Raw genomic sequence first — 55,366 nt, forward strand, 5'->3', positions numbered from 1 at the left:
CGACAGTTCTGGACCGGCAGGCCCTCGGTAGGAGGGACACGGATCGGCTACGCGCATATGACCGGGGCGGAGGTTGCGGAACCGCTGCGCCGCCTCGGGCGGGTTCTGCGGCAGGCGGAATCCGCCGACAAGACCGGCGAAGGGGGATAGGCACTCCCGGGCCTGCCCCCTTCGCCGCCGTCAATGTCGGCCAGCGTCGGTCAGCGCCGGACCATCGGCGCCAGATCCTTGCGGATGCCGGCATCCAGGCGGGCGTTGAGGTCGTCCATCATCCGGCGGGTCATTTCCAGGAAGGTGGCCTCGCGGTCGGCCAGCGAGATGTTCTCCGCCACGGTGGTGGACTGGGTGACGGTGGAGCGGGTCACGCCGCGGAAGCCGCCATTGCCGGTGTCCGGCACCTCGCCGGCGATCTCCACCTCGATCCGGCCGTCATAGCGCTGGGCCTGGTCGTTGGTGAAATAGCCGGTGATGCCCTTCTTGGTGGGCAGCGCCACCTCGACGATGCTGGCGTCGCGGATGGTGACGCGCACGCGGCCTGTGCCGCCCGCCGTCTGCAAGCGCTCCGCCGCCCAGCGCCGCACCGCCTCGGCCGGCGGAACCGCGGAGCGGTTCTCCACATGCTTGGCCCCGACCGGACGGTAGGCGTCGACCACGTCGATGGTGCCGGCATTCAGAACGATGGGTCCGAAATTGGAGAAGTCGACCGGGCGCGGCGCCGGCCGCGGCGGCGTGCTCTGGCAGGCGGCGAGCAGGAGGGTGGCCATTCCGGCGGCGAGGGTGAAGCGGCGCGACAGCATGGGGGCTCCGGGTGAGGGAGGATGGGTGGACAAGTGCGGCGGCACTATAGCCGCCAAGGCGGAGGGGTGCATCCCGCCTATTCCGGTGACCGCTTTTGGGAGTGCTTCAACCGTCCGCGGCGTCTCGCGGCAGGTCGCCGAGCAGGATCGACAGGTCGCGGGCGCCATGAAGGATGCGAACGATCAGCGGCGGCCGGCGTTCGGAATTGTAGACGACGATATAGGGAAAACCGGTCAGGCTGACGAAGCGATAGGGCGGGTCGGCCAGTTCCGGGCGCTGTGCTCCGGCCAGGGGATGGGCGCCGATGCGGTGCGCGGCGCGGGCAACGGTATCGCGCAAGGCGCGGGCGGCAGCGGGATGGTCCTCGGCGATCCAGCGGATTGCCGCCAGCAGGTCGCGGCGGGCCGCCGGCGACAGGGCCGCGGCGGTCATTGGCTGCGGGAATCGCTGCCGGGGTCGATGGTCCGGTCGATCTCCGCCAGCATGTCGTCGATGCCGACGCTGCCGTCGCGGTCGGCTTCGGCCTCGGCCTGGAGGAGCATGGCGTTGAAATTTTGCCGCCGTTCCTCGGCATCCTGCAGCAACCGCAGGCCGGAGCGCACGACTTCGCTCACATTGTTGTAGCGCCCGCCCTCGACGCAGTCGCGGGCGAAGCGCTCCAGCTCCGGTGTGAGATGCACGTTAGTCGCCATCGCCGTCCTTCCCATCAAGGGTTCATGTCAAGGATTGACATAAACTATGGGCGAGGCCGGGAGGAAGCGCAAGCGGCCGGCGCCCGTGGGCACCGGCCGTCTTCGCAGTCCTTACGCGCCATAGACGCGGTCGAGATCCGCGTCGGTGAAGTGGTAGTCGGTCGAGCAGAACTGGCAGGTCACCTCGACCCGGCCGTCGTCGATCTTCAACTCCTGCACCTCTTCGCGGGGCAGGCTGCGCAGCATGGTCTCCACCCGCTCGCGCGAGCAGCGGCAGCCGAAGCGGAGCGCGTTGCCCTGATAGACCCGCACGCCGTCCTCGTGGAACAGGCGGTAGAGCAGGTCGGCGGCCGGCAGGTCGGTCGACAGCAGCTCGTCGCCTGACACGCTGGCCATCAGCGCCATGGCACGGTGCCAATCGTCCTCGTCGTCCGACGCGGTCAGCCCCTGTTCCTGCGGCAGGCGCTGGACCATGATGCCGCCGGTCCGCCAGGGGCCGAAGGAGCCGTCCGGCAGCGCCGCACGGTCGACCGAGACGGTCAGGCCGGTGTCGATCTGCTCCGACTGGCGGAAGTAATGCTGGACGCAGTCGGTCAGCGTCTTGCCGTACAGCTCGACGATGCCCTGGTAACGGTCGGTGTCGGGGCCCTGGTCCACCGTGAAGGCGATGTAGCCCTTGCCCAGCAGGGCGGCCGCCGGGGCGATGTCGACGTCCCGCTCGGCCTTGGCCAGCGCTTCCGGATCGAACTGGGCATAGGCGCGCACGTCGCCGACCGAGGTGACGTCGGCCACCATCAGGCTGATCGGCCCGTCGCCCTTGGTCTGGAGCGTGAAGATGCCCTCGTACTTCAGCATGCTGGCGAGCAGAACGGCCAGCGTCGCCGTCTCCGCCAGGAAGCGGGCGACGGTGGGCGGATAGTCGTGGCGGGTCAGGATCTCGTCGATTGCCGGCCCCAGCTTGACGATGCGGCCGCGCAGGCGCGACGCCTCGATCTGGAACGGCAGGACGAAATCATCGGTGAGCGGGCGGACGGACGGATCGTCCATGGGGCAGATTCCTTAAGACAGAGACCGGTTATGCAGGCGTAGGGCCGAAGATCGGGGTGCGGAAGGGTCGAATCAAGGCCGGTAGGGCACCCATGCGAATTTGGCCCTCTCCCGGGGTGGGAAGAGGGCCAATCGAGGCGTCGACTGCAGGGATCGGGCGGGGAGCGTCAGTCCAGAACGCCCATGCACCAGCCGAGGATGGCCTTCTGGGCGTGCAGGCGGTTTTCCGCCTCGTCCCAGACCACCGAATGACGGCCATCGATCACGCCGTCGGTCACTTCCTCGTTCCGGTGGGCCGGCAGGCAGTGCATGAACAGCGCCTCGGGGTGGGCGTGCGCCATCAGCGCCTCGTTCACCTGATAGGGGGCGAGGATCGCCGCGCGCTCGTCCACGTCGGTGTTGTGCATCGAGGCCCAGGCGTCGGTGATGACGCATTCGGCCCCGCGCACCGCCTCTTCCGGGCTGTCGGTGACGACCAGACGGCCGCTGCCCTCGCGCTCGGCCCAGGCCAGCAGCTCCGGCGACGGGCCGTAGACGGTCGGGCAGGCCAGACGCAGCTCGAAGCCGAAGCGTACGGCGGCATGCGCCCAGCTGACCGCGACGTTGTTGCAGTCGCCGATCCAGGCGATGGTCCGGCCGTTGATCGGACCGCGATGCTCCTCGAAGGTCATCAGGTCGGCCATGATCTGGCAGGGGTGGGTCTGGTCGGTCAGGCCGTTGATGATCGGAATGCTGGCGTGGGCCGCCAGCTCATGCACCCGCTCCTCGCCGGTGGTGCGGACCATCACCGCGTCGACGAAGCGCGACAGCACGCGGGCGGTGTCGCCGATGGTCTCGCCGCGGCCCAGCTGCATGTCATCGGGCTTCAGCACCACGACGTTGCCGCCGAACTGCTGCATGCCGACCTCGAACGACACGCGGGTGCGGGTCGAGGGCTTCTCGAAGATCAGGGCCAGCGAGCGGCCGGCCAGCAGGGTGGAATGGGCCAGCCGGTCCTTCTTCAGGTCGGCCTTGATGCGGACGGCATGGTCGAGCAGGCGGCGCAGGGTGGCGCCGTCCATGCGGTCGATGTCGAGGAAATGCCGAACCGTGCTGTTGGCGGTGTTGGTGTCGCCGTTCATCCCACGCACTCCTGCGCCGTCCGGTCGAGAATCCCGACGGCTTCGTTCACTTCGGCTTCGCCGATGTTCAGGGGCGGCAGCAGCCGCACCACATTGTCGCCGGCCGGAACCGACAGCAGGCCGTTGGCGCGCAGCTTCGCCACCACCTCGCCGACCGGCTGGCCCAGCTTGAGGCCAAGCATCAGGCCCTGGCCGCGCAGCTCCAGGAACATCGACGGATGCCTGGCGATCAGCTCTTCCAGGCGGCCCTGCATATAGCCGGCGGTCTTCTGCACATTGTCCAGGAAGCCCGGCGCCAGAACGACGTCCAGCACGGCGTTGCCGACGGCGGTCGCCAACGGGTTGCCGCCATAGGTCGAGCCGTGGGTGCCGGCGGTCATGCCGGATGCCGCACGCTCGGTCGCAAGGCAGGCGCCGAGCGGGAAGCCGCCGCCGATGCCCTTGGCGACGCACATCACGTCCGGCGTGATGCCGGCCCATTCATGGGCGAACAGCTTGCCGGTGCGGCCCATGCCGCACTGGATCTCGTCGAGGAACAGCAGCAGGCCATGCTCGTCGCACAGCGCACGCAGGCCGCGCAGGAACTCCACCGAGCCGGCACGAATGCCGCCCTCGCCCTGGATCGGCTCGACGCAGATGCCGCCGGTGGCGGGCGTGATCGCGGCGCGCACGGCGTCCAGATCGCCGAACGGCACCTGATCGAAGCCGTCCAGCAGCGGGTCGAAGCCGTGCACCAGCTTCTCCTGCTTGGCGGCCGAGATGGCGCCCAGCGTGCGGCCGTGGAAGGCCTGCTCGAAGGTGATGATGCGGTTCTTCTGCGGGTTGCCGCTGTCATAATGGTACTTGCGGACGGCCTTGGCGCCGCATTCCCACGCTTCTGCACCGGAGTTGGTGAAGAACACCGTGTCGGCGAAGGTCACCTCGGTCAGGCGCTTGCCCAGGCTCTCCTGCCCGGCGACCCGGAACAGGTTGGAGGTGTGCCACAGCTTCTGCGCCTGCTCGGTCAGCTTCTCAACCAGATAGGGATGCGCGTGACCCAGGGCGTTCACCGCGACGCCGGCGGCGAAGTCGAGGAATCGTCGCCCGTCGGTCGCGTAGAGATACGGACCTTCACCGCGCTCGAAAACAACATCGGCGCGGGCGTATGTGGGCATAACGACGGGGATCACGGCTTTGGTCTCCCAAAAAAGGAAAATCCGGCGGCCATGCCTGACCGCCGGGAACGGCAAATATCCGGGGATTGATGGGTTCTGTCAACGGACAGGGGTGAAAAAGCGCTGTTTTCGCAGCGTCTTCACGCCTTAAGCTTGTAGCCGGTCTTGAACATGCGCCAGGCGAGCCACCACAGGCCGGCATTCACGCCCAGCATCACCGCCACGCCCAGCCAGCGCGCCCCGTCGGACACCCCGATGAAGCCGTAGCGGAAGCCGTCGATCATGTAGAAGAACGGGTCGAAATGGGCGACCCACCAGAAGACCGGCGGCAGGGTATCGACCGAATAGAAGGTGCCGGACAGGAAGGACAGCGGCGTCACCACGAAGTTGGTCACCGCGGCGATGTTGTCGAACTTCTCAGACCAGACGCCGCCGACCAGACCCAGCAGCGCCAGCAGCATCGACGCCATCACCGCATGGAAGATGACGAAGCCCGGATGCGGCATGTGCATCGGGATCACCGCCCAGATGGCGAGACCGGTCACCAAACCGACCACGACGCCGCGGGTGACGCCGCCCAGCACGAAGCCGCTGACCAGCTCCATCGGCGACAGCGGCGGCATCAGGATGTCGACGATGTTGCCCTGGACCTTGGCGATCACCACGGAGGAGGAGGTGTTGGCGAAGGCGTTCTGCACCATCGCCATCATGATCAGGCCGGGAGCCAGGAACTCCAGGTAAGGCGTCGGGCCGACCATCCGCACCGCCGACCCCAGCGACAGGGCGAACACCGCGTAATAGAGCAGCGTCGTCACCACCGGCGCCCAGACGGTCTGCTGGTGCACCTTGATGAAGCGCCGCACCTCGCGTGCGTAGAGCGTCCACAGGCCGATCCAGTTGACGGAACCGACATTGCGCGGCATGGGAGGAAGGGGAAGGGTCATCGCGTCACGATCTGCCTTTAGGGAACCGGCACCCGCGGTTTCGGCCCCCTTGGGGGAGCCGGGTGAGGGCCGGAACTGTTTCGCCAGGAAAGGGCGCCGGGTAGGTCACGGACCGCCAGTAAGGCCACGGACTGTACGTGCGGCCCGCCCATCCGGCAACCGCCGCCGCCGAAGGGACTGCCATGAACACCGACGATAAGCGTTCCGTTCCCCCCGCCCGGTCGCCGGCGAGAAAGCCGCCGAAGCGCGTCACGCCGCAATATCTGGAGAACGCGGCGCTGTATTATCTGGAGCGCTTCGCCAGTTCGACATCCAACCTGCGCCGGGTGCTGATGCGCAAGGTCGACCTGTCGGCCAAGGCCCACGGCACCGACCGCGAGGAGGGCGCGCGCTGGATCGACGAACTGCTGGCCCGCTATGTCCGCAGCGGCCTGCTGAACGACGAGACCTATGCCCGGATGCGCACCGAAAGCCTGCACCGCCGTGGCGCCTCCACCCGGCTGATCGCCCAGAAGCTGGCCGGCAAGGGCATCGGCCGCGACGAGGCCGACAAGGCCCTGGACAGCCTGCGCGAGGATGTCGGGCCCGATCTGGATTTGACGGCGGCGCTGGCGCTGGCGAAGCGGCGCCGTCTGGGACCCTACCGGCGGCCGGACCAGCGCGCGGCGCAGCGGGAGAAGGACATGGCGGCGCTGGGACGGGCCGGATTCGGCTATGAGATCGCCCGACGGGTGGTGGATGCCGAGGATCCGGACGGGCTGCTGGAGGAGCAGGGCGCCAGCCGATGAAATGTTGAGGATGGAACGGCGTGGAACATCTTTCCGGAGATGTTCCATGGTTCACATCCCCAGAAATGACGGGCCCAGAAATGATGGGCCAAGAAATGGCAGGCCCTGAAACGACGAAACGCGCGGCACCCTTTCGGATGTCGCGCGCCGCTCTCTTACCGGGAGTCGGAATCGTCCTGTACGCGTCCTAAACTTCCTCAGCGGAGCGGCAAGCGCCCCGCGTCAGCACACCAAACGCGCCCCAGAATCTGGGAAGCGATCAGGCCGCAGCCTGCTGCTTCTCCTGCGCCTTGGAGATCCGGCGCTTGATGCGACGGGCATCCAGGCTCAGCACCGCGTCCTTCGCATCGAGCAGGAAGGCGTCGAGGCCACCCTTGTGCTCGATCGAGCGGATTGCGTTCACCGAGAGGCGCAGACGCACCAGCTGACCCAGGCTGTCGCTGAGCAGCGACGTTTCCTGGAGGTTCGGCTGGAAGCGGCGACGATTCTTGTTGTTGGCGTGGCTGACGTTGTTGCCAAACTGCGTGCCCTTGCCGGTCACGGAGCACCGACGTGCCATCGGACTGTTCCTTTATTTTAGCAAATGAAACCCGGTAACGGACGGCCCGCCGCCCGAAGGAGGCCGCTATATAGTCGAACAAAAGCGCCGTCGTCAAGCCTGTCGTCAAGCCGGGAACCGCGATGAAACCGTCAAAGCCCGAGTCGTCGCGGGATTGTGGAGAGTCGAAGCGCGGCGGCCTCTTCGATCCGACGAAGAGACGAGCCGCGCCAATCTTGTGCCGACGGGTGTCAGTTCACGGTCGGGGAGGTCTTCGACGCCGGCTTGGCGGCCAGCGGCTTGCCGGGGCGGCGCTGCGCCGGCTTGGCCACCGCCTTCGCCTCGGCGGCGATTGCCGCGGCGGGGGCGGCCGTCTCGGCCTTCACCGTTTCGACCAGTTCCTTCACCGGAACCTCGACCGAGTCGGCGGCCGGAGCGGCAACGGTGGCGGCGACCGGAGCGGTCTCGGCGGCCACGGCCGGAACCGGGGCGGGTGCGGGGGTGGGTGCAGCCTGCGGAGCCTCGACGGCCGGCGCCGGGGCGGCGACTTCGACCTTCGGGGCGGCAATCGCCGGGGCCGCCACCGGTGCCGGCTTCGGAGCCTCGGCCTTCGGGGCCGGGGCCGCGACGGGGGCCGCGACGGGGGCCACGGTGGGGGCCGCCACCGGAGCGGCCACCGGAGCAGCCTCTGCGACCGGAGCCGGCAGGGCGGCGATCTCGGCGGCGATCTTGGTGGAGACGTCCAGGAAGCCCTGCACGCTCTCGGTCACGCGGGCCTGGGTGGTGGACAGCCAGTCGCGCTGCAAGGCCGCCAGATCGGCGGGGTTGCGGGCCTTGCCCAGCCCGGCGGCCAGGCGGCTGGCGTCGTTGACCGAGGCGGTGACGCCGTCGAACCAGCGGCGGTAGCCGTCCTGCACCAGCGTGGCGACGCGGGCGGACTTGGCGGCGGTGCTTTGGGCGTTGGTCTTGAACAGGGTCAGGACGTTGGCGGGGGTCGGCTGAGCGGTCATGGCGTTGTCTCCCGTAGAGCAAGGCATATTGGCGGAAACGGAAAGGCCGCTCCGGCGTAACCCCAGGAGACCGCGGGCACCCCGGCCCAAGCAACGGAGGCTTGATCGACAAAGTCGAATCGGCGCACGTCGCCCCTTTCCCGCCCGGTGCAGAATAGCCCTACGGTTGGTGCGGTGCAACGAATTTGTTGCGGTGCAACATAAGCTGAACGGTTTATGCCCGGTTGGATCAGAGGGTTTCCGTCCGGTCGAGGAAGCGCCCGAGCAGGGTGTGGGCCGCGGCCGCCGGGATGGTGGTTCCGGCGGTCACCTCCGCCTCTAGGCGCGCCAGATCGGCCCGCACCGCCGGATGGGCGCGGAAACGGTCGATCAGCGTCTCGCGGATTTCGCTCCACAGCCAGGCGCGGGCCTGCTCCGCCCGGCGGGTGGCGCGGGCGCCGTTGGCCTCGGTCAGCGCCTTGTGTTCGCCGATGGTGTCCCAGATCGTGTCGATGCCGATCTTCTTGAAGGCGGAGCAGCTGAGCACCGGCACCCGCCAGTCGCCATGGCGCAGCAGCGTCAGCGCATGGCGGTAGTCGGCGACGGTGTGGCGGGCGGTGGCGGCGAGGTCGCCGTCGGCCTTGTTGACGACGACGAGGTCGGCCAGCTCGACGATGCCCTTCTTGATGCCCTGCAACTCGTCGCCGCCGGCCGGCAGCAGCAGCAGCATGAACAGGTCGACCATGTCGGCGACCGCGGTCTCCGACTGGCCGACGCCGACCGTTTCCACCACGATCACGTCGAAGCCGGCGGCCTCGCAGACCAGCATCGCCTCGCGTGTGCGGCGCGCCACGCCGCCCAGAGTCGCACCGGCGGGGGAGGGGCGGATGAAGGCGTCGGGATCGCGCGACAGGTCGACCATCCGGGTCTTGTCGCCCAGGATCGAGCCGCCGGTGCGCTGCGACGACGGATCGACCGCCAGCACCGCGACCTTGTGCCCCAGCCCGATGACATGCAGCCCGAACGCCTCGATGAAGGTCGATTTGCCGACCCCCGGCACGCCGGAGATGCCGAGTCGCACCGAGTTGCCGGTATGGGGCAGCAGCGCCTCCAGCAGTGCTTCGGCGGTGACGCGATGGTCGGCGCGCGTCGATTCGATCAGCGTGATCGCCCGCGCCAGCGCCCGCCGGTCGCCAGAGCGGACGGCTTCGGCGAGGCGGGCGGCGTCTTGCGGGGCGGTGTCGGTCATGGCGGCGGCATCGGTCTGTGCGAAGGGAGCGGTACCCTACTCGAGGGAGCAGTCCGGGATAAAGCCCTTGGCGCGGTGGCAGGTCGTCCTGGACGCTGTGGTTTCGGTGGGCGGGCCTTCCACGGATTTCACGGATTTAGACACGGATTTCACGGATTTTTTTGAACTTGGCGGCGCTTCGGCCCTTCACGAAGGAGTGCTGCCTTGGGTCGCGACATCCGTGAAATCCGTGTCCCAATCCGTGAAATCCGTGGAAATCTTGTCCGCACCTCCCGCGCCCAAGGAATCGCACGGCACCCTATGTCCGCACCGCCGGCGACTCCACCGCCTCCAGGTTCAGCGCGGCGGCGAGCAGGGCGCGGGTGTACTCCTCGCGCGGCTCCTCGAAGATGCGCTGGGTCGGCCCCTGTTCGACCACCTTGCCGTCCTTCATCACCATGACGTGGCTGGACAGCGCCCGCACCACCCGCAGATCGTGGCTGATGAACAGGTAGGCGAGGTTGTGGCGGGCCTGGATGTCGCGCAGCAGGTCGACGATCTGCGCCTGCACCGACATGTCGAGCGCCGAGGTCGGCTCGTCCAACACGACGAATTTCGGCTTCAGCACCAGGGCGCGGGCGATGGCGATGCGCTGGCGCTGGCCGCCGGAGAACTCGTGCGGGTAGCGGTTGCGCGCCTCGGGCGGCAGGCCGACCTCCTCCAGCGCGCGGGCGACCATCGCCTCGCGTTCCTTGGCGTCGCCGATGCCATGGATGCCCAGCCCTTCGCCGATGATCTGGCCGACCGACAGGCGGGGCGACAGGCTGCCATAGGGATCCTGGAAAACGATCTGCATCTCGCGCCGCAGGCCGCGCAGGCGCTTCGGCTGCCAGCCCTGGATGTCGGTGCCGTCGAAGCGGATGGCGCCCTCGCTGGCGTGCAGCCGCAGGAGGGCGAGGCCAAGCGTCGTCTTGCCCGATCCCGATTCGCCGACGACGCCGACGGTGTGGCCGCGGCGGACCGCGACATCGACGCCGTCCACCGCCTTGATATGGCCGACGGTGCGGCGCAGCAGGCCCTTCTTGATCGGGAAATGGACCTTGAGCCGGTCGGCGGCCATCACCTCCGCCGCATCCTCGGGCGGCGACAGCGGGTTGCCGCGCGGCTCTGCCGACAGCAGCTTCTTGGTGTAGGCGTGGCGCGGGCGGATGAACAGGTCATCGACCTTGGCCTGCTCGACGATCTCGCCCTGGTTCATCACGCAGACGCGGTCCGCCATCTTGCGCACCACGCCGAGATCGTGGGTGATCAGCAGCAGCGCCATGCCGAAGCGGCTTTGCAGATCCTTCAGCAGCGCCAGGATCTGCGCCTGGATGGTGACGTCGAGCGCCGTGGTCGGCTCGTCGGCGATCAGCAGGTCGGGCTCGTTGGCGAGCGCCATGGCGATCATCACGCGCTGGCGCTGGCCGCCCGACAGCTCGTGCGGGTAGGCGGTCAGCCGCTTTTCCGGGTCGGGCAGGCCGACGAGGCGCAGCAGCTCCAGCGTGCGGGCGCGGGCGGCGCCGGCCGACAGGCGCTTGTGCAGGAACAGGGTCTCGTTGATCTGCCGCTCGATGCTGTGCAGCGGGTTCAGCGAGGTCATCGGCTCCTGGAAGATCATGGCGATGCGGTTGCCGCGCACCTGCCGCAGGGTCCGCTCTTCGGCGCCGAGAAGCTCGGTGTCGCGGAAGCGGATCGAGCCGGCGGGGTGGTGGGCCATCGGGTAGGGCAGCAGTTGCAGGATCGACAGCGCCGTCACCGACTTGCCGGATCCCGATTCGCCGACCAGCGCCAGCGTCTCGCCCTTCTGGATGTCGAAGGACACGCCCTTGACGGCCTGGGTCGCACCGGCACCCGAGCGGAAATCGACGCGCAGGCCCCGCACGGACAGCAGGTCGGGGTTGGGGGGCATCAGGCTCATGTCGGGCTCTTGAGGGTCGTCATGGTCATTCCGCCGCCTCCTTGCGCGCCGCCGTCGCCGCCGCGGCTTCGCCGGGCAGCGCGGTGGACATCTGGGCGATGGTCTTGCGCGGGTCGAAGGCGTCGCGCACCGCCTCGCCGATGAAGATCAGCAGGCTCAGCATGATCGCCAGCACGAAGAAGGCGGTCAGGCCGAGCCAGGGCGCCTGGAGGTTGGCCTTGCCCTGGGCAAGCAGCTCGCCCAGCGACGGCGAGCCCGGCGGCAGGCCGAAGCCGAGGAAATCCAGCGCGGTCAGGGTGGTGATCGAGCCGTTGAGGATGAAGGGCATGAAGGTCAGCGTCGCCACCATGGCGTTGGGCAGCACATGGCGCACCATGATCGTCACGTCGCCGGCGCCCAGCGCCTTGGCCGCACGCACGTAATCGAGGTTGCGTGCCCGCAGAAATTCCGCCCGCACCACATGGACCAGCGAGGTCCAGGAGAACAGCAGCAGCAGGCCGAGCAGCCACCAGAAGGTCGGCGTCACCACGCTGGCCAGGATGATCAGCAGGAACAGGGTGGGCAGCCCCTGCCAGATCTCGATGAAGCGCTGGAACAGCAGGTCGGTCAGCCCGCCGAAATAGCCCTGGACCGCACCGGCCGCGACGCCGATGACCGAGGAGAAGACGGTCAGCACCAGACCGAACAGCACCGAGATGCGGAAGCCGTAGATCAGCCGCGCCACCACGTCGCGTCCCTGGTCGTCGGTGCCGAGCCAGTTGTCGGCCGACGGCGGGGCGGGGGCCGGGACCGGCAGGTTGTAGTTGATGGTGCGGTAGCTGTAGGGGATCGGCGGCCAGACCATCCAGCCCTTGGCGGCGATCAGGTCGCGGACATACGGGTCGCGGTAATCGGTCTCCGTCTCGAACTCGCCGCCGAAAGTCGTCTCCGGGTAGGTCTGGAAGACCGGCCAGTAATAGTGGTTCTCGTATTCGATCAGCAGCGGCTTGTCGTTGGCGATGAACTCCGCCCCCAGCGAAACGGTGAACAGCACCAGGAAGATCCAGAAGGACCAGAAGCCGCGGCGGTTCGCCTTGAAATTGGCCAGCCGGCGCCGGGTCAGCGGAGTCATCACACCCTCCGCGAGTCGAAGTCGATGCGGGGATCGACCATCACATAGGTGATGTCGCCGACCAGATTCATGATCAGCCCCAGCAGCGTGAAGAAATAGAGGGTGCCGAACATCACCGGATAGTCGCGGTTGATCGCCGCCTCGAAGCCCAGCAGCCCCAGCCCGTCGAGCGAGAAGATCACCTCGATCAGCATGGCGCCGGTGAACAGGATGCCGATGAAGGCACCGGGAAAGCCGGCGATGACGATCAGCATGGCGTTGCGGAAGACATGGCCGTACAGCACGCGGTTCTCCGTCAGGCCCTTGGCCCGCGCCGTGGTGACGTACTGCTTGCCGATCTCCTCCATGAAGGAGTTCTTGGTCAGCATGGTCAGGCCGGCGAAGCCGCCGATCACCATGGAGACCACCGGCAGCGCCATGTGCCAGAAGTAATCGAGCACCTGTTTGTACCAGGGCAGGCTGGCCCAATTGTCCGAGACCAGACCGCGCAGGGGGAACCAGTCGAAATAGCGGCCGCCGGCGAACACCACGATCAGCAGCACCGCGAACAGGAAGCTGGGGATGGCGTAGCCGACGATGACGACGCCCGAGGTCCAGACGTCGAAGGGCTGGCCGTCGCGCACCGCCTTGGCGATGCCCAAGGGGATGGAGACCAGATAGACGATCAGTGTTGTCCAGATGCCAAGCGAGATCGACACCGGCATCTTTTCCAGCACCAGATCGACGACGCGGCGGTCGCGGAAGTAGCTGGTCCCGAAATCGAACACGATGTAGTTCGACATCATGTGGATGAAGCGTTCGTGCAGCGGCTTGTCGAAGCCGAACTCCTTCTCCAGCTGCTTGATGAAGGCAGGATCCAGCCCCTGGGCGCCGCGGTACTTGCCGCCGCTGTCGCCGCCGGTCTGGTTCTGGCGCTGGGCGGCGTTGGCGTCGCCGCCGGCACTGCCGCCGATGCGCGAGGTCGCCTCCACCGCGGTGCCCTGGACGCGGGCGATCATCTGCTCGATCGGGCCGCCGGGGGCGATCTGCACGATCAGGAAATTGATCACCATGATCCCGAACAGGGTGGGGATGATCAGCAACAGGCGGCGGATGATGTAGGCCAGCATCGCGGGTGTCCCGACCCTCCCCAATCTTCAAGGATATGGCAGCTTAGACCAGACGAGCGTTCAGGGTCCCGTGCGGCGTGGGCTGTTGGCGAGCTTGGCGTTCTTGTCCGCGTCGATCCACCAGCTGTCCGGGAAGCCCAGGCCGTACTTTGGGGCAACCGTGGGATGGGAGAAACGGTTCCAATAGGCCACGCGGTACACCGTGTCGTGCCAATGCGGGATGACGTACCAGTTCCACAGCAGCACGCGGTCGAGCGCCCGGGTGGCGGCGATCAGCGCCTCGCGGTCGGGGGCGGCGATCAGCGTCTCCACCAGCTTGTCGATGGCCGGATTCTTGATGCCGATCGAGTTGCGGCTGCCGGGTTGGTCGGCACGCGAGGATTCCCAGTAATCGCGCTGCTCGTTGCCGGGCGACAACGACTGCGGGAAGCGCTCGATGATCATATCGTAATCGAAATTATCGGTGCGGTTCTGATACTGCGCGCTGTCGACCACGCGGATTTGCGCCTCGATGCCGGCGCGCTCCAGATTGCGGACGAAGGGCTGGACGATGCGTTCCATGTCGGCCTGGACCAGCAGGAACTCGAAGCGGAAGGGCTGGCCCTGCGCATTCACCAGCTTGCCGTTCTTCAACTCCCACCCTGCGTCCTTCAGCAGGCCGAGTGCCGTGCGCAGGTTGCCGCGGATGTTGCCGCTGGCGTCGGTCTTCGGCGGCTCGTAGGGCTTGGTGAAGACCTCGTCCGGGATCTGGCCGCGGAACGGCTCCAGCAGCTTCAACTCCTCGGGCGAGGGCAGGCCGGTGGAGGCCAGTTCGGTGTTGGCGAAATAGCTCCTGGTGCGCTGGTACAGGCCATAGGACAGGTTGGCCCGCGTCCATTCATAGTCGAACAGGTAATTCAGCGCCTCGCGCACGCGGCGGTCCTGGAAGACCGGGCGGCGGATGTTGAAGACGAAGGCCTGCATGCCCTGCGGGTCTTCGTGCTTGATTTCCTCCTTGACGATCTGGCCGTTCTGCACTGCCGGGACATTGTAGCCGGTGGTCCAGTTCTTCGACGAGTTCTCCAGCCGGAAATCATAGGCGCCGGCCTTGAACGCCTCGAAGGCGACGTCGAGGTCGCGGTAATAGTCGTAGCGGATGCGGTCGAAATTGTAGCGGCCGCGGTTGATCGGCAGATCCTTCGCCCACCAGTCCTTGACCCGCTCATAGGTGATGGCGCGGCCGGCCTGCACGTCCACCACCTTGTAGGGGCCGCTGCCGATCAGCGGATCGAGGGTGGTGGTGGCGAAATCGCGGTTGGCGAAGGCATGCTTGGGCAGCACCGGCAACTGGCCCATGATGACTGGAAGCTCGGGATTATTGCCATCCCGGAACGAGAATTTGACCGTGCGCTCGCCGGTCTTCTCCGCCTTCGTCACGTCGGCGTAATAGGTGCGGTAGAGCGGGTGGCCCTTTTCCTTGAGCGTGTCGAAGCTCCAGATCACGTCGTCCGCCGTGACCGGCTGGCCGTCGTGGAAGCGGGCCTCCGGCCGCAGGGTGAAGGCGACCCAGTTGCGGTCCGGCGCGACCTCGATGCTTTCGGCCAGCAAGCCGTATTCGGTGATCGCCTCGTCGCCGTTGCTGGTGGTCAGGGTCTGGAACACCAGCCCGGCCCCGGCGGCGGCCTGCCCGCGCAGGATGAAGGGGTTCAGGTTGTCGAAGCCGCCGAAGGCCATCAGCTTGACCTCGCCGCCCTTCGGGGCGTCGGGATTGGCATAGTCGAGATGCTGGAAATCCGGCCCGTATTTCGGCTTGCCGTGCAGGGCCAGGGCGTGGCTGCCCCCCGTCTTGCCCTGGTCCTGAGCCGAGGCAGGGGACGCCGGCAGAAGTGCTGCCGCCATCATCACCGCTGCCGCCGCCATACCGGTGCCCAGCCACCGCATCCGACCCGTCATGCCCGATCCCCTCCCTCGCTTGTTTTCCCGAAAAGCGTTCAGACCTATGGAGTTAGCCTCGCAATGGGGCGTCATCAAGGCTGCGCCGCCTTGCCGGCCGGATCGACCCACCAGGTCGCCGGGAAATTGGTGCTGCGATAGTCCTGGTCGTATTTCGGCCAGACCGCCGGATGGGCCAGCCACGCCTTGTGGGCGACCCAGCTTTCCGGGTTGTGCCATTGCGGCACCATGTAGAACCCCCACAGCAGCACGCGGTCGAGCGCGCGGGTGGCGGCCTGCACCGAGTCGAGATCCCTGGCGGTCAGCGCCTTTTCGATCAGCGCGTCGGCCACCGGGTCATGGATGCCGGAATAGTTGGCCGATCCCTTGAGGCCGGCGGCGGCGGAGCCGAAATAGCCGCGCAGTTCGGTGCCCGGCGGGGTGAAGAAGGCGAGATTGACGATGATCGAGTCGAAATCGAACTCGTCCAGCCGCGCCTGATACTGCGCGGTGTCGACCAGACGCAGGGACGCGTCGATGCCGACGCGGCGCAGGCTCTCGACATAGGGCTGGATGACGCGGGTCAGCGCGCCGGTGCCGTCGAGGAACTCGATGGCCATCGCCTCGCCGGTCTTGCCGTTGGTTAGCTTGCCGTTGCGGACCTCCCAGCCGGCCTCCTTGAACAGGCGGGTCGCCTCGCGCACCTGGGCGCGGTTGTTGCCGCTGCCGTCGGTGGCCGGCAGGGTGAAGGGCTGGGTCAGCAGCCGCTCGGACAGCTGCGCCTTGAACGGCTCCAGCAGCGCCAGCTCCGCCGGGCCGGGCGGTCCCTTGGCCCCGAAGTCGGAGTTGGGGAAGTTGCTGAGCGTCCGCTTGTACTGGCCGTACAGGATGTTCTTCTGGATCCAGTCGAAATCGAACAGCAGGGCCAGTGCCTCGCGCACGCGCGGGTCGGCGAACTTGTCGCGGCGGGTGTTCAGGCGGAAGCCCTGGGCGCCCAGCGGCAGCTCGCTCGGCACCTCCAGCTTCTTGACCCGGCCGTCCTTCATGGCGGGGAAGTCGTAGCCGGTGGTCCAGCGCTGCGCCCGGTATTCGCCGCGGAAATCGTAGGCGCCGGCCTTGAACGCCTCGAACATCACGTCGTCGTCGCGGTAGAAATCGTCCTTCACGATGTCGAAATTGTAGAAGCCGCGGGCGGTCGGCAGATCCTTCGCCCACCAGTCGGCGACCCGCTCATAGGTGATGGAGCGGCCGGCATCGACCGTCTTGATGCGGTAGGGACCGCTGCCCAGCACCGGCTCCAGAATCGTCTTGGAGATGTCGCGGCCGTTCGCGGTCCACCAATGCTTGGGCTGGGGTGAGAAGGTCGTGGCGAAGTCGATGATCGGCTTGATCTCCCCGGTGCCGGTCAGGGTGATCTTGAAGCGGCGGTCGTCCAGCGCCTCCACCTTGGCGGTGCGGTCGAGGAAGGACTTGATGAAGGGGGCGCCATGGGCCTGGATCGCGTCCCAGGTGAAGACCACGTCGGCGCTGGTGATCGGCGTGCCGTCATGCCAATGGGCGCCCTGGCGCAGCGTGAAGATGGCCCAGCCGTAATCGTCCGGCACCTCGACGCTTTCCGCCATATGGGCGTAGGCGGCGTCCAGCTCCCAGCCGGACCCGACCATCAGCGTGTCGGAGATCAGTCCCAGCGTGCGCGGCCTAACCCCGCGCAGGATCAGCGTGTTCAGGCTGTCGTAGGTGCCCGGCTGCGATTCGGCCAGCCCGACCGACCCGCCCTTGGGCGCATCGGGATTGACGTGGGGGAAATGGGTGAAGCCGGGCTGGAACTGCGGCTCGCCGAACTGCTTCAGCGCGGTGACGGTCCGGGTGGCGGCCTGCGCGGGCGTCAGGATCGCCGGCGCGGACAGGGTCAGGATCGTGGCGGCAATGGCGAGAAGGCGGCGCATCGGCGGTCCTGTGTGGGGAGCGGACGTTCTGGTTAGATTGCCACGCCCGCTCCCCGGTCAAGCGCAATTCCGGTTCTCAGGTCAGCTGCTTCGCGCCGTGCGCCAATGGTCGGCCATGCGGTCCATCAACTGGCGATAGCGGCGGTCGGTCCGCATCAGCCTGCGCACCGACTTTCCGTTGCGCGGGTCGGCCAGCATCCAGGCCTCCGCCGCCGCCTGATGCTCCGGATGGATCGACAGCAGATAGATCGACGCCTGTTCCGGGGACGCAATGACCGTCTCCCGCATCCCTTCCAGGATGGCGCCGACATAGAGCGGCAGGACCTTGCGGAAATCCTCCGGCCCGCCTTCGGCCTTGCCCTCGGCTTCGGCGAGGTCGGGGGAGGCGCCGCCGTCGGCCATCAGGGCGCTGCGTTCGGCCGCCGGCAGGGCGAAGAAGGCGTCGAGCCCCAGCAGCAGGTCGCAGACGGTCTTCTTGCGCACCATCCAGTTCGACCCGCCCGACACCCGCGCCGCCAGCCCCTCCAGAAAGGGCCGCAGCTTTTCAGGGGACGTTTCGAAAACGGAACGGGTGGGAGGGGTGATGGCGGTCATGTCGGGTCCCTCAGCCTGCCAGCACCGTCATGGCGTCCCGGTGGGTCTGCGGGTCGCCGGCGGCGATCACCCGGCCGGTGGAGTTGGCGTCGAGCGGCTTGCCGTCCCAATCCGTCATCAGCCCGCCGGCCCCGGTCACCACCGGCACCAAGGCCGCGAAATCGTACAGCTTCAGACCCGACTCGACGACGAGGTCGTAATAGCCGGACGCCAGCAGGCCGTAGCTGTAGCAGTCGCCGCCGTAGGAGGCCGTCTTCACCCTGGCGGCGACGCGGCGGTAGGCCTCGTAGTCGCTGCCGGGGAACAGGTCGGGCGAAGTGGTGCCGAACATGGCGGCGCCCAGCCCGCCGGGGCAGGGGCGCACGCGCACCGGCTGGCCGTTGTGGGTGGTCGGGCGGCCTTCGACGCCGATCCAGCGGTCACCGACGATAGGCTGGTCGATGATGCCCAGCACCGGGCGGCCCCGGTGCAGCAGGGCGATCAGCGTGCCGAAGATCGGCCGGCCGGTGATGAAGGACTTGGTGCCGTCGATGGGGTCGATCACCCACACCCATTCGGCGTCCAGGTTCTTGGTGCCGTGCTCCTCGCCATAGATGCCGTCGTCGGGGCGCTGGCTTTCGATGATGGTGCGGATGACGTGCTCGGCCTCGCGGTCGGCGATGGTGACCGGCGAGGCGTCGGCCTTGTCGTCGATGGCGACCGGAGTGCGGAAATAGCGGCGGACCACGCTGCCGCTGGAGTCGGCCAACCGCTGGGCGAGCGCCACCATCGGGGCGGGGCAGGGTTCGGTCATGGTCGCTCCTTGAGACTTTTGTCGATAGGGTTGCCGCATCCTAACGGCGCGCGCCCGCCCCGGAAACCCGAAAGCGCCCCGGCTCTGCTTGAGGCGAGGCCACGATTTCCGCCGGGCAGCCCATCCGCCGGGAGGGCTTTGCGCCCGGCCCGGCTTGTGGCAGCCTCGACGGGCCATGACGAACCGACCCAACATCTACGCCGCCGCGCCCATCGACCGCGCCTCCCTCCGCCGCAAGGACGAGGATTGGCTGACGGAAGCCTGGCTCGCCCCCGCCTCCCGCGTCCTGCCGATCTGGCAGACCAAAAGCTTCGTCGCCGGCCCCGAGGACGCGCCCCGCGCCGTCCTGCTGCCGGCGGAGGGGCTGGACGCGGTGCCGATCTTTCTCGGCCTGATGAATGGGGGCCTGATGGACGGCACGCCGGTCTTCGCCGTCGACCTGTCGATGGTCGAGGACCCGGACGCGCTGCCCGCCCTGCGCGGCCATGGCCGGTTCGAGGATCTGCGTGCCACCGGCCCGCTGATGCCGGAAGGCGAGGCGGCGCTGTGCGCCTACGCCCGCGGCATGGTGTGGTGGAACGCCCGCCACCGCTTCTGCGGCGTCTGCGGCTCCCCGGCGGCGACGGCGGAGGGCGGACATGTGCGGCTCTGCACCAATCCCGGCTGCGCCACCCACCATTTCCCGCGCACCGACCCGGCTGTCATCATGCTGGTCCATGACGGTGGCGACCGGGCGGTCCTGGGCCGGCAGAGCCGGTTCCCGCCCGGCATGCATTCGGTGCTGGCCGGCTTCCTCGAACCGGGCGAAAGCCTGGAGGACACCGTCGCCCGCGAGGTGTTCGAGGAGGTCGGGCTGACGGTGACGGACATCCGGTACCGCTCGTCGCAGCCCTGGCCCTTCCCATCCTCGCTGATGCTGGGCTTCACCGCGCGGGCCACCAGCTTCGACATCGACACCGGCAACGACGAGCTGGAAAGCGCCCGCTGGTTCGACCGCGACTTCCTGCGCAACCACACCCCGGACGAGACTTTCCGCCTCGCCCGGCCCGACTCGATCGCCCACCGCCTGATCCGGGAATGGATGGCGGAAGGGTGAGGGATCAGTGGATGAACAGCTTCACGAAGATGCCGATCTGAAAGGCAAGCACGAAGCCGAGCATCCACTTCATCAGGGTCATGTCGGACTTCAGACTGCGATCTCCGGACCTCGGCATGTCAGTCGAGGTCTGGATGCGGGCCGGGGCCGGGCCAGTAACGCTCGTCCAGCGCTTCCCTGCCATAGGGACTGATCGGCGGGAAGGTGCCGGCGGGCAAGCCGGTTTCCAGCGATGCCTTTTGGACGGCCCGCTTGTAAAGCTTCGCATCCTCCAGCAATTCGGCAAGCAATGGGCGCAGGCTCGGGCTTTCCTCCACCACGTCTTCGATGCGATGGCGCTGTTCGCCGATGGTTCCAAGCCAACTGCCGGTGCGCATGCCCGGCTGAAACTGGTACTTGAGAAGATGGGTGAGCAGCACTTCAAGCTGGCTGCGCAGTTCCTGCCGCTTGGCCTTACCCATATCCTCCAGCTCTTCGGCTAGGTTGGCGCGATCCAGCGCGGTAAGTTTACCCGAACGAAGCAGCGCCGCCTGACATTCGATCCAGGCGACGAAGTCCTCGTCGTAAAGTCCGCTGTCCGGCGGGTCGGATGCGAGCTTGGTCGCCGGAGCGGGTGGCTCCGGGCGCGGCGTGGACATGCCTCGGATGATGCGCATGGTCGGCCTGACGTAGAGCAGGAATTGCGATATTGCCAAGCGTAGCACACGACGTCAGGCCAGGTCATCCTGGGCAAGGGTGGACACCCTCCCTAATGTCGTTGCACCCCCACCGCACGCGTGGGGGAGTGGCGGCGGTCGAAGGGGTTGGGGTGGCGGGTGCAGGTGTCGTTGTAGAGCATCGTCAGGGAGGCCGTTTCGGCCGCGCTGCGGCAGGTGGCGCAGCACAGATTGTCCCACACCATCTGGCGGACGGCGGCATCCCCCCAGGGTTCATGCAGAAGCGAAGCGCCTTTCTCCAGCGCGGCCATGAAGGGGATATGTTCGTGGGCGGCGATCTGCGCCACCTCGTCCGCCTCCAGATCGGCCAATCCCAGACAATCGTCCATCGTGAGCATGGCAACCTCCATCCGTGGCGCCATGGCCGTCGGCGGGGTGTCACCCGTCAGCCGCCGTGGTGTTCTTTAGTCATCGGACCCTCGTGGAACCGGCGCTTGCCGGTGTCTCCTGTATAACAACTTCCGCTAATCTTGCCCAGCGTCCGCCGGACGCGGCCAAGGCTAAGTTGCGTCACTGCGTCGGAATGACGCGTGACTTGCGGCAACTGCGAAAAGACTTGCGGCGTTGCGGCAAAGTACCAGCGGGAGAACGTCAGTCCTCGCCGACGCGCTGGCTTTCCTGATAACGGAAGGGGTTGGCCGGATAGACGCCCAGGATCTTCACCTCGCGGGCGAAGAAATCCAGCTCCTCCAGGGCGAGGCGCAGCGGGCGTTCGTCAGGATGGCCTTCCACGTCGGCGTAGAACTGGGTCTGGGTGAAATGGCCGCCGACCATGTAGCTTTCCAGCTTGGTCATGTTGATGCCGTTGGTGGCGAAGCCGCCCAGCGCCTTGTACAGCGCAGCCGGCACGCTGCGCACACGGAAGACGAAGGTGGTGATCGTCTTGCAGGAGCCCAGCGCCGGCAGCTTCGGCTCGCGCGCCAGGATCAGGAAGCGGGTGGTGTTGTGGGTGGCGTCCTCGATCCCGCTCTTCAGGATGTCGAGGCCGTAGATCTCGGCGGCGAGAGAGGAGGCGATGGCGGCATGGCGCGGGTCGTTCATCGCCGCGATCTCCTTCGCGGCCCCCGCCGTATCGGCATGGTTGATCGCCTGCAGGCCCAGGCCGCGGATGGCGGTCTGGCACTGCGACAGGGCCTGGATGTGGCTGCGCACGGTCTGGATGCTGTCCAGCGTGGCGCCCTTCGGCGCCAGCAGCTGGTGGTTCACCCGCTGGAAATGCTCGCCGATGATGTGCAGGCCGCCTTCGGGCAGCAGATAGTGGTTGTCGGCGACGCGGCCGGCGATGGAGTTCTCCACCGGGATCATCGCCAGCGAGGCCCGCCCGTCGCGCACCGCGGAGAAGGCGTCCTCGAAGGTGGCGCAGGGCATCGTCGTCATGGTCGGCCGCGCGTTGCGGCAGGCCAGATCGGAATAGGCGCCGGGGAAGCCCTGGAAGGCGATGATGTTGGACGTGCCCATGAGCGGAATTCCCCCGGCGGATCTGAATAAGCAGCTGATATATCAAGCATCAGCCGGTCTTGCGGCCGATGTCATCGGGTTTAGCCGGCCTTGCGGCCGGCGAGGAGGGCGCAGGCGCGCTCCAGGTCGGCGGGAGTATCGACACCCAGCGGAACCGCGTCAACGACCGCCGCGTCGATGCGCATGCCGTTCGACAGGGCGCGCAGCTGCTCCAGCCGCTCGCGCTGCTCCAGCACCGACGGCGGCAGCGACACGAACCGCTCCAGCGCCGCCCTGCGGTAGGCATAGAGGCCGATGTGGTGATAGAGCGGCCCGTCGCCGGTCGGCGCGGTGGCGCGGGTGAAATAGAGCGCGCGGCCCTGGCGGGCTCCTGCCGGCAGCTCCAGCACCGCCTTCACCACGTTGGGGTTGGTCCGCTCCTCCTCCCGCGTGATCTCGGCGACCAGGGTGGCGATGTCGACCTCCGGGTCGGCCAGCGGGGCGAAGGCGGCGCGCACGCTCTCCGGCTCGATGGTCGGCAGGTCGCCCTGCACATTCACCACCGCATCGTGCCGCCCTTCCGGGTCGATCAGTTGCAGCGCCTCGAAGATACGGTCGGAGCCCGAGGGATGGTCGGGGCGCGTCAGCACCGCGGTGCCGCCTGCGGCCTCGACCGCGCGGACGATTTCCGGCTCGGCGCAGGCGACCACCACCGGGCCGATCTCCGCCTCCATGGCGCGGCGCAGCACGTGGACGATCATCGGCGCGCCGAGGATGTCGGCCAGCGGCTTGCCGGGCAACCTGACGGAGGCCATGCGTGCCGGGATCACCACGACCGGGTTGGCCGGGCGGGCGACGGAGTTGCTGGCGGGGGCGGCGGTCGGCATGGCGCGGAAACTCCGGTGGGAAGGTCCGGTCAGATCACGGATCCGTGACATAACTGGCGCGGGTGAACCACGGACGCCGGGGCGGCGTCAAGGCCCGCAGAGGCGGTCTTGCCGCTGTTTTGCGATGCAGCGTAATGCGCAAGCAAATTAAGTGGTTGGTGACTGCGACAAATTTGTATGCGACCTTTTTTCGCGGTCCGCCGGGCTATGACAAGCTTCGGACCGCGGGCTATGGTAACCGCGGCGCGTTCAGCCGCGGGCGGGAGAAACGCCGAGTGTACTGAAATTAGGGAACAAGGGGCTCATCAATGAGCATGGAGTGGAACAAGGTTTTCGGCGCCGTGCTGCTGGCCGGGCTGATCGCGATGCTGGCCGGATTCGCGTCCAAGGTGCTGGTTCATTCGAAGCCGCTCGAAAAGAGCGTCTATGTCGTCGCGACGCCCGAGGGGGCCAGCGCGCCCGCCGACAAGGGTGCCGCTCCCACCGGTCCGGCGCCTATCGCGCCGCTGCTCGCCGCCGCCAGCCCGGAGGCCGGGCAGAAGGTCGCCAAGGCCTGCGCCGCCTGCCACAGCTTCGACAAGGGCGGCGCCGCCAAGGTCGGCCCGAACCTGTTCGGAGTCGTCGGCGGTCCGAAGGGCCATATGCAGGGCTTCGCCTACTCCGACGCGCTGGTCAAGACCGGCGGCAGCTGGACCTATGACGAGCTGAACAAGTTCCTCTATGACCCGAAGGGCTACGCTCCGGGCACCAAGATGACCTTCGCCGGCCTGAAGAAGGACGACGACCGCGCGGCCGTCGTCGCTTACCTGCGCTCGCTGGCCGACAGCCCGCAGCCGCTGCCCCAGTAACGTGCTCCAGTAACAGGGTACCGGGCGCCGCCGCGGCCGGAAGAAAACGGCCCCGCTCTCGCAAGAGGGCGGGGCCTTTTGTTTGTTCGGAGTGGCATCCGACCGGCGAAGCGCCGGGCCTACCGCCGCAGGCTGCGGGCGATCTCCAGATAATCGGGGTCGTTTTCCGGCGTCAGCCAGCCATGGCGGATCAGGAAATCGGCCACCACAAGGGTCACGTTGAACTTCCAGTCGCCGGTGTTGCGCACCGACTCCGCCACCTTGTCGAGCGGCCAGAGGTCGAAGCTCTCCACCTCGCCATCGGTGTTGACGGGGGTGAGGCCGGGCGGAAGCTCCAGATCGTAGATGAACAGGCGGTCGCGCTTCAGCCCGGCCGGCGTTTCCATGGTGTAGCTGATGGCGCCGACCGGCACGGCACGGCGCGCCGTCCCGGCGTCGAGCCCGGCCTCCTCCGCCGCTTCCTTCTCCAGATTCTCGGCCAGGCTCAGGCCGATGGGCTGGCCGCCGGCGATCATGTTGTCGAGCTGGCCCGGTGCCACCTCGCGGTCGCCGGCGCGCCGGCCGACCCACAGCAGAAGGCCGCCGGCCCCATTGCCGGCGGATTCATCGCGGACGAAGCCGTTGATGTGCAGGCCATAGGCCTCGATCCCGAAGGCGCCGACGGCGGCACGGTCCAGCCGGGCCAGCGGCTCCGCCCCCCAGCGCGGCAGGACCGGGTAATATTCGCCGCGCAGCGCCTTGACCGTTCCCTGTTCCACCAGATAGGCGGCGGCATGGTCGAGCAGGGTGGAGCGCGCCTCGAAATCCCGGATTTCGGGCGCGACGGTCAGCCGGTCGGCGGTGACGACGAAGCCGGGATCGACCTCGGGCAGCGCCTCGGCCAGGGCATGGCGCACCCAGCCCACGGTGTGGCCGTCCAGCTCGAACGGGCGGAAGCCGGACAGGTCGTGCGCGTTGCACGCGCGGATGTGATCGAGGAAGCTCATGCCGTCCATCTAAGCGGGGCGGACGGGCCGGTGCAACCGCTCATCCAGCGCATGGGCCAGAGCATGGGCCAGGGCAGTGGGCACCCTCGTATTTTTGGACATCTTGCGCGTCTCTGGTTGCCATCGTACACAGGTCGGGTCACGAAATGACCGTCGGCAGCATTCCGCCGGCTGGTCGCTCAAGCGAAAGGGCGGGCGTGGTGACTGACCGGTCGGCTGAGGACGCTGCGGCAGGCAAGACGTCAGGCGAGACGGGGACGCCGTTCGGCGCCCTGTCGGTCCTGGTGGTCGAAGACGAATCCTTCACCCGCATGGTGCTGGCGAAGATGCTGGGCACGCTGGGCGTCAAGGCGGTCCATCAGGCCGCCGACGGCGAGTCGGGACTGGCCGTGGTCACCGCCCATGCGCCCGATCTGGTGCTGTGCGATGTGGAGATGCAGCCGATGGACGGATTCGGTTTCGTCCGCGCGCTGCGCACCAGCGGCGAGTCGCGCCACAGCAGCCTGCCGGTCGTGTTCATGAGCGGCCGGGTCGATGACGACCGCAAAGCCCAGGCGCGCGACAGCGGTGCCCACGCGGTGCTGGCCAAGCCTGTCACCCCTGCGAGCCTGCGCGAGGCGCTGACCATCGGGGTGAAGGCCTGGCAGCCGGCCTGAGGGGCCATGCTGAGAGGCCGTCCGGCGGAACGGCTGCCGGCATTGTCCGAAAGTCCGGTTTACCTCCGGAGATTGCTGCCGCCGCTGGCGGCAAGCGGAGGGCAGCGACCTGCCCTTAAAATTTCCCACCCCGTGGCAAGCGTGCCAAGTTATTGAAACAATTCGGTAATCCAGCGGTAGCCCTCCACCGTGCCGCGTTGGCGCCCCATCCTCACCCAATTTCCGCCTTGTTGATGGGCACGATTGGGACGCAACATGATCCCGAAGAAGTGTTGGGGGAGCTGTTGCGAGGCCGTGGCCGACACTGCGGCAGACCGCAAGTCTCTCAACCAGATATTGTTAAGGTTTGGAGTTCAGCATCGACGGTAAATCCCTGCGCCGTGCTTGGTCGAGGCGGCGCGTCTGCTTGAGGAGGCCGATGGCGTGACAAGGAGCGCCCGATGGAACCCGCTTGGGTCGCATCGCACTGGGCAGTTCTTCCCGATCGGACGGGCAACGACGATTGCCGCCGGTTCCACGCCGTCTTCTCCCGACACCGTCACACGTCTTCCGCCGAACCTTCCGACGCATGCGCGGCCGATACGCGCATGGGTTGAGCCGGTGCGCTCGGCGCACCCACACCGGCCGCAGGACCTAGGTCCTATGGCCAGGGCCGGCTTCACCGCGGGCTTTCCGGCTATGGAGCCTGAGTGCCTGGAAAGCTCCAGGTGGAGCATTACATTCAAAAATGACTCGTTCGGGGGTCGCCGCGTCGCGAGACGGACCTCTCCCGGCCTTCACAGGACCGTTCCTTACACCAGACCGCTGGCTTCTATCGCTGAGCGGGGAGGCTGCGGACCCTGCGCGGTCCGCGTCTTCCCTGGAGTGCCCCTTGGATCGCGGCATGCGCCGCGCCCTGCCGCCGCAGCCACCGGCGGCTCCCCGGCGCATCGGACCAGATAAGACGGAGCGACGAATGTTCCCGGCCGACGAACTGTTCACGCGCTACACGCAGAATTACGAGACCCGCCGCGAGACCGAGATGTCCTTGATGGACTATCTCCAGCTGTGCCGCGACGATCCGATGTCCTACGCCTCGGCCTCCGAACGCATCCTGGCCGCCATCGGCGAACCGGAGGTGGTCGACACGGCCCGCGACCCGCGCCTGGGCCGCATCTTCATGAACCGGACCATCAAGGTCTATCCCGCCTTCTCCGAGTTCTACGGCATGGAAGAGACGATCGAACGGATCGTCGGCTTCTTCCGGCACGCAGCGCAGGGGCTGGAGGAGCGCAAGCAGATCCTCTACCTGCTGGGCCCGGTCGGCGGCGGCAAGTCGTCGCTGGCGGAGCGGCTGAAGTCGCTGGTGGAGAAATGCCCGATCTATGTGCTGAAGGCCGGCAAGGAGATCAGCCCGACCTTCGAAAGCCCGCTCGGCCTGTTCAACCCGGACGAGATCGGCGACGAGCTTGAGGAACGCTTCGGCATCCCCAAGCGCCGCCTGACCGGTCTGATGAGCCCGTGGGCGGTCAAGCGCCTCGACGAGTTCGGCGGCGACATCAACCGCTTCAAGGTGGTGAAGCTCCACCCGAGCAAGCTGCGCCAGATCGGCGTCACCAAGACCGAGCCGGGCGACGAGAACAACCAGGACATCTCGTCGCTGGTCGGCAAGGTCGATATCCGCAAGCTGGAGATCTACAGCCAGAACGATCCCGACGCCTACAGCTTCTCCGGCGGCCTGAACCGGGCGACCCAGGGCATGCTCGAATTCGTCGAGATGTTCAAGGCGCCGATCAAGATGCTGCACCCGCTGTTGACCGCGACGCAGGAGGGCAACTATGTCGGCTCGGAGAACATCGGCGCCATTCCCTTCCAGGGCGTGATCCTGGCCCACTCCAACGAGGCGGAGTGGCAGACCTTCAAGAACAACAAGAACAACGAGGCCTTCATCGACCGCATCTGCGTGATCAAGGTCCCCTACTGCCTGCGGGTGGCGGAGGAGCAGAAGATCTACGAGAAGCTGGTCAACGGCTCCGATCTGTCGACCGCGCCCTGCGCGCCGGCGACGCTGGAGATGCTGGCCCGCTTCTCGGTGCTGTCGCGCCTGCGCGAGCATCCGAACAGCAGCGTCTACAGCAAGATGCGGGTCTATGACGGCGAGAGCGTCAAGGAGACCGATCCCAAGGCCAAGTCGATGCAGGAGTACAAGGACCAGGGCGGCGTCGACGAGGGCATGGGCGGCATCTCCACCCGCTTCGCCTTCAAGGTGCTCGCCTCGACCTTCAACTACGACTCGACCGAGATTTCGGCCGATCCGGTGCATCTGATGTATGTGCTGGAGCAGGCGATCCGCCGCGAACAGTTCCCGGAGGAAACGGAGAAGAAATACGTCGAGTTCATCAAGGCCGAACTCGCCCCGCGCTATGCCGAGTTCATCGGCAACGAGATCCAGAAGGCCTATCTGGAATCCTACTCCGACTATGGTCAGAACCTGTTCGACCGCTATGTCGATTATGCCGACGCCTGGATCGAGGATCAGGACTTCAAGGATCCCGACACCGGCCAGCTGATGAACCGCGAGCTGCTGAACCAGGAGCTGACCAAGATCGAGAAGCCGGCGGGCATCGCCAACCCGAAGGACTTCCGCAACGAGGTGGTGAAGTTCGCCCTGCGCGCCCGGGCGGCCAATTCCGGCCGCAACCCGTCCTGGACCTCCTACGAGAAGATCCGCGAGGTGATCGAGAAGCGGATGTTCAGCCAGGTCGAGGATCTGCTGCCGGTCATCAGCTTCGGCTCGAAGAAGGACGGCGACACCGAGAAGAAGCACACCGAGTTCGTCTCGCGCATGATGACCCGCGGCTACACCGAGCGGCAGGTCCGCCGGCTGGTCGAGTGGTACATGCGGGTGAAGCAGGCGGGCTGACGGCAGGCCGGGCGCTTAATTGCCGCGGGGCGGGGCGTTGCAACGCCCCGCGGCAACCCCACTGTCATAGAATGATGTCAAAGTCTGAAGGCCGCGTGACGAAACGGGTGGGAGGGCCAGCCCCTTGATGAACATCATCGACCGTCGCCTGAACCCGCAGGGCAAGAGCCTGGCCAACCGCCAGCGCTTCCTGCGCCGTGCCAAGGAACAGGTGGTCAAGGCGGTCCGCGACGCCTCGGGAAAACGGGGCATCCAGGATATCGAGAACGGCGAGAAGGTGACGATCGCCGCCGGCGGCGTGCGCGAACCGTCCTTCCATCGCGCCTCCCAGGGCGGGGTGCGCGACTATGTCGTGCCCGGCAACAAGGAATATGTGGAAGGCGACACCATCCAGCGCCCGGACGGCGGCGGTGGCGGCCGCGGCAGCGAGGGCAGCGCCGACGGCGAGGGCGAGGACGAGTTCCGCTTCGTCCTGTCGCGCGACGAGTTCCTCGACATCTTCCTGGAGGATCTGGAGCTTCCCGATCTGGTGAAGCAGAAGGTCAAGCAGTCGGAATCGCACACGCTGACGCGGGCCGGCTATTCGGTGTCGGGGTCGCCCGCCAACCTGAACCTGGTCCGCACCATGCGGAACAGCCTGTCGCGCCGCATCGCGCTGAAACGCCCGAAGCGCGACGAGATCCGCGAACTGGAGGAGATGCTGCGCGAGGCCGAGGAGGCCGGCGAGGACGCCACGCAGATCCAGGCGCTGCGCGAACAGCTGGAACACATCGTCCTGCGCTCCCGCCGCATTCCCTTCATCGATCCGATCGACGTCCGCTACAACCGGTTCGAATCGGTGCCGAAGCCCATCGCCCAGGCGGTGATGTTCTGCCTGATGGACGTCTCCGGCTCGATGACCGAGCACATGAAGGATCTGGCCAAGCGCTTCTTCATGCTGCTGTACCTGTTCCTGCGGCGGCGCTACCGGTCGGTCGACATCGTCTTCATCCGCCACACCCACGAGGCCAAGGAGGTGGACGAGGAAACCTTCTTCTACTCCACCGAGACCGGCGGCACCGTGGTGTCGACGGCGCTGGAGGAGATGCAGAAGGTGGTGCAGGATCGCTACCCGCACAATGAATGGAACATCTACGCCGCCCAGGCGTCGGACGGCGACAACATGTCGTCGGACAACGCCAAGTCGGCGACCCTGCTGCGCGATGTCATCCTGCCGATGTGCCAGTATTTCGCCTACATCGAGGTGGCGGCGGAACACAATATGGGCCTGTCGGCGCTGGGCCGCGAAACCGAGCTGTGGCGCACCTACAAGCAGGTGCAAAGCCCGGAACGCCCGCTGGCGATGCGCCGCGTCCGCTCCCGCCGGGAGATCTTCCCGGTCTTCCGCGAGCTGTTCGCCCGCGAGAAGGCGGGAGCGTAAGGGGCGCCTGAGGGGATAAAGGGAAATCACCGCCCTCATCCCCGACAGGGGGCTGAAGGGCGGCAGGGGGAGATCGAGAATGACCGCTGTGATCACCAGACCCGAGGCGCTGCTGTATGACGGCGTCGAGTGGGATTACGACAAGATCAAGCGCGTCTATGACGCCATCGAGCACATCGCGCTGAAGGAGATGGGCCTCGACGTCTATCCCAACCAGATCGAGGTCATCACCGCCGAGCAGATGCTCGACGCCTATTCGTCCATCGGCATGCCGCTGATGTACAAGCACTGGTCCTTCGGCAAGCATTTCGCCCGCGACGAGATGATGTACCGCAAGGGCTATCGCGGCTTGGCCTACGAGATCGTCATCAACTCCAGCCCCTGCATCAGCTACATCATGGAAGAGAACACCATGACGATGCAGACGCTGGTGATCGCCCACGCCGCCTTCGGCCACAACCATTTCTTCAAGAACAACCAGCTGTTCCAGCAATGGACCGATGCCCAGGGCATCCTCGACTATCTGGAATTCGCCAAGACCTACATCGCCCATTGCGAGGAACGCTACGGCCATGCGGCGGTGGAGCGGGTGCTGGACGCCGCCCATGCGCTGATGAGCCAGGGCGTGCACAAATACCCGAAGAAGCGCTCCGACCTCAGGACCGAGCAGCGGCGCGAGCGCGAGCGGCAGGAATATCAGGACCAGACCTTCAACGACCTGTGGCGCACGGTGCCCAAAACCGCCGCCGGCCCGCGCCCGGCCAAGTCGGTGTCGGAGCGCAAGAAGCTGCTGGGCCTGCCGGAGGAGAACATCCTCTATTTCCTGGAGAAGAAGGCGCCGCGGCTTGAGCATTGGCAGCGCGAGCTGCTGCGCATCGTCCGCCACATCTCGCAGTATTTCTATCCGCAGAAACAGACCAAGGTGATGAACGAGGGCTGCGCCACCTACGTCCATTACCAGATCATGAGCCGCCTGCACGAGACCGGCCAGATCAGCGAAGGCGCCTTCCTGGAGTTCCTGCACTCGCACACGTCCGTCGTGTTCCAGCCGGAATTCGACGACAAGCGCTTCTCCGGCCTGAACCCCTACGCGCTGGGCTTTGCGATGATGCAGGACATCGCCCGCATCGCCGAAAAGCCGACCGACGAGGACCGCCAGTGGTTCCCCGACCTCGCCGGCCGCGGCGACGGCATGGCGGCGGTGCGCGAGGCCTGGGCCAACTTCCGCGACGAGAGCTTCGTCCTGCAATATCTCAGCCCGCATTTGATGCGGAAGCTGAAGCTGTTCAGCGTGCGCGACGACGCCGAAGACCCCTATCTGCTGGTCGATCACATCCACAACGAGCGCGGCTACCGCGACATCCGCAAGAAGCTGGCCCGCCAGTACGACCTGGGATATCTGGAGCCGGACATCCAGATCGTCGACGTCGATCTTGCCGGCGACCGCAAGCTGATCCTGCAGCACCGCGTCACCAACGGCGTGCTGCTCGACGAGAGCGACGCCAAGGCGGTGCTGCGCCACATCGCCAATCTGTGGGGCTACGAGGTGCAGCTGATCGAGGTGTCGGCGATCTCCGAGGCGATCCTGAAGGAGCACGCCGTCACCGCGCCCAGCGGGGTCGGCGTGGGGTGATGCCTTGCCCTCTTCCCCGGCCGCCCGTACGGACGGGCCGGGGAGGGGGCGTTTCGCTGCCGCGGGGGACGCGACCTTTGCATCGGGCTCCGCTACACTTCCGGCCGATGGAGCGGCGGGAGGGGACGATGGCGGACGATCTGCTGGGTGGAGAGGGACCGGTCGGGCTGGTGAAGGCGCGGCACGGCCTGATGATGTACCGGCGGACCGACAGCGTCGTCGGCCGTTCGCTCGGCTATTACGGTGAATATTTCGAGCAGGAGGTCGCGCTGTTCCGCCAGTGCGTCCGGGCCGGCGACCGGGTGATCGACGTCGGCGCCAACATCGGCGCCCACACGGTGGCGCTGGCGCGGCTGGTCGGCCCCGCCGGCCGGGTGCTGGCGCTGGAGCCGGTCGATGCCAACCACCGGCTGCTCTGCGGAAATCTGGCGCTGAACGGGCTGGACTGGGCCGACGGCGTGCTGGCCGCCGCCGGGGCTGCCGACGGCATCCTGCATCTCGCCGCGGTGGCGATGGACACGGACGGCAATTTCGGTGCGCTGTCGCTCGACGAGCTGGCCGGCGACCGGCCGGTGCCGGTGCATCGGCTGGACGGGCTGTGGCGTGAGGGGGCGGGCCGCATCCGCCTGATCAAGATCGACGTCGAAGGGATGGAGGCCGAGGTTCTGGAGGGCGCGCGCGGCCTGATCGCCCGCGACCGGCCGGTCCTGTATGTGGAGAACGACCGTCCCGACAAGTCGAGCGCGCTGATCCGCCTGCTCGGCGAGCTGGGCTATGCCTGCCACTGGTATCTGCCGGCCTTCCACAATCCCGCCAATTTCGCCGGCCGGTCGGAAGCGATCTTCGGCTATGGGCTGGTCGACACCGGGACGGAGATCCACGGGCTCGGCATGGGGATCAACCTGTTCTGCCTGCCGGCGGAGGCGGGGGCGCGGATCAACGGCCTGCTGCCGGTCGCCGGTCCGGACGAACATCCGCTGGTGCGCGGCCACAACGGACGCTTCATCGGCGGTTGAGGGGACGGTGCCGGCCTGAGGACGGCCGCATCAGCGCTCCGGTTCGGGCTTGATGCCGGCTTCCTTCATGGCGTGCATCAAATCCAGCATGACGGTGCTGATGTCGGGGAAGGACAGGGCCACCGCGTGGCGGTCGCGGTCGAGGCGCACCACATGGGCGATCTGCCGGCCGCCGACCCGATGGCCGGCCTTGTCCGGACGGCTTGTTTCCGGACCTGCTGCCTCCGGAATTTCCGGGCAATGCAGGTCCAGCCGCAGCTTGCCGCCGACGGCATGGGCGAACTCCTCCGGCGGCAGATCGACCAGCAGGCCGCGGGTCGACCAGTTGATCGTGGTGCAGCGCCGGCCCTCCGCCTCCACCGCCAGGACCGGATCGGCATAGCGGATGGCACGGCGGCGTTCGATCCCGTTCGGCGGCTTGGCGCCGACATCGTGCTGGTCGAGCTTGCGCTTGGCCGCCTGCTTGGTGCGCTCGTCCACCCCGTCCTTGCTGGTCATCAGCGTCGCCTGCACGCGCCGTTCGACGCCGTGGCGGAACTCGTCGTCGGCACCCAAACGCAGGGCCTTGGCGAAATGGTCCTTGGCCTGGGTCAGCAGCGCGTTGCGCCCCTTTTCGTCGCCGCGATGGCCGCAGCGTTCGGCCTGGACCAGCAGCGAATCGACGCTGCGCTGGTAGGCGCCGCGCTGGTAGACGCGGGACAGCTCGCGGAACTCGGCGGCGCGCAGGCTGGGGAATTCCCGGGTCTTGAGCAGCCCGGCCAGCGCCTCCGCCAGCGAGTCGACATGGGCGGGATCGCCGGTTTCCGCCTCCCGGCGCAGGATCCGGGTCGCCTCCTCCGCCTGGCGAAGCAGCTGGTCCTCCAGTTTGCGGCGCTGATCGGCGTCCATCGCGGGCATGGCGCGGCCCTCCACACGGGCGGTCTCATCAGGATAGCCCAATTCGTGGGGTGCGTCAGCGGCTGGCTATGGTTAAGGGGACAGTTGAGGGGCGCCCCACTAGGATCGGACCGGATTTTCATTTGCCGGCCGACGGCCTTCTTATCTGTGATGACAAACGGAAACGGCGGCGGGGAGCGGACAGGCGATGGGTAAGGACAGGAACGGGGCGGCCGGGGCGGATCCCGGATTGGCGGTGCTGACCGCGGCGCTCGCCGGCCTGCTGGAGGAGGACAGCGCAAGCCCGGCCCCGGCCTCTACGGCGCTCGTCGCCATCGCCATCGCCCGCGGCCGGGGCGCCGATGCGGAACCGGTGCGGACGCTGGTGCTGCGGCGGAAAGGGGCGCATAGCGGGACGACGGGCAGCGGGGCGGCGGGCGAAGATTTGGTCGACCGGCGCGCCCTGGTCTACAGCCTGACCAAGACCATTCTCGCCGCCGCGGTTCTGCGGCTGGTCGCCCGCGGCGTGGTCGAGCTGGATGGGCCGGCGGAGCGCTGGCTGCCGGAACTGGCCGGACGGCCGGGATCGGTCACCGTGGCGCAGATCCTGACCCACCGCGCCGGACTGCCGGATTATGGCGGACAGGCCGACTATCACGCCGCCGTCGCCGCGGGCGCGGCGCCTTGGAGCGGCGACGAGTTCCTGGCCCGCTGCGGACTGGAGGGGCCGCCGGTCGGCAGCTTCGCCTATTCCAACATCGGCTATCTGCTGATCGGCCGGCTGCTGGAGCGGGCGGGCGGCGCTCCGCTGGCCGAGGTTCTGGCGCGCGAGGTCTTCGCGCCGCTCGGCCTCGCCGGTGCGTCGCTGCTGCGTGACCGCGCCGACCTCGACGGGCTGTTCTTCGGGCCGAGCCCGGCCTTCGGCGGGGCCGCGGTGGCGGAGGCCTATCATCCCGGCTGGGTGTCGCATGGGGTGGTGGCGATGACGGCGGCGGACGCCTGCCGCCTCATTCATGGTTTGACCGAGGAGTATCTGCCGGGCCCGCTGCTGCGGCGGATGCGCGATGGGTTGCCGGTCGGCGGGCCGATGGGCGGGCGTCCCTGGGTCGAGCCCTCCTATGGGCTGGGGATGATGGTGGAGCTGGACCCGGCGGCCGGTCCCTATTGGGGCCACACCGGCGGCGGTCCGGGGGTGACGCCGGCGGCCTACCACGCGCCGGGGCCGGTCCCGGTCTCCGTCGCCGTCTTTCTGGATGGCGAGGACGGCAACCTCGCCGAATGGATGGCGGTGGAGGTGCTGCACCGGCTGCGCAGTCGATAAGGGAGTGCGGCACCACATCCTCCGCTTGTTCATGCCGTTCTTGTTCAGGGGTATCGCGATCCCATCTCCTCTCCAGGGGACAATTCCCCGCTTCCCGGCGTAGGCTTGGGAGAGAAGACGGTGCCGGACGAAACCGGCAACCGGGAGCAAGAACCAATGGGGGAGGAACCGCGCGATGGGAGATGCCGCCCGCAAGCTGCCCGATTATCCATGGCTGGCCTCGTACCCGCCGACGGTGGACTGGGCCATGCCAGTTCCGGTCCGGCCGCTGACCGACCTGCTGGAGGGGGCGGTCGCCCGCCATGGCGACAAGCCCTGCCTGAATTTCCTCGGCAAGCGCACCAGCTACCGTGAGTTGGGCCGGCTGGTCGACCGCGCCGCCCGCGGCTTCCAGGCCATCGGGGTGGGCAAGGGGACGCGGGTCGGGCTGTTCCTGCCCAACACGCCCTATTACGTCGTCGCCTTCTTCGCCATCCTGAAGGCCGGCGGCACGGTGGTGAACTTCAACCCGCTCTATGCCGAGCGCGAACTGGTCCACCAGATCGGCGACAGCGACATCGACCTGATGGTCACGCTGGACCTGAAGCTGCTGTATGACAAGATGGCACGGATGCTGGCCGAGACCGGGCTGAAGCGGCTGGTGATCTGCCGCATGGCCGACATCCTGCCCTTCCCGAAGAACTGGCTGTTCCCCATCGCCAAGAAGGCGGAGATCGCCGCGATCCCGCGCGACGACCGCCACATCCCCTTTGCCAGGCTGATCGCCAACGACGGCCGGCCGAGCCCGGTCGTCCTCGATGCGCGCGAGGACGTGGCGGTTCTGCAATACACCGGCGGCACCACCGGCGTGCCGAAGGGCGCGATGCTGACCCACGCCAACCTCTACGCCAACACCATCCAGTGCGCGACCTGGTACGCGGCGAAGGAGCGCAAGCCGGGGGAGGGCGGTGCGGAAGACGGGCAGGAGCGCATGCTGGGCGTGCTGCCGCTGTTCCATGTCTTCGCCATGACCGCGGTGATGAATTTCGGCCTGCATCTGGGGGCGGAGATCATCCTGCTGCCGCGCTTCGAACTGGAGCAGGTGATGCGCACCTTGCAGAAGGAGCGCATCACCCTGTTCCCGGCCGTGCCGACCATCTACACGGCGATCAACCATCACAAGCACCTGAAGGACTACGACCTGTCCTCGATCCGCTTCTGCATGTCGGGCGGGGCGCCGCTGCCGCTGGAGGTGAAGGAGGCGTTCGAGCGCACGACCGGCTGCACGCTGGTGGAGGGCTATGGACTGTCGGAATGCTCGCCCGTCGCGACGGTGAACCCGGCGGTGCTGCACAGCGATAAGAAGGGCTCCATCGGCCTGCCGCTGCCCGGCACGATCATCGAGATCGTCAGCCTGGAGGAGCCGCGCCGCGTCCTGTCCCCCGGCGAGAAGGGCGAGGTCTGCATCCGCGGGCCGCAGGTGATGAAGGGCTATTGGCGCCGCCCGGCCGAAACGGCGCAGACGCTGATCGACGGGCGGCTGCACACCGGCGATGTCGGGATCATGGACGAGGACGGCTACACCACCATCGTCGACCGCATCAAGGACATGATCCTGTGCAGCGGCTTCAACGTCTATCCCCGCAATGTCGAGGAGGCGATCTACCTGCACCCCGCCGTCGCCGAATGCGTGGTGGCCGGCGTGCCGGACGAGTATCGCGGCCAGACGGTCAAGGCCTATGTCCGGCTGGACGACGGCCAGAGCCTGACCGCCGAGGCGCTGATCGCCTTCCTGAAGGACAAGCTGTCGCCCATCGAGATGCCGAAGGTCGTGGAATTCCGCCAGGAGTTGCCCAAGACCATGATCGGAAAACTGTCCCGCAAGGCCCTGCTGGACGAGGAGCAGGGCAGGCGCAACGCCGCAAAGGATGGCGCCGCATGAGCGCCGTGGACCGGAAGGCGGTGCGTGTCCGCATCCAGGGCAAGGTGCAGGGGGTGTGGTATCGCGGCTGGACCGTCGACCGTGCCGGCTCGCTCGGCCTGACCGGCTGGGTGCGCAACCGCAGCGACGGCACGGTGGAGGCCCTGTTCGCCGGTCCCGCCGCCGCCGTCGACCGCATGCTGGAGGACTGCCGCCGCGGCCCGCCGTCGGCAATCGTCCGCGACGTGGTGTCCGAACCGGAGCAGGACCCGGGCATGGCCGGATTCGAGCAGCGGCCGACGGTGTGAGCCATGCGTTAGCCTTCCGCTAACCATAACGGCGGCATGCTGGCGGTGGATGCGGGTTTTGGGCCTTGTGGTTGAGGGGCGACGGCCGGGATGACCGCCAGCAAATCGGATGTGGCCGGAATGAAGGCCATGCTCACCGGAGTCTTCGCCAAGGCGGCGAAGGCCAAGGACAAGGCTGGGGACAAGGCTGGCCGCAAGCCGGAGGCCGCCCCGGCTCCGAAATCTTCCCCTGTGGCGGAGCACGACCCCGCCGTCCGTCTCAGCCTGGGGCCGGCGGCGGTGGAGGATGCGCCGGCACGCCCGTTCCAGGCTCCGGCGGGTGACGATGACCTTGCCGACCGGCTGGAGCCCGCGATCCGGGCGCTGGCGCGCGATCTGGGGCGGCTGCTGACCGCCTTCGGGATGGACGGGAGCGAGGCCGCGGCGGCGGAGACGGCGCTGGCCGCCCGCTTCGGCGATGCCGGGCGCCGGGCCGCCGTCGCGGCGCTGGACGGTCCGGCGGGCACGTTGCGGCCCTTGGCAGACGGTGTCCGGCAGGAGGTGGCGGTTGAGCTGAACGGGATCGGCCTTGCCCTGTCCGATGGGACGACGGGCTTGCGGCTGGACGGCGCAGCCCTTGCGCTGGTGCGGGTGCCGGCGGAAGAGAAGGGGGAGGGGCTGGCCGCCATGCTCGGCGCCCTCCGCACTGTCATCCGGCCGGGCAAGGGGCTGACGGTCGAGACCGACCGGGTCGCCATCGACGATCTGGGCCGGGTGATGGGGATGCTGACCGCGGCGATGACCACGCCGCCGCAAGGTCTGGAAGGCACGGTGACGCTGTCGCCCTTGGGTGCGCCTGCCGAAGGCGGGGCGATGGAGCTGTCGCTGACGCTTTCCGGCCGGCTGGGAGAGGCGGTCGCCCCCGCACCGCCCGAACGCGGACCGGCAAAAGAAAAGGCGGTGGGCGAGGGGAAGGAGCGTGGGTTCGATGTCCGGATTTGATGCGCGGACCCTGGCGGTCCTCTGCTTGTGCGCCCTGGTGCTGCCGGGGGCCGCCCCGGCGCTGGCCGGGGCGCTGGAGCGGACGGAGCCCGGCCATCAGGCGCCGCCGCAGCCGGGGGCCAGCCTGCCCATAGCACCACCCATCGTGCAGTATGCGCTGCCCTCGCAATGGATGACGATCCGCTCCAAGGAGGATTGGCGCAAGGCCGGCACCTTCGAGAAGGAGCTGAGCAAGGATTGCGCCGCCCTGCGCTTCGGCGAGATCGAGCCGATGCGTTTCCGCGCCTATTACAATGGCGAGGTGCTGGGCGTCGCCTTCGGCCATGGGCTGAACCTGCGCGACCCCGGCAAGAAGGCCGACCGCAAGAAGATCTACCTGTTCCGCAACGGCGATTCGACCAACTGCACCGTGCAGTCGGTGGACAACAAGGATCCGCGCGTGAACCCCGCCGCCAACCAGGCCGCCACCCCGGCCGCCGGCGGGTTCAAGAAGTATTAGACTTCCGACCCATCCCGCAGCGGGCCGCCGAACACCTCCGGCCATGCCGCGATCAGGGCGGAGTCCACATCCTCCATCGTCACCAGCTGGCCCAGCGCCACGATGGAGGTGACGCCATGCTCGGCGATGCCGCAGGGGACGATGCCGCCGAAATGGGACAGGTCCGGCTCGACGTTCAGGGCGATGCCGTGGAAGCTGACCCAGCGGCGCACCCGCACGCCGATGGCGGCGATCTTGTCCTCCTGCCCCTTCAAACCGCCATAGGGCTGTTTGTCGACCCAGATGCCGACGCGCCCCTCGCGCCGCTCGCCCTTGATGTTGAAGGAGGCGAGCGTGCGGATGATCCACTCCTCCAAATCGCGGACGAAGCCGCGGATGTCGGCGCCGCGCGCCTTCAGGTCCAGCATGACGTAGGCCACCCGCTGTCCCGGCCCGTGATAGGTGTACTGGCCGCCGCGGCCGCTGCGGTAGACGGGGAAGCGGTCGGCCTCCAGCAGATCCTCGTCCCTGGCACTGGTGCCGGCGGTGTAGAGCGGCGGATGCTCCAGCAGCCAGACCAGTTCCGGTGCCGTGCCGGCGCGGATCGCCTCGACGCGCGCCTCCATCTCGGCGATGGCGTCGGGGTAGGGCACGGGCTCGTCGGAGATGCGCCACTCGATCTGCTGGCGCGGGGGGGAAATGTCGGGCTGGCTGGCGGAAAGGCTGGCAGGCTGGCTTGTCGGGGAGGTCATTCGATGGGGTCTCTGGCGCTATGGGCGGCGGTGCCGGCAAGGGTCCGTGGGACCGGCCGGAGGGCCGTTCCGAATTTTTCTTCGCAGAAGATGATTGTAGCGCTTGATCGACCGTCGGGAAGCTGATATCTACCCGCTCCACCCGATGAGGCGCGCAAGCGAGCGTCGGGGACTACCAGCCTGATGCGGTCGTGGCGGAATTGGTAGACGCGCAGCGTTGAGGTCGCTGTGGGGCAACCCGTGGAAGTTCGAGTCTTCTCGACCGCACCATTCTCCCATGCAGATGGGACCATCCCGGGGATACGGGAAAAACGAAAGGCCCGCAGGTCGCAAGACCGAGCGGGCTTTTTCGTGTCCGGGCTCCGGGGCTATCCGGGCTCCGGGCTGCGCCATCACCCCGCCAGCGCGTGCAGCAGCTTCGATGCTCCGCCCGCGGCGCGGCGGACATCCTCGAACAGCACCATCATCTCGTAGATCGCCAGGAAGGCGCCGCTGTAGAACCAGGGGCGCCAGCGCTCCTCCGTCCAGGCGACCAGCCGGTGGACGCCGTCCATCGGCAGCAGCCGGGCGACCGCCACGGCGCTCAGGATGCCCAGCAGCGCGCCGCCGGTGACGTCACCGGGGTAATGCAGGCCGAGATAGACCCGCGGCAGCGAGATCACCAGCGCCGCCCACAGGCAGGCCAGCAGTCCCCACGGGCGGGAGGCGCGGACGAAGGTGGCGGCCAGTGCGAAGCCCAGGGCGGCATTGTCGCTGGGGAAGGAACTCCAGTTCTTCAGCGCTTCGCGGCTCTGGCCGATGGGCGGGACGAAGGGCAGGCCGGCGTCGTGCAGCGGTCGGGGCCGGGCCGGCATCACCGCCTGGATCAGGATGGATGCCGCCACCGCCAGCACCACGGCGGCGATGGCGTCCACCACCAGCCGGCGTCCGCCCTGCGTGTCCTCCCGGCGGAACCAGAGCCACCACAGCGCCGCGCTGAACAGGCCGAGCTTGACCGGATAGATGTTGGCGATCCCGCGCACCGCCATGTCCAAGGCCGCGCTGTGCCCGGCAAACTGGTTCAGCCAGAGCAGCAGCGTCTGGTCGAGGCGATGCAGCGACTCCACACGGCGCCTCCTCTGCTGGACGGGGCAGGGGAAAGTGTTGCGGTTTCATGACAGGAGCGGTCAACGGAGCATCGGAAGGCGCCATCCGGGTCAGGGGCAGAGGCTTCGGGGTGCCCCCTCCCGCCGATGCGTGCCGCCGTTGCCGGAATATCCACTGCGGCTGGCAGGCAGCCGGGGCTTTCATGAGATGGCGCAGTATTTAATATCGCCTTTGATAATATAGAGAAAATGTCATCGTCGAAATGATGTCGGCAGAGAATGACAGGGCCAGAATTCATCTGGACTGCTCTTGCTGCCTATCGAAAGTGGTAATATCCTGCGCTGCGAAAGACGGGATGGATGGCGATACGCCAGACCATTCAAGATACGGATTGCATGGGGGATTTGATGGCGACTGTCGTAATGATGAAGCACCCGCAGACGGGGCTTACCAAGAAAGGGCTGGTCGGGTTCAGCTGGACCACGCTGTTCTTCGGCGGTTTTCCCGCCCTGTTCCGCGGCGACTGGGGAATGGGCCTTCTTCTGACGCTGCTGGCTTTCTTCACCGGCGGCCTTTCCGGCATCATCGCCGCGTTTCTCTACAACAAGCACTACACCTCGAAGCTGATCGAGAAGGGGTATGTCTTCGCCGATACCGAGGCGCTGAACAGCCTGGCCCGCGCCAAGCTTGGCGTCGAGGCGGCCGCTGCGGTCCCGAACCCGACCTGATCGGCCCGACGGACCGATCTCGGGAGCTAAAAGACGACGGGCGGCGCACGGCAAGGCGCCGCCCGTCGTCTTTTCAGCCCTTGGTCTCTCTCAGCGGAACTCGATGTAGCGGTCCAGCGTGGCGCGGCGCAGCGCGCGGACGATATGGGGAGGAGCATCGGTCGCAACGATGTGGCCGCCGGCCTCCCGGCAGCGGTTGGCCAGGATGAACATCATCCCGATGGCGGCGGAATCGATGAAGGTGACGAAACGCAGGTCGATCCGGACCACCGGGTTGGCTACGAAATCCCAGTCGCGCAGCATGTCATGGAAGCGGTTGCCATCCTCATAGGTGCAGCGGCCGGACAACAGGATGCCGTCGCAACCGTCGACAGTGGTGAAGGCATACTCCATCGGCCCCTTCCGGTCCTTCTCCCCATGATGCGGCGCCTGCGATGCGCCGTCAGCCCATGGGAGCATGAAGGGTTGCGGCGGTGCAAGGGCATGGTGGCAAAAGCGGCCGAGCGCGCCGACCCGATGTACCGGGTGGTCGGGGCGGTGCCGCTGTCGCGCCTGCTGCGCCAGCGCTGTGCCCGTGCACATCGCCGATCTGGTGGCCGGCGGTGTCGAGTGCGGTGTTCCTGACGACGGTGACGGACGTCGTCGGGTTCCTGGCGTTCCTCGGACTGGCTTCGGTGTTCCTGCTGTAGGGGAGAGGATTCCCCTCCCTCCCTCACGCGATCACGATACCCGTTCGGCCGTCATTCCCGCGAAGGCGGGAATCCGGCCGTTTCAGCCGCTCTCCTGCGGAGTTTCCTGGATCCCCGCCTTGGCGGGGATGACGCAAAGCTGCTTTGGTTCCAGAGCCTTAACGTCGCTCAGGCTCGGTTGCGTCCGGTAGGACGATCAGGGAGGAGGGTGGGCCGGGCCTCAGCCCAGCCCCTTCTGCCCCATCTCCAGGAACTTCTCGCGGCGCTTGGCGCGCAGGGTGACGCCGTCCAGCCCGTCCAGCTCGCCCAGCGACTCCTCGATGCAGTCGCCCAGCTTCCTGATCGTCTCGGCCGGGTCGCGGTGGGCGCCGCCGATGGGCTCGCTCACCACATGGTCGATGACGCCCAGCTCCTTCAGGTCCTGGCTGATCAGGCGCAGCGCGATGGCCGCCTCGCCCGCCATGTCGGAACTGCGCCACAGGATCGACGCGCAGCCTTCCGGCGAGATCACCGAATATATCGCGTGTTCCAGCATCAGCACGCGGTCGGCGGTGGCGATGGCGATGGCGCCGCCCGAGCCGCCTTCGCCGATGACCGAGGCGACCATCGGCACGTTCAGCCGCAGGCAGCGCTCGATGCTCTTGGCGATGGCCTCGGCCTGGCCGCGCTCCTCCGCCTGGACGCCGGGGAAGGCGCCGGCGGTGTCGACCAGCGAGACGACCGGCAGCTTGAAGCGGTCGGCCAGATCCATCAGGCGCTGGGCCTTGCGGTAGCCTTCCGGCTTCGCCATGCCGAAATTGTGGCGGACGCGGGTTTCCGTGTCGTTGCCCTTTTCCTGGCCGATCACCACCACGGACCGGCCACGGAAGCGACCCAGACCGCCGATGACCGCACGGTCCTCGGCAAAATGGCGGTCGCCGGCCAGCGGCGTGAAGTCCTCGATCAGGCCATGCACATAGTCCAGGCAGTGCGGCCGGTTGGGGTGGCGGGCCACCTGAACCTTCTGCGCGGGCGTGAGCTTGGCGTAGGTCTGCCGCAGGAGCTTGTCGACCTTGGCCTGCAGCTTGGCGACCTCGTCGGCGATGTTGATGTCGCCGGCGTTGGTCAGATGCCGCAACTCCTCGATCTTGCCTTCGAGCTCGGCGATGGGCTTTTCGAATTCCAGGAAGGTCTGCATGCCGGACACAGGTGGTTGGCGAGGCGCACGAAAAATCGCGCGCTTGGTAGCACGCCCGGCGCGCCTGCGCCACAGCGGAAAGGTGCGGGGCACCCTGGGAAGGGTTCCGCGACGAACCCACAGGGTTTATCCTCATCGGCCGGGAAATTCCAAGCCTAATCGTTGTCCCGGTTGATCGAGGCGATCCCATCCCATGCACTCCTTGCCCCCGCCTTCCTTCCCCCCGCCTTCCTTCAAGGACCATTTCTCCGGCCATGCCGGCGATTACCGCGCCTTCCGCCCGACCTATCCGCCCGGATTGGCCGCCGCCCTGGCCGATGCTGCGCCGGGGCGCGGGATGGCCTGGGACGTCGGCTGCGGCAACGGGCAGTTCTCCGTGGCGCTGGCCGGTCACTTCGCGGCGGTCCACGCCACCGATGCCAGCGCGGAGCAGATCGCCCAGGCTGAAACGCATGATCGCGTCCGCTACGGCGTCGCCCCGGCGGAGGAAAGCGGCCTGCCCGACGGCTGCTGCGACCTGATCGTCGCGGCGCAGGCGGCGCACTGGTTCGACCTGGCGCGCTTCTATGCCGAGGTGCGGCGGGTGGCGAAGCCGGGGGCGGCGGTGGCGCTGGTCTGCTACGGCCGGCAGTGGCTGGACGATCCCGTGCTGGACCCGGTGGTGGAGCGGTTCCACAACGGCACGCTGGGACCCTACTGGCCGGCCGACCGCTGGAAGGTGATCGAGGGCTATCGCGGCATGGACTTCCCGTTCCCCGGGCTGCCGGTGCCGCCGCTGGCGATGGAGGCGGTGTGGCCGCTGCCGCGGCTGCTCGGCTACATGAACACCTGGTCGGGGGTGAAGGCGGCGACCAGGGCGCTGGGCGGCAACCCGCTGGAGGCGTTTGCCGAGGAGATCGCGCCGCTGTGGGGCGATCCGGAGACGGAGCGGCGGATCCGCTGGCCGCTGACCGTCCGGTTGGGGCGGGCGGGGTAGGGGGCGCTGCGTCCCCCTGCCGCGTTTTCCCTTTACGCCCCTTCCGCCACCACGCGCTCATAGGCCGGCAGGGTCAGGAAGTCGGTGAAGTCCTCCCGCGCGACCAGATCGCGGAACAGGGACGCGGCGTCGGCGTAGCGGCCCTTGGCATAGGCGTTGGCGCCGACGCGGGTTTCCCAGGCCGACAGCTCCTCGGCGACGATGCGGTCGATCAGATCCAGCGTCACGGCCTGACCGTCGTCCAGCGCGGTGCCGGTGTGGAGCCACTGCCAGACCTGGGTGCGGCTGATCTCCGCCGTGGCGGCGTCCTCCATCAGGTTGAACAGCGGGACGCAGCCCTGGCCGCGCAGCCATGCCTCGATATAGCCGATGCCGACCGCCACGTTGTTGCGCAGGCCCGCTTCGGTCTTCGGCCCGGCGGGCACCGCCAGCAGGTCGGCGGCGGTGACGGTCACGTCGGTGCGCTTGCGGGCGATCTGGTTCGGCATCGGCATGTAGGCGTCGAACACCTCGCGCGCCACCGGGACCAGTCCGGGATGGGCGACCCAGGTGCCGTCATGGCCGTTGGACGCCTCGCGCTCCTTGTCGGCGCGCACGCGGGAGAAGGCGACCTCGTTGGCCTCATGGTTGTCCTTGACCGGGATGAAGGCGGCCATGCCGCCGATGGCCGGCGCGCCGCGGCGGTGGCAGGTGCGGATCGCCAGCTGGCTGTAGGCCGACAGGAAGGGGGTGGCCATCGTCACCTCCGCCCGGTCGGGCATGACGGCGGCGGGGTCCTTGCGGAACTTCTTGATGAAGCTGAAGATATAGTCCCAGCGGCCGCAGTTCAGGCCGGCGGAATGCTCGCGCAGCTCATACAGGATCTCGTCCATCTCGAAGGCGGCGAGGATGGTCTCGATCAGCACCGTCGCCTTGATCGAGCCGTGCGGCAGGTGGAGATATTCCTCCGCCACCAGGAAGACCTCGCGCCACAGCCGCGCCTCGAAATGGCTTTCCAGCTTGGGCAGGTAGACATAGGGACCGCTGCCGCGGGCCAGCAGTTCGTGCGCGTTGTGGAAGACATGCAGGCCGAAATCGAACAGCGCGCCCGACATCGGTTCGCCGTCCATCAACACATGGCGTTCCTCCAGATGCCAGCCGCGCGGCCGGACCTTGAGCACCGCGGTCTTGTCGCTGAGGCGGTATTTCTTCCCGCTGGCGGGATCCTCGTGGGTGATGGTCCGGCGCACCGCGTCGCGGATGTTGATCTGCCCCTCGACCAGATTGGTCCAGGTCGGGCAGGTGGCATCCTCGTAATCGGCCATGAAGACTTTGGCGCCGCTGTTCAGCGCATTGATGACCATCTTGCGGTCGACCGGGCCGGTGATCTCCACCCGGCGGTCGAGCAGGTCGACGGGCAGCGGGCCGATCGTCCAGTCGGCGTCGCGGATGGCGCGGGTTTCCGGAAGAAAGTCGGGCTTGTGGCCCTGGTCGAGCAGGGCTTGCCGCTTGGTCCGCACATCCAGCAGCCGCAGCCGTTCGCCGCCGAAGCGCCCCTCCAGCTCCGCCAGGAAGGCCATCGCCTCCGGCGTCAGGATCTCCTCGAAACCGGGGTTGATCGGACCGCGGACCTCAAGACCTGAAATAATCGGGCCGGACATGCTGGTGGCCATCGTGCTGCTCCCCATCCCATAGCGTGGCGAACCGCTCTCTCGGCGGTTGGGCATCCGATATAGCACGGGAAACGGATGGTCCGGGGACGGCCTAAGGTCGCAGATGGGCGGGCGGGATCAGCCCGTGCTTCTTCAGCATGCCGCGCAGCTGGTGATAGCCCAGCCCGAGAGCCTCGGCGGTCTGGCGCTGGTTGAAGCGGTTGCGCTCCAGCGCGTCGCGCAGGATCGACGCCTCGAAGGCGCGGACCTGATCGAGGATGCCGCCGTCGAAAGCGGGGGCGGGGGCTTTCGCCTGGGGGGACGCCGCCTCCGTGCGTGCCGTCGGGGCGGCGGCCGGACGCCAGGGCGACTCGAAGGGGTCGAGGACGATGTGGTCGAGCGGCTCGTCGGGATCGGCGGCGGCGACGGAGCGCTCCACCACGTTGCGCAGCTCGCGCACGTTGCCGGGCCAGTCATGGCCGCGCAGCCGGTCGAGGGCGTCGTCGGTGAAGCCGGGGAACAGCGGGCGCTGCAACTCGCGCACCATGCCATGAGCGAAATGCTCGGCCAGCGGCGGGATGTCGTCGGGGCGGGCGCGCAGCGGCGGTAGGGTCACCACGTCGAAGGCCAGCCGGTCCAGCAGGTCGGCGCGGAAGCGGCCGGCGGCAGCCAGCGCCGGCAGGTCGGCGTTGGTGGCGCCGACAACCCGGACATCGACGGTGGCGGTGCGGCCGCCGACCCGCTCGATCTCGCCATACTCGACGGCGCGCAGAAGCTTTTCCTGGACGGCCGGGGAGGCAGTCGCGATCTCGTCGAGGAACAGGGTGCCGCCGTCCGCCTGCTCGATCCGGCCGATCTGCCGGCGGGTGGCGCCGGTGAAGGCCCCGGCCTCATGCCCGAACAGCTCCGAATCCAGCAGCGACTCCGGCAGGGCCGCGCAGTTCACCTTGACGAAGGGACGGTCCCACCGCTGCGACAGATAGTGCAGGCGGGCGGCGATCAACTCCTTGCCGGTCCCGCGCTCCCCGATCACCAGCACCGGCCGCTCCAACGGCGCCACCCGCGACACATGGGTGAGCGTGGCGAGGAAGGCCGGCGATTCGCCAAGGAGGGAGGGTGGAGTGACCGTCATCGCGGATTTCACCATCAGTTCGCCGATCTGGCGATGATATCGCCTCAATGGCGATACGACAACTCACTGGCTGCCTTGGCCCGCAGCGACGGATGTCCAGGCGTTGCAACGGGTTGGGTGCCTTCCGGCGGAATTGGCACGGCGGTTGCGATAGCTCTGTCATGGCAAGGAGGTCATCCATGAGCGACTTCAGTGATTTCCGCCGCCGCTACGGCGGTGACCGCTTCAACACCACGCAGGCCCGGCCGCTGGCGCGCCGCGTGCGCAACTATCTCGCCACCCGGCCGGCCGAAAGCTGGCTGTTCTTCTTCGCCGGCATCGTCGCCGGCGCCATCCTCGGCTGATTGACGGGACACGTATCATGAGCATCTTTTCGCGCCTGACCGACATCGTGCAGTCGAACCTCAACTCCCTGCTCGACCGCGCCGAGGAGCCGGAGAAGCTGATCCGCCTGATCATTCAGGAGATGGAGGACACGCTGGTCGAGGTGCGGTCCTCCACCGTCAAGATCATCGCGGAGAAGAAGGAGATCGAACGCCGCGTCGCCGATCTGCGCCGCGAGCGCGACGAGTGGGACCGCAAGGCCGAGGTGGCGCTGACCGCCGGCCGCGAGGATCTCGCCAAGGGCGCCCTGATGGCCAAGTCGAAGGTCGCCGAGCAGGCCGACACGCTGACCGAACAGCTGGTGCAGGTCGAGGCCGCCCTGTCCAAGGCCAACGAGGACATTGGCCGCCTGCAGGCCAAGCTGACCGACGCCAAGGCCCGGGAGAAGGCGCTGGTCGCCCGCACCCAGACCGCGGCCAACCGCGTCAAGGTGCGCGGCGCCCTGCATGACGAGCGCATCAACGAGGCGCTGTCGCGCTTCGAGCAGGTCGAACGCAACCTGGACGAGATGGAGGGCCGCGTCGAGTCCTACGACATCGGCCGGACCAAGAGCCTGACCGAGGAGATCGCCGAGCTTGAGGCGAGCCAGAAGGTCGAAGAGGATCTGGCGGCGCTGAAGGCCCGCGTCGCCGCCCGCCGCAACGGCTGACGGCGGATCGGACCCGGCTGGGGTGGGGCGGTGACGCCCCTCCCCCTCCCCTCACGACAATAAGAAGGCCCGACGACCATGGGGTTCCTGGGTTTCGTCCTTGCGGTGCTGTTCCTGGTGGTGGTGGCGCCGGTCTGGATCGTCTTCCACTACATCACCAAATGGCGCTCGCAGCGCGGGCTGTCCGCGCAGGACGAACGGCTTCTGGCCGAGCTGTGGGAAATCTCCAACCGGCTGGAGACCCGCGTCCATCAGCTGGAACGCGTGCTGGATGCAGAGGCGCCGAACTGGCGCAACAAGCTGTGACGGCGGCGTTTACGGCGGTTTGCCGGCTGTAGCGCGCCTTATTCAGGCTGTGTCATTCAATTCTTGGGAGGAGTCATGGACCGCGCGTCCCCCTACGACTCGCCGAATCCGCACCGGCTCTACCGCGACCCGCAGCGCGGGGTGCTGGGTGGGGTGTGCACGGGCATCGCCGATTATTTCGGGATGCAGCCGGGCGTCGTCCGGCTGGCGATGCTGGTCGCCCTGTTCTTCTTTTCGGTGCCGCTGGTGATCGCCTATGTGATCGCGCTGATGGTGCTGCCGGTGCGTCCGCCGCAGCTGTACCGCGATGCCGAGGAAGAGGCGTTCTGGCGGACGGTGTCGACCAAGCCCGACCGCACGCTCGCCGGTCTGACCCAGCGCTTCCGTGACATGGAGAAGCGGATCGTCGGCATGGAAGCCTACGTCGCCTCGAAGGAATTCGAGTTGAACCGCGCGATCCGCGATCTGGACCGCTGATTGCCCCAGGATTACCCTTGGATTTCCCCGTGACAGTCCGGTCCGCCGATCCCCGACCGGGGTCGGGGGGCCGGTGACGTCAGCGCCGCTGGCGGCGCCGGTCGCGGATGCGGATCGGAATCGGTTTGGGTGTCGGCATCGTGGCGATCAGACCGGCCAACGCCGCAGCCGTCGCCACCGCACCACCCAGCAGAACGAGATCCATCATAGGCCCTCCACCATCGAGATCCCCGCGTTCACCCACATGGTGAAGCAGATGGTTACAACATGGTAGCGAAAAGAGTGGCTGGCAACATCTCCGCCACTGCGGTCGTCCCCAGGTCACACCGATATGTCACAACGATATCGGACACCCGCGGCGGCGTCCAAGCCTTGATCCAAATCACGGGGTGGGCCGTTATTGTCGAAAGGACAGAGCGCCGTCTTTTCCAGATGGGAAGGGACGGCGCCTTTGTCGAATCCCCACCCTTCGACGGAGCCCCGCGCGCATGTCCGACAGCAGCCTTCAGCAACGCGCCTCCCGCCGGCGCAAATCCCTGCTTCGCGGTGCTTTGATGTTGAACGGGGCGTCGGTGGTGGTGACGGCGCTGCTGTTCGTCCTGCTGCTGTCGCTGGTGGCGCCGCCGATGGGGCTGAACGCGCCCGGTGCGCGGATGGCGCTGTGGGGCCGGCTGGCGCTGTGGCCGGCGCTGCTGCTGTTCGGCATGGTCGTCGGCGTGATGGCGATGCGCGGCCGCACCCAGGCCTTCAACCCGATCGAGGATCCCGAGTCGCGCGGCCAGCGCGTCTGCCAGCGGGTGCTGGCCAACAGCGTGGAGCAGTCCGCCATCTTCGTGCCGGCACTGGCAGCCCTGGTCGCCACCCTGCCGCAGCCCTCGTTGGGAGCGGCTGTGGTGGCGACCGGGCTGTTCGTGCTGGGGCGGCTGCTGTTCTGGGCGGGATATCTCGTGCATCCCTTCGCGCGGGCACCGGGCATGGCGATGACGCTGACCGTCAATCTGATCGTGCTGGGCTGGGCCGTTCTGCTGCAACTGGGCGGGATGCAGCCCGGCTGACGGGCTTGTCCGCCGCCCTCTTTTCGGTTGGTGGAGCGCTGGCCGGGGCCGCGGTCTTCGCCAGATGCAGCCAGCGGTTATAGGCCTCCACACTGACCGGCGCCCGGTGCTTCCGCCCGATGCGGAGGATCTCCGGCAGGGCCAGAAGCACCTTCAGGTCGGTCAGGCGCGGGCCGCCGCGCAGGTTCTTCCAGCTGTTGCCGGCCCAGGTGCGGGCCAGCCGCCACGCCATCAGCGCGGAGGGGCAGCGCGCCACCTCGCGGATCAGGTCGTTGCGGTGGTTGTAGAAGCGCTCCATCCCCGGCTTGCGGCCCTTCTCGCTCTTGTCGTGGTAGACCATGACGTCGGGCAAGGCGACGACGCGGTAGCCGGCGCCGACCAGCCGCAGGCAGCGGTCCTTCTCCTCGCCCTGGCGGTAGAGTTCCGGCATGTAAAGGCCGACCTGCTCCACCGCGCTGCGCCGCAGCAGATGGCCGCAGCCGACATACCAGGGAACGTCGAACGGAGCGGCGCCCTTGGGGAAATAGACCAGCCCGTCGCGCGTCTCGATGTTGCAGGCGACGGCGGCGACCTCCGGATTCTTCTCCAGATAGGCGACGCAGCGGGCCAGCCCGTCCGGATCCTCGAACCAGCTGTCGTCGTCGACCGACAGGATGCAGTCGCCGGTGGTGTTCACGAAACCGAAGTTGCGGGCCAGGATCAGCCCGGCATTGTGCGGCTGGCGGACATAGCGGACGGTGGGGAACTCCGCCCGCATCATCGCACCGGTGCCGTCGCTGGAGCCGTCGTCGATGACGATGATCTCCATCGGCGGGGTGGTCTGGGTCATCAGCCGGGTCAGCGCGATGCGCAGCTCCGGCCCGCGGTTGTAGGTGGCGATGACGGCGCTGACGCTCAGCGTCATGACGGCCTCCTTCCGACGTAATTGGGCTGTGCCACCACCGGGCGAAGCGGGTCGTCGTCGAGGATTCCCCAGGCGCGCAAGGCCCGCGTCAGCCCGATCCACAGCAGGATCGGCAGCAGCGAGAAGAAGCCGAACTTCACGATGGTGATGTTGCCGTCGCGGAACCATTGCAGGCACAGCGGCAGGAAGGCGCAATAGAACAGCACGGCATAGCGGTTGCGGAACCCGCTGGTCCAGAACCAGCGGTGCAGGCGGCCGAGGATCAGGCCGACCACCACCATGGTGACGATCATGCCGATCCAGCCGGCGCTCATCCAGCCGTCGCCGGGCAGCGAGGTGGTCAGGTTGTAGAAGACGCCGTAGTCGTTCAGGTCCACCCATTTCACCGGCGCGCCCACCGGCTTGCCCGGCCACAGCAGGCGCGGGATCGGTTCGGTGAACAGTTGCAGATACTGGGTGAACCAGGTGTAGGTCGCCGACTGCTTCGGCACCACCCACAGGATGTAGGCGAGGAAGTCGAAGTTGGCGAGATCCTGGCCGGCCAGGGCGTCGAGCGCCCGGCCGCTGCCGCTGCCGCCGTTGAACTTCAGCAGGACGGAGGCGGGCGCGTCGCCGGCCAGCACGTCGCGGAAGGCGTCGCGGTTGTTGCCCAGCACGGTGAACAGCCCCATCACCGGGATGGCGGCCAGCACATGCCACAGCCGGAACCACTTGGTGCGGCTGCGGTACAGCATCAGCAGCACCAGCCCGAGGATGCCCATGATGATCGCCCAGCGGCCCCAGCCCAGATAGGCGCGGTAGGCGACGAAGCCGGCGAAGGGGATGAAGGACAGCGGGTGGAAGCGGCAGACCCAGATCAGCCCCAGCGTCAGCGGCAGGCCCATCGAATGGGCCTCCGCGATGTAGCCGGTGGTGTTGGTGTAGATCGGCTGGCCGGTCAGCGGGTCGCGCTCCATTTGCACGTCGCCGGTGCCGTCGAAGCTGGCGCCGCCCTGGCGCTGGACCGCCGAATAGATGGCGAGCGGACCCAGCAGCGCCGCGGTGGTCAGGAAGGCGACGATGTCGACCCGGTCGAAGGTGAAGACCGGCGCCGGCTCGCCGTTCGGGGTCCAGTCGGGCCGGGCCAGACCTGCCCAGATGCAGGCGGCGGCGAAGGCGATCAACGCCACCGAACTGACCACCAGCGTCATGACGAACTGCTGTTCGCTCGGCCAGAATCCCATGAACAGCCAGACATCGTCGAAATGCTGGGTGTGGACCAGGATCGGCCGCATGACGAAGACCAGGGTGTGGAAGATCAGGTACAGCGTCAGCGGATGGAACATCGACGCGCTGCCGGAGCTGAGGTACACCGCGGTCACCAGCACCAGCACCAGGACCTGCGCGATCAGCGCCATTTCGATCATCGGCAAACCGTCCCCGGTTGTAGGCTCCGCCTGAACAGACGGGCGCTCCGCAGGCAAACGGGTACGACCGGCCGGTCAGGCTAGGATGAAAAGCCAGCCTATACGTCCCGTCCCGGTCGGGCAGGTGTGCAGAGGGCGTGGCCCCTTCGCACCCGCACACCCCCTTCGCGCTTTTGCCGGTTGCCATTGGCCTGGGTCAGTCTCCCCCCTTCGGCGGCATCTGCCGCTGTCTTGGAGGAGGTTCTCCCATGTTCCGTTCCCAAACTCGTCTTCGGAGTGGAGCGGCCCAAATCCTGCCTCGGGTTCTGCTGACGTCTGCGTTGCTGTTGACCGCCGCCGGATGGGGGCCGGCTGTGGCGGCGGAAACGACCTTCTACGTCTCGCCCACCGGCAACGACCGCTGGTCGGGACGCCTGGCCCAGCCGTCGGCCGACGGGCGCGACGGTCCGTTCGCCACGCCGGCCCGCGCGCTGGCCGCCGCCAAGGGAAGCGGCCCGGCGACCGTGCTGCTGCATGGCGGCACCTATCGGCTGACGGCGCCGCTGGTGGTGGATGCGTCGCTGCCGGGGCTGCGGCTGGCCGCGGTGGAGGGCGAGCAGCCGGTGCTGTCGGGGGGCGAGGCGGTCGGCGGCGCGCAGACGGCCAATGGCGTGCTGTCGGCGCCGCTGGCACGCGATCCGGCGCTGGACGTGTCCATCGGTGGGCAGCGTTTGGACGCGGCGCGCAGCGGCGACTTCACTCCGGGCGATCCGCGCAGCGGCTGGTTCCCGGCCAAGGCGGTGCAGTCCGATCCCAAGAGCCAGGGGAGCAAGCGGCAGATGCGGCTGCCCTCCGGCGTGCTGAAGGCCGGCTGGGCCGGGCCGGGGGTGCGGGCGCAGGCGCTGGACCGCGAACGGCTGTCCGACGACCTGCTGGGGGTGGTGTCGGCCGATCCCGGCGGGCTGCTGAGCTTCGACGGCGACGGGCAGTATCCGTACCGCGACGGCGCGACCGTCCGGCTGCTCGGCCATCCCGACTTCCTGACACGGCCGGGCGAATTCGCCTGGGACGCCAGGGCGAAGCGCCTGCTGGTCAAGCCGCCGACCGGGCTGAACAGTGCCGGGGCGGATCTGGTGGTGGCGCGGCAGCCGGTGCTGCTGCGGCTGGACAATGCCCGCAACGTGTCGGTCGAGGGGCTGACCTTCACCGACGTGCCGTGGGACGGCACCGCGGTGGTGGTGAAGGGCGGCAGCGGGGCACGGGTCGCCGGCAACCGCTTTGCCCTGGTCGGCACCGCGGTGATGCTGGACGGCGCCAGCCGGACCGAGGTGTCGGGCAACCGGATGGAGCATCTCGGCCGGTCCGGTGTGGTGCTGGCGCCCGGCAGCAGCGACAACCGTATTCTCGCCAACCGCATCAGCGACATCGGCGAGGTGCGCTTCTTCAGCGGCGGCGTGATGGGGGCCGGCATCCGCAACACGCTGATCGCCCACAACGACATCCGGCGGTCGGCACGCTACGGCATCTCGATCAAGAACTGGAACCCGCAGACGGTGAACAGCGACAACACCATCGAGTTCAACCGCATCCGCGACACTTCGCGCCAGACCGCCGACGCCGGCGCCATCGAGATGCTGGGCCGCAGCGGCAACGACACCCGCAGCGTCGTCCGCTTCAACGACATCCGCGACACCGGCGGCCTCGCCACCGACGCGCAGGGGCGCTGGCTGGCCCGCTACAAAGGCTTCGGCATCTATCTCGACGACATGACCAGCGGCGTGACGGTGCAGGGCAACCTGCTGGAGAACACCGGGATGGCGGCGATCTTCCTGCATGGCGGCGACAACAACCGGGTGGCCGACAACATCACGGTGATGACTGACGGCAAGGACCGCTTCCTGCGGCTGGAATGGGTGCCCAGCGCCGGACAGGCCGGGCGGATGCACGGCAATGTCGCCGACGGCAATGTCGTGGCCGGCCCGTCGCCGAAGGAGCAGCTCGTCAACAGCCTGTCGGGCGGCGAGTACCGCATCGACAACACCCGGCTGGAGAGCGCCGCCCCCGTTGCGGAGGCAGCCGGTGTCGCCAATGCCGCCAGGGCGGCGGCCCCGCCGGCAGGCGGCCGTTTGCTGGACCGGCTGCTGGCGATGAAGGAGCTGCCGCTGGACCGCGTCGGGCCGGAGGGGATGCGGTAGGGCTGCGACGCCCGTTGGGAAGGTCGCCGGCCCGGCGGATGGGAGACCGCCGACGCCTGCGACTGCTCTATTAAAGACAAAAGCGCCCTTCCCGGTGGGGAAGGGCGCTTTTTCTTGGGCTTTGCAACGAACCCTTACGCGGTCGCCGGACGGGCCAGCGCCGGGGGGATGTCGGTCGGTTCCATCACCGGGACGGCCACCGTCGGGGTCTTCCAGGTCAGGCTGTCGAAGGCGCCGCAATGGCCGCACAGACCGCCCCAGTTGTGGCTGACCGCGCCGCAGGAGCCGCAGGTCCACACCGGATCCTCCGGCGCGTTGGCGGCCTGGGCCAGCCAGTCCTTCGCCGCGTCCTCGTCATGGCGCTCGCCGCGGTCCAGCTCGGCCATCAGGCGATAGGCGCGGCGGGTCGGGCCGATCTCCATGGCGCGGTTCAGGTGCTGGCGCGCCTCGCCCCACAGCTGGGCCTCGATGGCGGCCTGGGCGACGGCGAGGTGGGACTCGGCCGAATCGGGGGCCTGACGCACCAGCTTCTGGAACAGGCGCACGCGGGTCAGCGCGTCATAGCTGGAGACGATGGTCCGGTAGATGTCGGCCAGTTCCGGATGCGGCGCGTGGCGCCACGCCCGCTCGACCACCTTGGCGGCCGGCTTCAGCCGGTCGGCGGCGACCTGGAGACGGGCCAGACGCACCGCGGCCGGGGCGAAGCCGGGCATCATGTCGTGCGCCGCCTGGGCGTGCGACAGGGCGGCGTCGGCACGGCCGCGGCGCTCCGCCTCGAAGCTGCGCTCCAGCAGCAGGACGGCGCGGTGGCGGCGGCCCTCCTCGGTCGGGATGGCCCCGGTCTGGATCGCCTGTTGCAGGGTGCCCTCGGCGGCAGCCCAGTCGCCGGCCTGCGCCTCCAGGTCATAGAGCGTGCTGAGCAGCCAGGGCGTGTTGGGCTGGAGCCCGCGCGCCTTGCGGGCGAGGTTCAGTGCCTCCACCCGGTCGCCCGACTTGATCGCCTGGGTCAGCAGCCCGCGCATGCCGAGGAAGGCGGTTTCCGGCCGCTCCAGCATCGCTTCGAAATACTGGCGGGCGGCGCGCTCGTCGCCCTGCAGCTGGGCGGCCTGGGCCGACAGCAGCATGGTCAGCGGCGGTTCGTTCAGCAGGCCGTCGGCCTTGCGCGCCATCTTGCGCGCGGTCGGCGCGTCGCCGGCGGCGATGGCTACCATGCCCTGGGTCAGGGCGCGGTAGCCGCGTTCGCGGCGGCGGGCCCGGCTGTGGCGGCGCAGACGCTGCGGCGTGCGGATGACGCCGCGGAGCAGGCGGTAGCCCAGCGCGGCGATGCCCAGCGCCGCCAGCGTGACCAGCAGGGCGACCCAGAAGGGCGCCTCGACGGCGTAGCCCAGCCAATGGACGCTGACGGTGCCGGGACGGTCGGCGAGCCAGATCGCGGCGGCGATGACCACCGCGACCTTGAGGAGGAACCAGAGGGCGCGGATCATTGGGCCGTCCCCTTCCCGCCGGCGGCGGTGGTCATCAGGGCGATGGCGCGGTCGTTCAGCTGGCGCGCGGCCTGATCGGCGGCCACGCGCGCCTTGGCGTCGGCCAGCCACGGCGCGGCGGTCTGGGCGGCCGGACCCTGGAGGGTCGACAGCTCCTCCACCGCCTTGGCCA

The 55,366-nt window shown here is 67.9% G+C and carries 56 protein-coding genes and 1 tRNA gene (2 of these 57 running past the window's edge); 23 read left to right on the top strand and 34 right to left on the bottom strand.

The window, feature by feature from the left end; genetic code table 11:
- Positions 1-150, top strand: the final stretch of a protein-coding gene (pdxR, locus tag CRT60_RS23470) for a MocR-like pyridoxine biosynthesis transcription factor PdxR (protein ID WP_161958119.1). 1,332 nt of this gene lie to the left of the window's left edge; the window shows 150 of its 1,482 coding nt (coding positions 1,333-1,482); the start codon falls outside the window, past its left edge; its stop codon occupies positions 148-150.
- Positions 151-200: 50 nt separating this feature from the next.
- On the opposite strand, the gene CRT60_RS23475 is transcribed toward pdxR, so the two are convergent.
- The 7 genes from CRT60_RS23475 to CRT60_RS23505 all read right to left on the bottom strand — a co-directional run bounded on the left by CRT60_RS23475 (position 201) and on the right by CRT60_RS23505 (position 5,756).
- Positions 201-797: a hypothetical protein gene (locus CRT60_RS23475; protein ID WP_098738993.1), complete on the bottom strand. Its 597-nt coding sequence runs from the start codon at positions 795-797 to the stop codon at positions 201-203.
- Between the two features lie 106 nt (positions 798-903).
- On the bottom strand, positions 904-1,230 hold the full coding sequence (locus tag CRT60_RS23480; protein ID WP_098738994.1) for a type II toxin-antitoxin system RelE/ParE family toxin: 327 nt from the start codon (positions 1,228-1,230) through the stop codon (positions 904-906).
- Complete coding sequence (locus CRT60_RS23485) at positions 1,227-1,490, bottom strand: type II toxin-antitoxin system ParD family antitoxin (RefSeq protein ID WP_098738995.1); 264 nt, start codon at positions 1,488-1,490, stop codon at positions 1,227-1,229. Before CRT60_RS23485 ends, CRT60_RS23480 begins: the two co-directional genes overlap by 4 nt.
- A gap of 111 nt (positions 1,491-1,601) precedes the next feature.
- Positions 1,602-2,537 (bottom strand): Hsp33 family molecular chaperone, encoded by a 936-nt coding sequence (locus CRT60_RS23490; protein WP_098738996.1) that lies wholly within the window; start codon positions 2,535-2,537, stop codon positions 1,602-1,604.
- A gap of 167 nt (positions 2,538-2,704) precedes the next feature.
- On the bottom strand, positions 2,705-3,658 hold the full coding sequence (argF, locus tag CRT60_RS23495) for an ornithine carbamoyltransferase (RefSeq protein WP_098738997.1): 954 nt from the start codon (positions 3,656-3,658) through the stop codon (positions 2,705-2,707).
- Entirely contained in the window at positions 3,655-4,827 is a 1,173-nt protein-coding gene (locus CRT60_RS23500) for an aspartate aminotransferase family protein (protein ID WP_098738998.1), read from the bottom strand. Before CRT60_RS23500 ends, argF begins: the two co-directional genes overlap by 4 nt.
- A gap of 125 nt (positions 4,828-4,952) precedes the next feature.
- Positions 4,953-5,756, bottom strand: coding sequence for an ABC transporter permease (locus tag CRT60_RS23505; RefSeq protein WP_098738999.1), 804 nt, complete (start codon positions 5,754-5,756; stop codon positions 4,953-4,955).
- 182 nt (positions 5,757-5,938) lie between these two features.
- Between CRT60_RS23505 and CRT60_RS23510 the strand changes: the two genes are divergently transcribed.
- Entirely contained in the window at positions 5,939-6,544 is a 606-nt protein-coding gene (locus CRT60_RS23510) for a regulatory protein RecX (protein WP_098739000.1), read from the top strand.
- Positions 6,545-6,803: 259 nt separating this feature from the next.
- Here CRT60_RS23510 and rpmB read toward each other — a convergent pair whose 3' ends face one another.
- The 10 genes from rpmB to hisN form a co-directional block, all read right to left on the bottom strand.
- Entirely contained in the window at positions 6,804-7,103 is a 300-nt protein-coding gene (gene rpmB / locus CRT60_RS23515) for a 50S ribosomal protein L28 (RefSeq protein ID WP_012973047.1), read from the bottom strand.
- A 230-nt stretch (positions 7,104-7,333) separates the two neighbouring features.
- Positions 7,334-8,092, bottom strand: a complete 759-nt coding sequence (locus CRT60_RS23520) for a hypothetical protein (RefSeq protein WP_098739001.1) — start codon at positions 8,090-8,092, stop codon at positions 7,334-7,336.
- A gap of 229 nt (positions 8,093-8,321) precedes the next feature.
- On the bottom strand, positions 8,322-9,320 hold the full coding sequence (gene meaB / locus CRT60_RS23525; RefSeq protein ID WP_098739002.1) for a methylmalonyl Co-A mutase-associated GTPase MeaB: 999 nt from the start codon (positions 9,318-9,320) through the stop codon (positions 8,322-8,324).
- A 298-nt stretch (positions 9,321-9,618) separates the two neighbouring features.
- A complete protein-coding gene (locus tag CRT60_RS23530; protein WP_098739003.1) occupies positions 9,619-11,259 on the bottom strand; it encodes an ABC transporter ATP-binding protein in 1,641 nt (546 codons plus the stop codon).
- A gap of 25 nt (positions 11,260-11,284) precedes the next feature.
- A complete protein-coding gene (locus CRT60_RS23535) occupies positions 11,285-12,370 on the bottom strand; it encodes an ABC transporter permease (protein WP_098739004.1) in 1,086 nt (361 codons plus the stop codon).
- Positions 12,370-13,479, bottom strand: a complete 1,110-nt coding sequence (locus CRT60_RS23540) for a microcin C ABC transporter permease YejB (protein WP_098739005.1) — start codon at positions 13,477-13,479, stop codon at positions 12,370-12,372. Before CRT60_RS23540 ends, CRT60_RS23535 begins: the two co-directional genes overlap by 1 nt.
- A 60-nt stretch (positions 13,480-13,539) precedes the next feature.
- Complete coding sequence (locus CRT60_RS23545) at positions 13,540-15,411, bottom strand: extracellular solute-binding protein (RefSeq protein ID WP_098739006.1); 1,872 nt, start codon at positions 15,409-15,411, stop codon at positions 13,540-13,542.
- Between the two features lie 74 nt (positions 15,412-15,485).
- Positions 15,486-17,336 carry an extracellular solute-binding protein gene (locus tag CRT60_RS23550; protein WP_098739007.1) on the bottom strand — a complete coding sequence of 617 codons (1,851 nt, stop codon included), beginning with the start codon at positions 17,334-17,336 and terminating at the stop codon, positions 15,486-15,488.
- An 81-nt stretch (positions 17,337-17,417) separates the two neighbouring features.
- Positions 17,418-17,930, bottom strand: coding sequence for a hypothetical protein (locus tag CRT60_RS23555; RefSeq protein WP_098739008.1), 513 nt, complete (start codon positions 17,928-17,930; stop codon positions 17,418-17,420).
- Between the two features lie 10 nt (positions 17,931-17,940).
- Entirely contained in the window at positions 17,941-18,723 is a 783-nt protein-coding gene (gene hisN, locus CRT60_RS23560) for a histidinol-phosphatase (protein WP_098739009.1), read from the bottom strand.
- 175 nt (positions 18,724-18,898) lie between these two features.
- Here hisN and nudC point away from each other — a divergent pair, with 175 nt between their 5' ends.
- On the top strand, positions 18,899-19,819 hold the full coding sequence (nudC, locus tag CRT60_RS23565) for an NAD(+) diphosphatase (RefSeq protein ID WP_098739010.1): 921 nt from the start codon (positions 18,899-18,901) through the stop codon (positions 19,817-19,819).
- Between the two features lie 119 nt (positions 19,820-19,938).
- On the opposite strand, the gene CRT60_RS23570 is transcribed toward nudC, so the two are convergent.
- The 4 genes from CRT60_RS23570 to CRT60_RS23585 form a co-directional block, all read right to left on the bottom strand.
- A complete protein-coding gene (locus CRT60_RS23570) occupies positions 19,939-20,475 on the bottom strand; it encodes a DUF29 domain-containing protein (RefSeq protein WP_244592712.1) in 537 nt (178 codons plus the stop codon).
- A 92-nt stretch (positions 20,476-20,567) separates the two neighbouring features.
- Entirely contained in the window at positions 20,568-20,873 is a 306-nt protein-coding gene (locus CRT60_RS23575) for a hypothetical protein (protein WP_098739011.1), read from the bottom strand.
- Between the two features lie 253 nt (positions 20,874-21,126).
- Complete coding sequence (locus tag CRT60_RS23580; protein ID WP_098739012.1) at positions 21,127-21,993, bottom strand: prephenate dehydratase; 867 nt, start codon at positions 21,991-21,993, stop codon at positions 21,127-21,129.
- 80 nt (positions 21,994-22,073) lie between these two features.
- The gene (locus CRT60_RS23585) at positions 22,074-22,859 is read right to left on the bottom strand and encodes a 3-deoxy-manno-octulosonate cytidylyltransferase (RefSeq protein ID WP_098739013.1); all 786 of its coding nucleotides are present in this window, start codon (positions 22,857-22,859) and stop codon (positions 22,074-22,076) included.
- A gap of 308 nt (positions 22,860-23,167) precedes the next feature.
- Here CRT60_RS23585 and CRT60_RS23590 point away from each other — a divergent pair, with 308 nt between their 5' ends.
- Positions 23,168-23,707 (top strand): c-type cytochrome, encoded by a 540-nt coding sequence (locus CRT60_RS23590; protein WP_098739014.1) that lies wholly within the window; start codon positions 23,168-23,170, stop codon positions 23,705-23,707.
- 119 nt (positions 23,708-23,826) lie between these two features.
- On the opposite strand, the gene CRT60_RS23595 is transcribed toward CRT60_RS23590, so the two are convergent.
- On the bottom strand, positions 23,827-24,693 hold the full coding sequence (locus CRT60_RS23595; RefSeq protein WP_098740990.1) for a DUF4743 domain-containing protein: 867 nt from the start codon (positions 24,691-24,693) through the stop codon (positions 23,827-23,829).
- Between the two features lie 200 nt (positions 24,694-24,893).
- Here CRT60_RS23595 and CRT60_RS23600 point away from each other — a divergent pair, with 200 nt between their 5' ends.
- The 5 genes from CRT60_RS23600 (at position 24,894) to CRT60_RS23620 (ending at position 32,320) form a co-directional block, all read left to right on the top strand.
- Entirely contained in the window at positions 24,894-25,349 is a 456-nt protein-coding gene (locus CRT60_RS23600) for a response regulator (protein ID WP_244592713.1), read from the top strand.
- 955 nt (positions 25,350-26,304) lie between these two features.
- The gene (locus CRT60_RS23605) at positions 26,305-28,251 is read left to right on the top strand and encodes a PrkA family serine protein kinase (RefSeq protein WP_098739016.1); all 1,947 of its coding nucleotides are present in this window, start codon (positions 26,305-26,307) and stop codon (positions 28,249-28,251) included.
- Between the two features lie 127 nt (positions 28,252-28,378).
- Positions 28,379-29,671, top strand: a complete 1,293-nt coding sequence (locus CRT60_RS23610; protein WP_098739017.1) for a YeaH/YhbH family protein — start codon at positions 28,379-28,381, stop codon at positions 29,669-29,671.
- 79 nt (positions 29,672-29,750) lie between these two features.
- Complete coding sequence (locus CRT60_RS23615) at positions 29,751-31,304, top strand: SpoVR family protein (protein WP_098739018.1); 1,554 nt, start codon at positions 29,751-29,753, stop codon at positions 31,302-31,304.
- Positions 31,305-31,432: 128 nt separating this feature from the next.
- A complete protein-coding gene (locus CRT60_RS23620) occupies positions 31,433-32,320 on the top strand; it encodes an FkbM family methyltransferase (RefSeq protein WP_244592714.1) in 888 nt (295 codons plus the stop codon).
- A 30-nt stretch (positions 32,321-32,350) separates the two neighbouring features.
- Here the strand turns inward: CRT60_RS23620 and CRT60_RS23625 are convergent, their stop codons facing one another.
- On the bottom strand, positions 32,351-33,217 hold the full coding sequence (locus CRT60_RS23625) for a hypothetical protein (RefSeq protein WP_098739020.1): 867 nt from the start codon (positions 33,215-33,217) through the stop codon (positions 32,351-32,353).
- A 187-nt stretch (positions 33,218-33,404) separates the two neighbouring features.
- Here CRT60_RS23625 and CRT60_RS23630 point away from each other — a divergent pair, with 187 nt between their 5' ends.
- From CRT60_RS23630 to CRT60_RS23650, 5 genes are all read left to right on the top strand, one after another.
- Positions 33,405-34,517, top strand: a complete 1,113-nt coding sequence (locus CRT60_RS23630) for a serine hydrolase domain-containing protein (RefSeq protein ID WP_098739021.1) — start codon at positions 33,405-33,407, stop codon at positions 34,515-34,517.
- A 175-nt stretch (positions 34,518-34,692) separates the two neighbouring features.
- Positions 34,693-36,438 (top strand): long-chain-fatty-acid--CoA ligase, encoded by a 1,746-nt coding sequence (locus CRT60_RS23635; RefSeq protein ID WP_098739022.1) that lies wholly within the window; start codon positions 34,693-34,695, stop codon positions 36,436-36,438.
- The gene (locus CRT60_RS23640) at positions 36,435-36,725 is read left to right on the top strand and encodes an acylphosphatase (RefSeq protein ID WP_098739023.1); all 291 of its coding nucleotides are present in this window, start codon (positions 36,435-36,437) and stop codon (positions 36,723-36,725) included. Before CRT60_RS23635 ends, CRT60_RS23640 begins: the two co-directional genes overlap by 4 nt.
- A gap of 129 nt (positions 36,726-36,854) precedes the next feature.
- Entirely contained in the window at positions 36,855-37,706 is an 852-nt protein-coding gene (locus tag CRT60_RS23645; RefSeq protein ID WP_244592715.1) for a hypothetical protein, read from the top strand.
- On the top strand, positions 37,693-38,205 hold the full coding sequence (locus tag CRT60_RS23650; protein ID WP_098739025.1) for a hypothetical protein: 513 nt from the start codon (positions 37,693-37,695) through the stop codon (positions 38,203-38,205). Before CRT60_RS23645 ends, CRT60_RS23650 begins: the two co-directional genes overlap by 14 nt.
- Here the strand turns inward: CRT60_RS23650 and lipB are convergent.
- Positions 38,202-38,936 (bottom strand): lipoyl(octanoyl) transferase LipB, encoded by a 735-nt coding sequence (gene lipB / locus CRT60_RS23655; RefSeq protein WP_098739026.1) that lies wholly within the window; start codon positions 38,934-38,936, stop codon positions 38,202-38,204. The two genes, CRT60_RS23650 and lipB, sit on opposite strands and share 4 nt — an antisense overlap.
- A gap of 185 nt (positions 38,937-39,121) precedes the next feature.
- Here lipB and CRT60_RS23660 point away from each other — a divergent pair.
- Positions 39,122-39,206: transfer RNA gene (locus tag CRT60_RS23660), tRNA-Leu, on the top strand.
- Between the two features lie 122 nt (positions 39,207-39,328).
- Here CRT60_RS23660 and CRT60_RS23665 read toward each other — a convergent pair.
- On the bottom strand, positions 39,329-40,042 hold the full coding sequence (locus tag CRT60_RS23665; RefSeq protein ID WP_098739027.1) for a phosphatase PAP2 family protein: 714 nt from the start codon (positions 40,040-40,042) through the stop codon (positions 39,329-39,331).
- A 339-nt stretch (positions 40,043-40,381) separates the two neighbouring features.
- Between CRT60_RS23665 and CRT60_RS23670 the strand changes: the two genes are divergently transcribed.
- Positions 40,382-40,750 (top strand): hypothetical protein, encoded by a 369-nt coding sequence (locus CRT60_RS23670; RefSeq protein ID WP_244592716.1) that lies wholly within the window; start codon positions 40,382-40,384, stop codon positions 40,748-40,750.
- 90 nt (positions 40,751-40,840) lie between these two features.
- Here CRT60_RS23670 and CRT60_RS23675 read toward each other — a convergent pair whose 3' ends face one another.
- Entirely contained in the window at positions 40,841-41,209 is a 369-nt protein-coding gene (locus tag CRT60_RS23675) for an STAS domain-containing protein (RefSeq protein WP_244592717.1), read from the bottom strand.
- Positions 41,210-41,659: 450 nt separating this feature from the next.
- A complete protein-coding gene (locus CRT60_RS23680; RefSeq protein WP_098739029.1) occupies positions 41,660-42,616 on the bottom strand; it encodes an acetyl-CoA carboxylase carboxyltransferase subunit alpha in 957 nt (318 codons plus the stop codon).
- A 193-nt stretch (positions 42,617-42,809) separates the two neighbouring features.
- On the opposite strand from CRT60_RS23680, the gene CRT60_RS23685 reads away from it, so the two are divergent.
- Positions 42,810-43,592 carry a class I SAM-dependent methyltransferase gene (locus CRT60_RS23685; RefSeq protein WP_098739030.1) on the top strand — a complete coding sequence of 261 codons (783 nt, stop codon included), beginning with the start codon at positions 42,810-42,812 and terminating at the stop codon, positions 43,590-43,592.
- A 32-nt stretch (positions 43,593-43,624) separates the two neighbouring features.
- On the opposite strand, the gene aceB is transcribed toward CRT60_RS23685, so the two are convergent.
- Positions 43,625-45,244: a malate synthase A gene (aceB, locus tag CRT60_RS23690; protein ID WP_098739031.1), complete on the bottom strand. Its 1,620-nt coding sequence runs from the start codon at positions 45,242-45,244 to the stop codon at positions 43,625-43,627.
- Between the two features lie 91 nt (positions 45,245-45,335).
- Entirely contained in the window at positions 45,336-46,355 is a 1,020-nt protein-coding gene (gene pspF / locus CRT60_RS23695) for a phage shock protein operon transcriptional activator (protein ID WP_098740992.1), read from the bottom strand.
- 179 nt (positions 46,356-46,534) lie between these two features.
- Between pspF and CRT60_RS36515 the strand changes: the two genes are divergently transcribed.
- From CRT60_RS36515 to pspC, 4 genes are all read left to right on the top strand, one after another.
- Complete coding sequence (locus CRT60_RS36515; RefSeq protein ID WP_167421806.1) at positions 46,535-46,699, top strand: hypothetical protein; 165 nt, start codon at positions 46,535-46,537, stop codon at positions 46,697-46,699.
- A gap of 17 nt (positions 46,700-46,716) precedes the next feature.
- A complete protein-coding gene (gene pspA, locus CRT60_RS23700; protein WP_098739032.1) occupies positions 46,717-47,388 on the top strand; it encodes a phage shock protein PspA in 672 nt (223 codons plus the stop codon).
- 78 nt (positions 47,389-47,466) lie between these two features.
- Complete coding sequence (gene pspB / locus CRT60_RS23705) at positions 47,467-47,694, top strand: envelope stress response membrane protein PspB (protein ID WP_098739033.1); 228 nt, start codon at positions 47,467-47,469, stop codon at positions 47,692-47,694.
- 75 nt (positions 47,695-47,769) lie between these two features.
- The gene (gene pspC, locus CRT60_RS23710; RefSeq protein ID WP_098739034.1) at positions 47,770-48,171 is read left to right on the top strand and encodes an envelope stress response membrane protein PspC; all 402 of its coding nucleotides are present in this window, start codon (positions 47,770-47,772) and stop codon (positions 48,169-48,171) included.
- Positions 48,172-48,250: 79 nt separating this feature from the next.
- Here the strand turns inward: pspC and CRT60_RS37580 are convergent, their stop codons facing one another.
- Complete coding sequence (locus CRT60_RS37580) at positions 48,251-48,379, bottom strand: hypothetical protein (RefSeq protein ID WP_014246717.1); 129 nt, start codon at positions 48,377-48,379, stop codon at positions 48,251-48,253.
- A gap of 280 nt (positions 48,380-48,659) precedes the next feature.
- On the opposite strand from CRT60_RS37580, the gene CRT60_RS23715 reads away from it, so the two are divergent.
- On the top strand, positions 48,660-49,226 hold the full coding sequence (locus tag CRT60_RS23715) for an MAPEG family protein (RefSeq protein WP_098739035.1): 567 nt from the start codon (positions 48,660-48,662) through the stop codon (positions 49,224-49,226).
- Here the strand turns inward: CRT60_RS23715 and CRT60_RS23720 are convergent.
- Positions 49,165-50,130, bottom strand: a complete 966-nt coding sequence (locus CRT60_RS23720; protein WP_098739036.1) for a glycosyltransferase family 2 protein — start codon at positions 50,128-50,130, stop codon at positions 49,165-49,167. The genes CRT60_RS23715 and CRT60_RS23720 overlap by 62 nt on opposite strands.
- Positions 50,127-51,536 carry an O-antigen polymerase gene (locus tag CRT60_RS23725; RefSeq protein WP_098739037.1) on the bottom strand — a complete coding sequence of 470 codons (1,410 nt, stop codon included), beginning with the start codon at positions 51,534-51,536 and terminating at the stop codon, positions 50,127-50,129. Before CRT60_RS23725 ends, CRT60_RS23720 begins: the two co-directional genes overlap by 4 nt.
- 320 nt (positions 51,537-51,856) lie before the next feature.
- On the opposite strand from CRT60_RS23725, the gene CRT60_RS23730 reads away from it, so the two are divergent.
- Entirely contained in the window at positions 51,857-53,710 is a 1,854-nt protein-coding gene (locus CRT60_RS23730) for a right-handed parallel beta-helix repeat-containing protein (protein WP_244592718.1), read from the top strand.
- A gap of 134 nt (positions 53,711-53,844) precedes the next feature.
- On the opposite strand, the gene CRT60_RS23735 is transcribed toward CRT60_RS23730, so the two are convergent.
- The gene (locus tag CRT60_RS23735; protein ID WP_098739039.1) at positions 53,845-55,194 is read right to left on the bottom strand and encodes a heme biosynthesis protein HemY; all 1,350 of its coding nucleotides are present in this window, start codon (positions 55,192-55,194) and stop codon (positions 53,845-53,847) included.
- Positions 55,191-55,366, bottom strand: partial view of a mitofilin family membrane protein gene (locus CRT60_RS23740; protein WP_098739040.1) — the end only. The gene runs 1,606 nt beyond the window's last position; only the last 176 of its 1,782 coding nucleotides appear in the window; the start codon falls outside the window, past its right edge — the gene reads right to left on this strand; it ends in the stop codon at positions 55,191-55,193. Before CRT60_RS23740 ends, CRT60_RS23735 begins: the two co-directional genes overlap by 4 nt.

Origin of the sequence: Azospirillum palustre (genome assembly GCF_002573965.1) — a bacterium.
Taxonomy (GTDB): Bacteria; Pseudomonadota; Alphaproteobacteria; order Azospirillales; family Azospirillaceae; genus Azospirillum; species Azospirillum palustre.

Coding starts and splice junctions, on each gene's coding strand:
- CRT60_RS23475 (WP_098738993.1), bottom strand. CDS start 797: ATGCTGTCGCGCCGCTTCACCCTCGCCGCCGGAATGGCCACCCTCCTG.
- CRT60_RS23480 (WP_098738994.1), bottom strand. CDS start 1,230: ATGACCGCCGCGGCCCTGTCGCCGGCGGCCCGCCGCGACCTGCTGGCG.
- CRT60_RS23485 (WP_098738995.1), bottom strand. CDS start 1,490: ATGGCGACTAACGTGCATCTCACACCGGAGCTGGAGCGCTTCGCCCGC.
- CRT60_RS23490 (WP_098738996.1), bottom strand. CDS start 2,537: ATGGACGATCCGTCCGTCCGCCCGCTCACCGATGATTTCGTCCTGCCG.
- argF (WP_098738997.1), bottom strand. CDS start 3,658: ATGAACGGCGACACCAACACCGCCAACAGCACGGTTCGGCATTTCCTC.
- CRT60_RS23505 (WP_098738999.1), bottom strand. CDS start 5,756: ATGACCCTTCCCCTTCCTCCCATGCCGCGCAATGTCGGTTCCGTCAAC.
- CRT60_RS23510 (WP_098739000.1), top strand. CDS start 5,939: ATGAACACCGACGATAAGCGTTCCGTTCCCCCCGCCCGGTCGCCGGCG.
- rpmB (WP_012973047.1), bottom strand. CDS start 7,103: ATGGCACGTCGGTGCTCCGTGACCGGCAAGGGCACGCAGTTTGGCAAC.
- CRT60_RS23520 (WP_098739001.1), bottom strand. CDS start 8,092: ATGACCGCTCAGCCGACCCCCGCCAACGTCCTGACCCTGTTCAAGACC.
- meaB (WP_098739002.1), bottom strand. CDS start 9,320: ATGACCGACACCGCCCCGCAAGACGCCGCCCGCCTCGCCGAAGCCGTC.
- CRT60_RS23530 (WP_098739003.1), bottom strand. CDS start 11,259: ATGAGCCTGATGCCCCCCAACCCCGACCTGCTGTCCGTGCGGGGCCTG.
- CRT60_RS23535 (WP_098739004.1), bottom strand. CDS start 12,370: ATGACTCCGCTGACCCGGCGCCGGCTGGCCAATTTCAAGGCGAACCGC.
- CRT60_RS23540 (WP_098739005.1), bottom strand. CDS start 13,479: ATGCTGGCCTACATCATCCGCCGCCTGTTGCTGATCATCCCCACCCTG.
- CRT60_RS23545 (WP_098739006.1), bottom strand. CDS start 15,411: ATGACGGGTCGGATGCGGTGGCTGGGCACCGGTATGGCGGCGGCAGCG.
- CRT60_RS23550 (WP_098739007.1), bottom strand. CDS start 17,336: ATGCGCCGCCTTCTCGCCATTGCCGCCACGATCCTGACCCTGTCCGCG.
- CRT60_RS23555 (WP_098739008.1), bottom strand. CDS start 17,930: ATGACCGCCATCACCCCTCCCACCCGTTCCGTTTTCGAAACGTCCCCT.
- hisN (WP_098739009.1), bottom strand. CDS start 18,723: ATGACCGAACCCTGCCCCGCCCCGATGGTGGCGCTCGCCCAGCGGTTG.
- nudC (WP_098739010.1), top strand. CDS start 18,899: ATGACGAACCGACCCAACATCTACGCCGCCGCGCCCATCGACCGCGCC.
- CRT60_RS23570 (WP_244592712.1), bottom strand. CDS start 20,475: ATGCGCATCATCCGAGGCATGTCCACGCCGCGCCCGGAGCCACCCGCT.
- CRT60_RS23575 (WP_098739011.1), bottom strand. CDS start 20,873: ATGCTCACGATGGACGATTGTCTGGGATTGGCCGATCTGGAGGCGGAC.
- CRT60_RS23580 (WP_098739012.1), bottom strand. CDS start 21,993: ATGGGCACGTCCAACATCATCGCCTTCCAGGGCTTCCCCGGCGCCTAT.
- CRT60_RS23585 (WP_098739013.1), bottom strand. CDS start 22,859: ATGCCGACCGCCGCCCCCGCCAGCAACTCCGTCGCCCGCCCGGCCAAC.
- CRT60_RS23590 (WP_098739014.1), top strand. CDS start 23,168: ATGAGCATGGAGTGGAACAAGGTTTTCGGCGCCGTGCTGCTGGCCGGG.
- CRT60_RS23595 (WP_098740990.1), bottom strand. CDS start 24,693: ATGAGCTTCCTCGATCACATCCGCGCGTGCAACGCGCACGACCTGTCC.
- CRT60_RS23605 (WP_098739016.1), top strand. CDS start 26,305: ATGTTCCCGGCCGACGAACTGTTCACGCGCTACACGCAGAATTACGAG.
- CRT60_RS23610 (WP_098739017.1), top strand. CDS start 28,379: ATGAACATCATCGACCGTCGCCTGAACCCGCAGGGCAAGAGCCTGGCC.
- CRT60_RS23615 (WP_098739018.1), top strand. CDS start 29,751: ATGACCGCTGTGATCACCAGACCCGAGGCGCTGCTGTATGACGGCGTC.
- CRT60_RS23620 (WP_244592714.1), top strand. CDS start 31,433: ATGGCGGACGATCTGCTGGGTGGAGAGGGACCGGTCGGGCTGGTGAAG.
- CRT60_RS23625 (WP_098739020.1), bottom strand. CDS start 33,217: ATGCCCGCGATGGACGCCGATCAGCGCCGCAAACTGGAGGACCAGCTG.
- CRT60_RS23630 (WP_098739021.1), top strand. CDS start 33,405: ATGGGTAAGGACAGGAACGGGGCGGCCGGGGCGGATCCCGGATTGGCG.
- CRT60_RS23635 (WP_098739022.1), top strand. CDS start 34,693: ATGGGAGATGCCGCCCGCAAGCTGCCCGATTATCCATGGCTGGCCTCG.
- CRT60_RS23640 (WP_098739023.1), top strand. CDS start 36,435: ATGAGCGCCGTGGACCGGAAGGCGGTGCGTGTCCGCATCCAGGGCAAG.
- CRT60_RS23645 (WP_244592715.1), top strand. CDS start 36,855: ATGCTCACCGGAGTCTTCGCCAAGGCGGCGAAGGCCAAGGACAAGGCT.
- CRT60_RS23650 (WP_098739025.1), top strand. CDS start 37,693: ATGTCCGGATTTGATGCGCGGACCCTGGCGGTCCTCTGCTTGTGCGCC.
- lipB (WP_098739026.1), bottom strand. CDS start 38,936: ATGACCTCCCCGACAAGCCAGCCTGCCAGCCTTTCCGCCAGCCAGCCC.
- CRT60_RS23670 (WP_244592716.1), top strand. CDS start 40,382: ATGGCGATACGCCAGACCATTCAAGATACGGATTGCATGGGGGATTTG.
- CRT60_RS23675 (WP_244592717.1), bottom strand. CDS start 41,209: ATGCTCCCATGGGCTGACGGCGCATCGCAGGCGCCGCATCATGGGGAG.
- CRT60_RS23680 (WP_098739029.1), bottom strand. CDS start 42,616: ATGCAGACCTTCCTGGAATTCGAAAAGCCCATCGCCGAGCTCGAAGGC.
- CRT60_RS23685 (WP_098739030.1), top strand. CDS start 42,810: ATGCACTCCTTGCCCCCGCCTTCCTTCCCCCCGCCTTCCTTCAAGGAC.
- aceB (WP_098739031.1), bottom strand. CDS start 45,244: ATGGCCACCAGCATGTCCGGCCCGATTATTTCAGGTCTTGAGGTCCGC.
- pspF (WP_098740992.1), bottom strand. CDS start 46,355: ATGACGGTCACTCCACCCTCCCTCCTTGGCGAATCGCCGGCCTTCCTC.
- CRT60_RS36515 (WP_167421806.1), top strand. CDS start 46,535: ATGAGCGACTTCAGTGATTTCCGCCGCCGCTACGGCGGTGACCGCTTC.
- pspA (WP_098739032.1), top strand. CDS start 46,717: ATGAGCATCTTTTCGCGCCTGACCGACATCGTGCAGTCGAACCTCAAC.
- pspB (WP_098739033.1), top strand. CDS start 47,467: ATGGGGTTCCTGGGTTTCGTCCTTGCGGTGCTGTTCCTGGTGGTGGTG.
- pspC (WP_098739034.1), top strand. CDS start 47,770: ATGGACCGCGCGTCCCCCTACGACTCGCCGAATCCGCACCGGCTCTAC.
- CRT60_RS37580 (WP_014246717.1), bottom strand. CDS start 48,379: ATGATGGATCTCGTTCTGCTGGGTGGTGCGGTGGCGACGGCTGCGGCG.
- CRT60_RS23715 (WP_098739035.1), top strand. CDS start 48,660: ATGTCCGACAGCAGCCTTCAGCAACGCGCCTCCCGCCGGCGCAAATCC.
- CRT60_RS23720 (WP_098739036.1), bottom strand. CDS start 50,130: ATGACGCTGAGCGTCAGCGCCGTCATCGCCACCTACAACCGCGGGCCG.
- CRT60_RS23725 (WP_098739037.1), bottom strand. CDS start 51,536: ATGATCGAAATGGCGCTGATCGCGCAGGTCCTGGTGCTGGTGCTGGTG.
- CRT60_RS23735 (WP_098739039.1), bottom strand. CDS start 55,194: ATGATCCGCGCCCTCTGGTTCCTCCTCAAGGTCGCGGTGGTCATCGCC.